Below are 56,548 nucleotides of genomic sequence, written 5' to 3'. Positions count from 1 at the left end.
CCCAGCACGTTGAGCAGGGTCGTCAGGACGATGAAAGCGATCAACCAGACCCAGCGCGGCACTCCGGGGAATTCGGCCGAAAGGTAGGCGCCGCCGATCAGCCAGATCACCATCGGCAGGAAGAAGTAATCGAGCAGCACCGCCCAGCCGACGAGGAAACCGGCGCGCGCGTCGATGGCTTTCCGGACGTAGGTGTAGGCCGAGCCGGCGACCGGATGCGCGGCCGCCATTTTCCCGTAGCTCGCGGCGGTGAACAGCATCGCGACGAGGGCGAGCAGGTAGGCGGAAGGCACGGTGCCCGCGGTGGTCGCGGCGACGATGCCGAACGTGCCGAGCACGATCAGCGGGGCCATGTAGGCGAGGCCGAACAGGACGACGCCGGGAAGGCCGAGCCGGCGCCGCAGCGCGGCCGGGGCGGTGGACGTGGCGGTCATCGGTCGTCTTCTCCTCGGGGGCTCCAGCGGCCCGGGTCGATCCGGCCCTGGTAGAGCGGCAGGTGCACAGGGGCGTCGGCGGGGCGGAACTGCGCCCACATCCGGTTGGTTCCGGCGGTGCCCTCGCGGCGGACGCGGGGCACGTCGTCGAGGTCGATCGTGTGCGCGAGGACGCCTTCGGCTTCGCCGGGCAACGCGGCGAGGACCTCGCCCTCGGGCCCGACGAGGACGCTGTCGCCGCGGCCGAACGGCCCGGCGGTGTTCACGCTCGCGACGAAGACCTGGTTGACGATGGCGTTCGCCCGGGCGAGCACGAGTTCCTGCGCGCGGTCCGGAGTGGTCGTCTGGACCGGGTTGAGCACTACCTCGGCGCCCAGCCAGGCGAGGTGCCGGGCGACTTCGGGAAACCAAGCGTCGTAACAGATCGAGAAGCCGATCCGGCCGGTGCCGGGCAGGTCGGCGACGACGAAGCGGTCGCCGGGGTCGTACGGCTCGTGGGGGCGCCAGGGGAAAATCTTGCGGTACCAGCCGGCCAGTTCGCCGCCGGGGGAGAAGAGCAGGGCGGTGTTGAACAGTTCGCCGCGGTCGCCGGCTTCGCACACCGTGCCGGGCGCGAGCCAGATCCCGAGATCCCCGGCCAGTTCGGCGAGTTCCCGGGTCCGGGGGCCGTGCAGCGGTTCGGCGGTTTCGCGGAGCTGCCGGGTGCGGTCGCCGCCTTCGCCGTCGACGCCGCAGAGATGCAGTTCGGGGAAGGCGGCCAGGCGGGTGCCCGGGAACCGGTTCAGCAGGGACTCGACCTCGCCGGCGAACCCGGGGGTTCCGGCGGGCCGGGGCGGCGCCTGGGCGAGGGCGATCGGCAGTGGTCGCGGCATGGACGGAAAATAGACCATCTTGAACACTTAAACAAGAGTGCTCATCATGAGCACTTTGTGCGGTACGGTCGTCGCATGACCACGGCAGACCTCAATTCCCCCGCGGTGACCGGGATCCGGCGGCTGTCCGCTTTGGACACCGTGCGCGCGCGGATCGCGCTCGCGGTGGAGCTGGGCCTGCTGGCGCCGGGGGAGCGGCTGCCGTCGAACGCGGAGATCGCGCGGGCGCTGGACGTCGCGGAGATCACCGTGCGGCGGGCACTGGAATCCCTGGCCGAGGACGGCGTGATCGAACGCCGTCGCGGCCGGGGCGGCGGCACGCTGGTGGCCGAGCACCCGCCGGCGGCCCGGGTGCGGGAGGTCGGCGCGTACCGGGCATCGGCCGCCGAGGTGCGGGAGCTGATCGACCACCGGCTGGTGCTGGAGTCCGGGCTGGCGCAGCTGGCGGCCACTCGGTCGCCGGACGTCCCGCGCCTGCGGGAGCTGGTGGCCCGGATGCGAGACGCGGCCGGCTGGGCCGAGTTTCACGAACTGGACACGGAGTTCCACCGCGCGGTGGCGGCGCCGGGGCCGGCCGCGGCGGTGCGGCAGTACGAGGTCGTGCTGAGGGAACTGCACCGGTTTTACCTGCCGTACCCGATGCCGAAACTGCGCGAGTCCAACCGGGAACACGCGAGACTGGTGGACGCGCTGGAAGCCGGCCGCCCGGAAACGGCGGCCCGCGTCGTGCGCGCCCACGTCGGCCGCCTGCACGAGACGATGTTCGTCGGCCTGGAATGACCCGGCCGCCGCTGGATCGTCGCCGACCTCGCCAAGACCGCCACCATGTCCCGCTCCGCCTTCGCCGACCGGTTCAGCGCCTTGACCGGGCAACCGCCCGCCGCCTACCTCACCGCCCGCCGGCTCGACCAGGCGGCGCCGCACTTCGGGCACAGCGGGCGGCATCGGGGTAACTCGGAAGGTGGACGCGTACTGCGTCGCAATGACGGCTACGTTGTGAAGAAATCGGCGAGGGCTTTGGCGATTTGGCCGGGGGCGTTTTCTGTGGGGATGTGGTCCGCTCGCGGGATGCGCACGAGCGTGGTTCGCGGGATCTCCAAGGCGAATTTCTCCGCGTACTCCACTTTCTCGAAGCTGTCGTCCTCGCCCCAGATCAGCAGTTTGGGCGTCGTGGACCGGCGCAGCGCGGGGACGAGATCGAGGGTGTAGCGGTTGTCGGCCGCGCCCGCCATCGCCAGCCAGGAGCGGCGGACCCGGGGGTTCGTCCACGGATCCAGATACTCGGCGATCAGCTGTTCGGTGGCGGCGTCTGCCAGTGCCGAGGCCACGGCCTGCCGGCGGGCGGCGAGGAGGCCGTCGGCGGTGACAGCCGCTGCGACCGCCGGGTCCCGGAACCGCGCCACGTGCGGTGCCGGCCAGGAGTCGTAGGCGACCGAGTTGACCAAGGCCAGCCGGCGCACCTCCAGCAGGTCACGGGCAAGGAGGTGCTGGGCAATGGCGCCGCCGATGTCGTGGCCCGCCACTGCGATCGGCCCGGAGATCTTCAGTGCGGAGGCGAATCGCGTGATCCAGTCCGCGAGGGCCGGGACCGTGGCCGTCTCCGGGGTGAGCTCGCCTCCTGAGCGTCCCAGCCCGGGAAGGTCGACCGCGACGGGCCGCAGCCCCGCCTGGGCCAGGCGGCCCAGCACCGGAAGCCACACCCGGCTCCAATACGTCCCGTGCAGCAGCAGGACCACCGGGCCGTCCCGCCCCGCGGTCAAGTAGCTGGCCGCTTCACCGTCGACCTGGACCTCGGTCCGCGACACGCCTGTTCCACTGGCTTCGTTCATCCGACCACTGTGACCGGGGGCTGGCTTCGATGCCGAGAGTCCAAAATGACATCCTTGGGTATATTCCTGCCATGGCCCGTCATCGGGTGGCAGCCCTGCTCAACGCGCCCCAGTCGCCCTTCGAACTCGCGTGTGCCGCCGAGGTCTTCGGCACCGCCTGGGAGGACGTGCCTGCCCGCTACGACTTCCGGATCTGCGCCGAGCGTCCCGGCCCGCTGCGGACCACCGCCGGCTACACGATGCTCGTCGACTGCGGGCTGGAGGCCCTGCAGGAGGCGGACACCGTGATCATCCCCGGCTGGCAGCCGCCCGACGCATCGGTGCCGTCGGCCGTCATCGAGGCGCTGCGGGCCGCCCACCGGCGTGGGGCGAGGATCGCGGCCATCTGCACGGGGGCGTTCGTCCTCGCCCGGACCGGACTGCTCGACGGCCGTCGCGCTACCACCCACTGGCGTCAAACCGACCGGCTCGCCGCCGCCTTCCCCGAGGTGACGGTAGATCCGGACGTGCTTTACGTGGACCACGGCGACGTGGCGACCAGCGCCGGAACCGGGGCGGGCATCGACCTGTTGCTGCACCTCGTCCGTGCGGACCACGGCGCGGCACACGCCGCCCGGATCGCCCGGAACATGGTGCTGCCGCCGCATCGGGACGGCAGCCAGCTCCAGTACGCCGCGCAGCCCGCCCCGCCGAGAGCCGACGAGTCGTTGGCCCCGCTGCTGCAGTGGGCCACCACTCAGCTCGACACCGAACTGACCGTGGCCCGGCTCGCCGGGCGGGCCGGGCTGTCGAACCGGACGCTCGCCAGGCGGTTCACCGAGCAACTCGGCATCAGCCCCGGACAGTGGCTGCTCGGCCAGCGCCTCGACGCGGCACGGGTGCTGCTGGAACAGACCGCCCTTCCGGTGGAGACCATCGCCAACCGGGTCGGGCTCGCCTCGGCGGTCAACCTGCGCCGCCACTTCCGGGCACGCCTCGGAACCACGCCTGGCGCTTACCGGCGGATCTTCGGCGAAACCCGGTAGGCGAAGAAGGACCCAGGCCATGCTCGTCGCCCAGCTCGATTCGGCCGCCGCGAAGGAAGCCGCAGTCCGCGTCGAGGCGGCTCAGCTTCTCGAAGTCCGGCGGCTGGCCTATCCGGCTGCCGAGCGCGCCCGCGGTGTGGCGGGCCGCCGACGAGACGTTCCAGACGGCGCTTGGTCCGCGCGGGATCATGAGTCCTGGCAAGGCACCGGGCTTCTGACCGTCCACTGTAGACCGTGAAGCGCGGGACAGGCGAACCTCAGAGGGGCAGCTGGCTCAGCGCGTGCACCAGCTCCTTGCCGGTTTCGACAGCACCCTCGTGTGCTCCGGTGAGCAGGCCCATCGCGAGCTGGGCCAGCAGGCCTTTCAGCGCGGTGAGGCCCTTGCGGACGATGCCTCGGTCCGGCTCCGGCTTGACCACCTCGGCGAGGACCGCGTCGGCGGTTTCGCGGGCGTCGCGGGCGTCCGCTTCGGGCAGCCCGAGGCTGCCGAGTTGCCGCTTGACCTCGGCGACGACCTCGGCGACGGTTTCGAAACCGGGTGCCACTTGCTCGGTGTGCGCGAGGTTCTGCGTGACGTTCCGGTTGTTCCACGCCAGCTGCGAATTGTGCACGCCGCCGTGGATGACCGGGCCGTGGTGATGGTGTTCTTCGGTGGGCACGGGTTTCCTCCCGGTCAGGTGCGGTGGTCGGGTGTTGCTTGCTGGACGACGGTGTTGCCCCAGGTGAGCACGGACTGGACGACGTCCCCGTGGATGACCGGGCCGTGGTAATTGTGCACGATCTGCGGTGGCTCGGGCTTCGGCTCGACCTCGATCACCCGGAGCGGCGAGCGGAACTCTTTCAGCACGGCGCTGCCGTTGTGGTGCACGGCGCAGCCCTCGGACCCGTTGACGTCGACGTTGCGGACGAGAGCCGTCGCGCCGTGCAAATTCAGGCCGGCGGTCGTCGTGCCGGTGAAGACGCTGTCGTCGAGAACCAGGTTGGCCTTCTCCGCGACGAAGACGCCCATGGACGGCGACCCGGAAACAGTGAGTCGCCGTGCGGTCAGCGTCGCCTTGCCCAACACGGCCCCGCCACTGAGTTCGGTGTCGCTGGCCTCGCAGTCGTGCAGGTCCAGATGGGCGCTGCTGCTCGCGCTGAACGCGATCTGGCCGCCGGACACACTGCAGTTCGCGGCGCGCATCGACGAATTCTCGTGCCCGAGCATTCCGACGAGCTCGAAGTCGCGCACTCGTGCTTCGGTGACTTGAACGTCGGCGGTTCCGTTGGCTTCGACCGCGACAGGGCAGCGCGCGACGTGCAGCCGGGTCAGTTCGGAATTCCCCTGGCCCGCGAACCGCACGGCGGTGTTGTCCAACCCCTCGATGACGGTGTCGGCGGCGACCAGGCGCGCGTTCTCGACGTAGATCCCGATGTTGCCGCCGTCGAAGCGGCAGCCGCTCAGGACCGGCGTGCCCTGGGTGGCCACGAACATGCCGAACTTCCGCGCCTGCCGGACGGTGACGTTCTCGAACCGCCCTGCTCCGCGGGTGTTCACATCGATTCCGGCCACCCGGGGGCTTTCGAAGGTGCATCCGCGCACGAGCGGGTCGGCGCCGTCGGCGACCACCAGCCCGGTGTCGGTCGGGCCGACGTGCGTGCCGGTGATCGTGCCGCGCGCCCCCTGGGCGTAGCGGATGCCGGTGGTCTGCGCGGCTTCGATGCGGGAGTCGGCGACGTCGAGGCTCCCGTTCTGGTCCGCGGCGACCGCGGCGTCGCCGGTGCTGGTGAACCGGCAGCCGGTCACGGCGACGCGGGAACCGCGGGAGAGCAGGCCGTGGACCCGGCACCGGTCGAATCGGCTGTCGCGCACGGTGACATCGGCGCCGGCGGTGGCCCACAGCCCGGTGTTGGCGGAGTCGGTGAACACGCAGCGTTCGAGCAGAGCGTGCGAACCGGTGAAGAGCGCGCGGCCGTACTGCAGCTCAGTGTCCGTCACCGTGACCGAACTGCCGGGCGGCCCGTGCAACGCAGCGGTGTCCCCGTGTGCGACGAGGGTGCACGCGCTGATCGCCAGAGTGCCGGCGGCACAGCGGACCACGTCGTTGTCCTGCGCCCGGAGCACAAGGCCCTCCAGCCGGACGGTGCCCGACGCCACGACGCCCGCACCCGTCGGCGGGCAGATCTCCACCGTCCCGGGCTGTCGCGCGGCGATCCGCACGTCCCCCTGCACGAACAGGCTATCCGGATAACGCCCCGGATCCACCTCGACAACGCACGACCCCCGCCGCCCGGCGGCACTGCGCAGTGCCGACTCGATGCTCCGGTGAGCTCCGCGCTTGCCGGGCGAAACCCGGAGTCTGACCGCCATCCCGTCCCCTCCTGTGGCTCCCGAGCATAGCGGTGAGCGTCTCGTCGCAGAGTGTGTCGTTCGACGGAACGGTCCAGCGCCTGGTTACGGTGCTCTTGACAGCGCGCGAGGGGAGCTGCCGGGCGGTGCATCTTCGTTTCGGCTGTGCGATGTGGACGCACAGGACTTCGCGCTACCGGATGGTCGGGCTGACGCGCTCCGCGATGACTTCAACGGCGGGGCGGCGGGAACTGGGGTGTTCTGCGAGGCCGGAGACGTCCATGGCGTGGCCAGCGAGACGTCGACGGCAGATGGTCGGGCAAGGGGCGTGGAAGCAGGCATCGGCTACGGTCGCGGCTGTGCGGCCGATCATAGTGCTCTTGTGCGACCCGGATACCCGCAAGAAGATCGAGGCCCGCTTGCGCGAAGCGGGCCGCTATCAGGATGGTGAAATTTTCGACCGCCTCGTGGTGGGAGACTGCGCTTTCGGCGTCGATCTTTCCGATGACGTGATGGATGATTACTACGACGATGAGAAGTCGGAATTAATCGAACGATTCGGGTCGGTCGCGCCGGTTGCCGTCGAGTATTCGAATATTTCGTGCCTTCGCCCGCTCCTGCAGAGTGTGCTGAGTGGTCTTTCCGGACTTTTGGATACGGATTTCGACGAGCTCATAGAATTCGATGAGGTTCTTGCGAGATTTTCTCGAGATCCCGATTGGGACTGGGGCAAGCGCAAAGCTGAGTGACGGCGTTTCGTTCGGTTGCTTGATGTGGCCGGTCAGCGAACCCCGTTGAAGTTGACGCGCAAGGTGTAGACCGAGCTGGACGCGGTGATGAACAGTTCGTTGCGGCGCGCTCCGCCGAAGGTCAGGTTCGAGCAGATCTCCGGCACCAGCAGTTTGCCGATCCGGGTGCCATCGGGAGCGAAACAGTGCAGGCCGTCGTGGGCGGCTGCCCAGACTCGTCCTTCGGTGTCCACCCTGAGCCCGTCGAAGCCGCCGTTGTCGGAAGTGCCGAATACCTCGCCGCCGGTGAGCCTGCCGTCGTCGGTGACGTCGAAAACCCTGACGTGGCTGGGATTTTGCCGTGTATCCGCGATGTACAGCTTGCTCTCGTCCGCGGAGAAGGCCAATCCGTTGGGGCGCTCGAAGTCGTCCGCGACGATCCGGACTTCTCCGTCTGCCGGGTCGACTCGGTAGACGTGGCAGGCGCCGATCTCGCTTTCCGCTTGGTAGCCCTCGTAATCGCTGTCGATGCCGTAGCTCGGGTCAGTGAACCAGATGGATCCGTCGGACCGTTCGACAACGTCGTTGGGGCTGTTGAGCCGTCGGCCGCGATAGTGCTCCGCGAGCACGGTCACGCTGCCGTCCGGTTCGGTGCGTGTGACGCGGCGGTGGCCCTGCTCGCAGCTGACCAGCCGTCCCGCACGGTCTCTGGTGTGGCCGTTGGCGTAGCCCGAGGGCTGCCGGAACACGCCGACCTGGCCGGTGGTCTCGTCCCAGCGCAAGGTCCGGTCGTTCGGGATGTCGCTGAACACGAGGTAGCGGCCGGCCGGGAAATAGACCGGTCCCTCGGTCCAGCGGCATCCGGTGTGCAGGCGCTGCATCCACTCGTCGCCGTTGCAGCGCGCGAACCGCTCGTCCAGCACTGCGAACTTAGTCTTGACCAGGTCCACTGGTTACCCCCAGGTTCTGAATGTCATCTCGTTGAGAGCTTGTCGTGCCGAACCTGATATCGTCAAGGCGTGGATGACTTGGATCGCAGACTCCTCGCTGAGCTGCAGCGCGACGCCACCCAGGCCTACGCCGCGCTGGGGCAGGCCGTGGGACTGTCCGCGGGCGCCGCGCACGAGCGAGTGCGGAAGTTGCGCGAGCAGGGCGTCATCCGGCGGACCACCGTCGACGTCGATCCGGCGGCGGTCGGCCGGGGAGTGGCGGCGTTCGTGCTGGTGGAGGCCAACGCCTGGATGGGCGACTCGCCGACGAGCGAAGCGATCGCGGCGCTCCCCGAGGTCGTCGAGGCGCACGTCATCGCGGGCCCGGCGGCTCTGCTGGTGAAGATCCGCACGTCGACTACGGAGGAACTGCAGGCCTCGCTTCGCCGTCTCTACGCGATCGACGGAGTCACGAGCACCCAGGCGATCGTCGTCCTGGAGACCTTCTTCGAGCGTCCGCTCGACACTGCTTCCGGGAGCGCCGGACAGTAGAGACCGCGCCGCCCAACGATCACAGGTGCTTGCCGAAGAACTCGGCCAGCTTTTCCGCGGCCGGGCCGACCGCCGCCGGGCGGTCGTAAAGGTCCACATGGGACGCTCCGGGGACTCGGAACATCTCCTTCGGACCGGTGGCCCGCTGGAACGCCTCGATGCTCATCCACATGGTCTCGGCGCGGTCGCCGACGATCATCAGCAGCGGCCGCGGCCCGAGCAGCGAGAGCGGTGCGAACGCGTCGAAGAACGCGAGCCGGTCGATGCTGTCCCAGGTCAGCGTCTTGGCGGAGCGGGGGTGCGCGCCGCGCGGGGTGCGGTAGTACTCCCAGCCCTCGTAGGCGTGCTGGCCGGCGGCGCGGGCTTCCTGTTCGTTCGCGGGGAAGACCGGCAGGCCGCCGGGCGCGGTGCGGGAAGCGGTCAGCATCGAGTCGAACACCGCCGGGTCCTGGGTTCCGTCGGCGCCGAGGCGCAGCTGGCGGGAGACGTCGGCGGCACTGATCGTGGCGACGGCTCGCACTCGGCGGTCGGTGGAGGCGGCGGTCAGCGAGTAGCCGCCGGACGCGCAGATGCCGAGCAAGCCGATCCGGTCGGGGTCGATGTCCTCGTGGCCGGTCAGGTAGCCGACGGCGGCTTTGAAGTCCTCGACTCGCTGAGCAGGGTCTTCGAGTCCGCGCGGCAGGCCCTCGCTTTCGCCCTGGTAAGCGGCGTCGAAGGCGAGAGCGGCGTAGCCCTGCGCGGCCATCAGCTCGGCGTACGAGCCCGCGGTCTGTTCCTTGACACCGGTGCCCGGGTGCCCGACGACCAGCGCGGGGTGCGGGCCGGGGGTGTCCGGGAGATAGAGGTGGGCGGCGATGCGGAGGTTGTTGCTGAGGAAGGAGATGTCGTTTCGCATGTCTCCAGCTTCGGCGCGGTCCAGGGTCTGAACCAGGGACAGTGCTGCCTATGCATCCCAGTACCAGGCAAGCGGCCCGGCCCGCACGGCACACTGGTGGCATGGCAAGCGAACTGGGCGACTTCCTGCGCGCCCGCCGGGCGGCGCTCGATCCGCGGCAGGCGGGGTATCCGGACGACGGACGACGGCGGCGCGTCCCCGGGTTGCGGCGCGAGGAGCTGGCTCAGCTCGCACACCTCAGCATCGACTACGTCGTGCGGCTCGAACAGGGCCGCACGAACCGCGTTTCCCGGTCGGTGCTCGACGCGCTGGCCGATGCCCTGCAACTCGCGCCGGACGAACGCGCGTACCTCTTCACGGTCGCCGACGTCGCGCCGGTCTCCCCGCGGCAACCGGCCCGGCCCGAGGTCGCGCCCCGGCTGCGGCAGTTGCTGGACACGATGCGCGACGTTCCGGCCATGGTGCTGCACCGCCGGATGGACGTGCTGGCCTGGAACCGCGGAAGCGCCGCCTTGCTCATCGACTTCGAGAAATTGCCGGTGGTTGAGCGGAATCTCATCCGGCTGACCTTTGTGGACGAATCGTTCCGGTCGCTGTACGCCGATTGGCCGCGGGCTGCGCGCGAGTGCGTTTCGGTGCTGCGGATGGAAGCCGGACGCACGCCGCACGATCCGGCGTTGAGCGCGCTGGTCGGCGAGCTGAGCGTGCGGGACCCGGATTTCCGGCGGTGGTGGGCGGATCACCAGGTGCGCGGGCCGCGTGCGCTGTCGAAGGTCTATCGCCATCCGGTCGCCGGGCGGCTCGAACTCGACGTGCAGCAGTTCACAGTGGACACTCATCCGGAGCAGCTGCTGGTCGCCTATACCGCGGAACCGGGTTCGCCGAGCGAGGAGGCGCTGCGATTCCTGCTGCAGTGGTCTCCCGAGCAAGCTCGCTGAAACGCAGTTCTTCTGGTCCGCGGAATCGGGCGGGACGCATTCTCGGTTTCGCATGGATGAATCCGGCCGAATCGGGGCGATTCGGTCAGGGCATTGCGCACGGCGGGTCCGCTGTTAAGGTAAGGCATGCCTAACTTCCTGACCTGGCTTCGTCGACGTCCGGAACGGCTCCGGCCGGGCGCAGTCCTGCTGGCGGCGGTCCTGGCGGCCGGGGCGTGTTCGGCGCCGCAAGGCGCGGACGCCGGTGCTGCCAAACAGCCGCTCACCGACGTGCTGGGGCGGAAGGTGGAGGTTCCGGTGCCGGCGAAGCGGATTCTGCTCGACGGGGCGCGGATGCTGTACACGACCGCGTTGCTGGACAAGGAGGATCCGCTGCGGGGGATCGTCGGGTTGCCGAACGACCTGGAGCAGAACGATCCCGATTCCTGGCAGCAGTACCGGAAGGCGTTCCCCGGGCTCGACCGGATCCAGCGCACCGGGCAGGTGTACGACGGGTCGTTCTCGGTCGAGGCGGCGCTCCGGCTCCGGCCGGACGTGTTCGTGATCAGCGCGGCGAACTTCAAGGCGGCGCAGGATTCGGGCGTCGTGGACAAGCTCGACCGGGTCGGCGTTCCGACCGTCGTGGTCGACTACTTCGAGAATCCGCTCGGGAACACGGTCCCGTCGGTGCGGTTGATGGGCAAGCTGACCGGCCGGACCGCCCGGGCGGACGCGTTCGCGGCTTATTACCAGTCGGCCATAGATCGGGTCCGGTCGCGGCTGGACAATGCTCACCAGCCGCCGACGCCGACATTCCTGTGGCGTGCGCCGGGGTATTTCGACTGCTGTTCCAGCTTCGCGAAGTCCAATCTCGCCAAGATCGTCACCTTCGCGGGCGGCGCGAATCTGGCCGACGACGTGCTGAAAACGCGGCAGGGGACGGTTTCGCCGGAGACAGTCTTGAGCCGGAACCCGGACGTCGTCATCGCGACCGGTGCGGACTGGGCACCCGGCACCCCGGCGAAGGCGGGTTCGTTCGTGTCGCTCGGATACGCCGAGAAACCGGAGGACGCCAAGGCCCAGTTGCAGTCGATCGTCCAGAAACAGGCGGGATTTCCGCAGCTGAAAGCGGTTCGCGAGCATCGGACGTACGCGGCGTGGCACCACTTCTACGATTCGCCGTACAACTTCCTCGCCGTGGAGTGGTTCGCCAAGTGGCTTCACCCGGACCTGTTCCAGGACGTCGATCCCGACGCGACGATCCGTGAGCTGCACGCGAAATTCCTGCCGGTCCCGTACCAGGGCACGTTCTGGACGGAGCTGCCGTGACGGCTCAGGCTGAGCTGGCGAGCCCGGAAGTCCGCGTCGCGGAGGTCGTCGACGCACACCGCGGCCGGGCCCGGCGCAAACGGCTGACCGTGACGGCGTTGGTGCTGCTGACGATTGCCGTGGCTGTGGCGGACATCGCGGTCGGCGGCGAGGCGCTCGGGATCGGGGACACGGTGCGGGCGATCTTCACGCCGTGGGACGCGCCGGCGATGGACACGGAGATCGTCTGGCACCTCCGGATGCCGATGACGGCGACCGCGGTGCTCGTCGGCGCGGCGTTGTCGCTGGCCGGGGCGGAAATGCAGACCGTGCTGAACAATCCGCTGGCCGAGCCGTTCACGCTCGGGGTGTCGGCCGCGGCGAGTTTCGGGGCGGCGCTGAGCCTGGTGGCGGGCGTGTCGGCGATCCCGGTTCTCGGGCTGGTCGGCACGGCCGGGATGGCGTGGATTTTCGCGATGCTGACCAGCGCGGTGATCATCGCGTTCAGCGTGGTGCGCGGCCCGCACACGGAAACCATGGTGCTGCTGGGGATCGCGATGGTGTTCCTGTTCACCGCGCTGCTGTCGCTGATGCAGTACGTGGCGTCGGAAGCGCAGCTGCAGCAGGTCGTGTTCTGGACGCTGGGCAGCCTGAGCCGGGCGACCTGGCCGCAGGTCGGGATGCTCGCGGTCGTCGTGCTCGTCGCGGTTCCGCTGGTGCTGCGGGCTTCCTGGAAACTGACCGCGATGCGGCTCGGCGACGACCGGGCGCGGGCGCTGGGCGTGCGGGTCGAGCGGGTGCGGATCGTGGTGCTGGCGGGGATTTCCCTCGTCGCGGCGACGGCGGTGTCGATCGCGGGCAGCATCGGGTTCGTCGGGCTGGTCGGCCCGCACATCGCGCGGATGCTGGTGGGGGAGGACCAGCGCTATTTCGTCACCGCGTCCCTGTTCGGCGGGGCCTTTCTGCTGTGTGCGTCGTCGCTGGTGGCGAAACTGCTCGTGCCCGGCGTGCTCGTCCCGGTCGGGATCGTCACCTCGATCGTCGGGGTGCCGGTCTTTCTCGGGCTGATCCTGTCCCGCAGGAGGACGCTGTGGACCTGACCCTGCACGTCGAACGGCTCGCGTTCGGCTACGGGCGCACTCCGGTGCTGCGCGAGGTGACGCTGCCCGAGGTGCGGGCGCCGGAGGTGACCGCGATCGTCGGGCCCAACGGTTCGGGGAAGTCGACGTTGCTGCGGTGCGTCGCGGGGTTCCACCGGGTCCGGGGGAGAGTCCGGCTGTCCGGGCGCGACGCGGCCGCACGCCCGGACGGCGGCGGAATCCTTTACCTGCCCCAGGATCCGCCGCCGCCGAGTTCGCTGACGGTCTTCGAGGCGGTGCTGGTCGCCCGGAAGCTGGGCGGCGGCGGACGGGACCACGACGACCGGGTGGCGGCGACCCTGCTGAGGCTGGGCCTGGACGGGCTCGCCACCCGGCGGCTGTCCGATCTCTCCGGAGGGCAGCGGCAGATGGTCGGCCTGGCGCAGGCGATGACGCGCAGACCCGACGTGTTGCTGCTCGACGAGCCGACGAGCAATCTGGACCTGCGCAACCAGCTGCGGGTGCTGCGGATCGTCCGGGAGCTCGCCCGCGACCAGCCCGCGGCGGTGGTGGCGGTGGTGCACGACCTGTCGCTCGCGGCCCGGATCGCGGACCGGATCGTCGTGCTGCACGAGGGAACGGTGCATTCGTCGGGATCACCCGCCGAGGTGATCACCGCGGACCTGCTCGGCGAGGTCTACGAGGTGGAGGGAACCGTCCAGCACGCCGCCAACGGGGTGCTGACGGTCGCGATCGCCGACAGCCTCTGAACACTTTTCTTGTGCCGCAACGGTTTTGCCGGGCGAGGCAGCGGTGTGAGGTGCTTCACGGCGCGAGTACTGGGGCGGACCGTTTTCCCAGGCCGGGCTGGGCCCGCGGTGCCGGAGGATACTTCGACGGCCGGAGAAAGTTAGGTGAGCCTTGCCTAAGTGTGACGGGTCGGTTACCGTCGCTGCGACGCGGTCGACGCAGCCGCCCGCGGACCGCCGGGAATGCGCTTCCCGGCCGGAGACCCGATTTCCACGCGCACGGTTCCCCGTTTCGATGGTGAGGGATTTTTCAGATGACGCAGCCCGATTTCCACGTGTTCACCCGCAGCGATCTGGCCGACGTGGCGCTGGGCCCGGAGGACGTGATTTCCGCGGTACGGCAAGGATATCTCGCGCTGGCGGCCGGGGATTCCCGCTGTCCGACGAAGCTCATGATGCCGCTGCCGGACCAGGCGCGGGACGCGGTCGCCTACTCGATGCTCGGATTCGACGCGAATTCCCAGCAGGTCGGATTCAAGACCTCGTACCGGCAGGGAAACGACAACCGGGACAAGTACTACACGGTGATCAGCCTGTACGACGACACGACCGGACTGCCGTTCGCGCTGATGGACTGCGACCGCGTCGGAGCGTCCCGGACCCCGGCGACCACGGCGCTGATCGCGCAGGAATGCGCCAAACCGGACGCTCGGTCGGCATTGCTGATCGGCACCGGAGTGCAGGGCCAGCTCACCCTGCCGTATCTGCAGACCGCGCTGCCCGGCCTGGAACGGCTGATGCTCTTCGGTACCGCGCCGGAGGGGATCCAGGCCTGCGTGGACGCGTTCCACCGGTATTTCCCGGACCGGGAGGTCGAAATCGTCGACGACGTGCCGGAAGCCGTCGCCGAGGCGGACATCGCGGTCGCGGCGTCCGGGCGGGCCGCGCATCCGAAGGTCAAGACGAGCTGGCTGAAACCGGGTGGATTGCTCATTTCGGTGTCCAGCAAGGGAGTCGACTCCTCGTCGCTGCGGGACGCCGACTACGCGCTCGCGACGAGCGAGGGCCAGCTCGGCGTGACCGGTTCCCGTTTCGACGACGGAGAAGGGAAGGCGACCATCGACGCGGAATTCCCGGACGTGCTCGCCGGGCGCAAACCTGGACGGCGTCATCCGTCGGACCGCGTGTTCGCCTTCAGCAGCGGAATGGTGATCACCGACATCCCGGTCGCGCACGCGCTGGCGACCCGTGCGATCGAGGCCGGCCGAGGGACGCGGGTGCGGCTGTGGAGCTGACGACGTCGACGATCTCCCTGCCGGCCCGCCAGGCGGACTGGGCCCGGCAGGCGCAAGAGGATCCGGTGCTGCTGGGCGAAATCACCCGCGCGGTGGGCGGTCCGTTCCACGTGCTGCACCCGCCGCGGTTCGCGGACAACCTCGCCGCGTTCACCGACGCGCTCGTCGCCGCGGGAGTGTCCGGGCAGGTGTATTTCGGCAAGAAGGCGAACCGTTCGGCCTGCTGGGCACCGGAGTGCGCGAACGCCGGGGCGGGCGTCGACGTGGCCAGCGTGCCCGAGCTGGTGGCTGCGCTGGCGGGCGGCGTGCGCGGCGAGGACGTCATGGTCACCGGGGCGGCGAAGAGCGGCGATCTCGTCTGGCTGGCGGCCCGGCACCGGAGTTTGGTGGCGGTCGACGCGCTCGACGAACTGGACCGGGTGCTCGCGATCGGCCGCTCCGCCGAGCCGGTCCGGATCCTGCTGCGACTGGTGCCGGACACCGCGCCGGGAAGCCGGTTCGGGCTCACCCCGGACGAGGTGACCGCGGCGCTGCACCGGTGCGCGGACGCGGGTTCCGCGGTGCGGATGGAAGGTTTTTCCTTCCATCTCGGGGGATACGAGGTCGCGCCGCGCGCGCGGATGGCCGCGGCGGCGCTCGCGCAATGCCTGCGGGCGCGGGAGTTCGGGCTGCCCGCGGCGGCGGTCTCGATCGGCGGCGGGTTCGCGGCGAGCTATCTCGAACCGGCGGATTGGACGCGGTTCACCGAGGAGTACCGGCCGTCCTGGTTCCACAATGGACAGACGTTCACCCACTTCTATCCCTACCACCAGTCGCCGACCGGCGCGGAGATGCTGGCCGAGGTGCTGGCGAGCCCGGCGTCCGGCGGGGAGACGATCGCCGCCGAATTCGCCCGCACCGGGACGGAGCTGCTGCTGGAACCGGGGCGGGCGCTGCTGGACCAGGCCGGGTTCACCGTCTTCCCGGTGCAGGGCTTCAAGGAACGCGGCGGCTACGGGATCGTGACCGTGGCCGGGCTCAGCATGAGCGTCTCCGAACAGTGGAAGGGCAGCGAGTTCCTGCCCGACCCGGTGCTGTGGCCCGCCGACGGGCCCGGCGAACCGGTCGCAGCCTGCGTGGGCGGTTCGAGCTGTCTCGAATACGACATGCTCAGCTGGCGGAAGATCCCGTTCCCCCGGCCGCCCGCGCACGGCGACCTGCTCGTGTACCCGAACACCGCCGGATACCAGATGGACAAGAACGAAACCCGCTTCCACGGCCTTCCGCTGCCCGCGCGGGTCGTGCTGGACCTGCCCGGCGCGGGCTGGCGGATCGAGGGGGAGGGCCGGTGAACGAGTTCATCCCGCGCCGCGGCCGCGGCATCGTCTCGCACGTGTCGGAGCTGATCGGGCGCACGCCGTTGTTCGAACTGTGCACGACAGGTACGGGCGTTCGCCTGCTGCTCAAGCTCGAACAGTTCAATCCGACCGGTTCGGCGAAGGTGCGCATGGCCGAGCAGATGATCGCCGACGCGGAACGCGAGGGCAGGCTGCGGCCGGGCGGCCGGATCGTCGAACCGACCTCGGGCAACACCGGGCTGGGGCTGGCGCTCGCCGCGCTCGAACGGGGGTACCGGTTCACCGCGGTGGTCGATCACCATGCCAGCAAAGACAAACTGCGCGCCATGAAGGCGCTCGGCGCGGAACTCGTCTACGTGGCCGACGACGGCAGCGGCACGCTTCGTTCGGTCGAACGCCGCCGGGTCGCCGCCGAGCTGGTCGCGGCGGACCGCGAGGCTTACTGGCCCGACCAGCACAACCATCCCGGAAACGGCGGCGGCTACCGGGAACTGGCGAAGGAACTGCTCGCCGACGCCGGGCAGATCGACTGGCTGATCGGCGCGATCGGCACCGGCGGGTCCCTCTGCGGCACGGCCCGGGAGCTGCGCCGGCTGCGCTGCCCGGCGCGGACGATCGCCGTGGAACCGGACGGTTCGATCATCTTCGGCGCCCCGCCCGGCCCGTACCGGCAGACCGGAAGCGGCAGTCCCGCGGGGTTCCCGGTCGGGAAGAACGTGTGCCCGGAGCTGATCGACGAGGGCGTGCAGGCGTCCGATGTGGACGCGTTCGCGACCGCCCGCGCGCTGGCGCGGCACACCGGCCTGATGGTCGGCGGATCCGCGGGCGGCGCGATTCACGTTGCGCTGGAACGGATCGACGCACTGCCGCCGGGCAGCACCGCGGTGGTGCTGGTGTGCGACGCGGGCGAGAAGTACCTGGACAGCGTTTACGACGACGAATGGCTGCGCGGGCACGGGCTGCTCGCGCCGGACGTCGAAGAGCAAGTCCTGCAACGGCTGACGCGACATACTGAGGTCGGCCACGCACTGCAGTGGGTGTCGTGAACACGAGGAAGGACCGCGCAATGCCCCCGACCCGCTGGCTGGCCGGGTACCGCCCGCTGCTCGCCGTGTCCGTGCCGATCGCCGGGATCCAGCTCGCGCAGGTCGCGCTCACCACGACCGACCTGGCGATGCTCGGCGGGATGAGCGTGCGCGCGATCGCGGCGGGCGGACTGGCGATCACCCTGTACAACCAGGTCCGCACGATGTGCGTGGGCACCGTCACCGCGGTCGGCAACCTCGTCGCCGCAGCGGCGGGCCGCGGCGAAACCCGTGCTGGCCCCGACCAGTTGGACGAGCAGGCGCGCACCGAGGTCCGCGACACCGTGCGCGCGTCCTTCCTCGTGGCGACGGCGGTCGGCCTGCTGGCCGCGCTGGTCCTGATCGGACTGGGCTACACCTTGACCTGGTTCGGCCAGGACGCCGACGTGCTCGCACTGGCCCGCCCGACGATGCTCGCGCTCGCCCCCGGACTGATCCCGATGCTGTGGCTCAACGTGCTGCGCCAATTCGCCGTCGGCATGCGCCGTCCGGGGTCCCTGCTGTGGGTGACCATCGGCTCGGTGGGCGTCAACATCCTGCTGGACGGCGGATTCGGCTACGGCTGGTTCGGGTTCCCGGAACTCGGCGCCCCCGGCGTCGGGCTGGCCACCACGATCGTGCAGTTCCTGAACTGCTTCGCGTTCCTGCTGATCCTGCGCCGCGACGACCATCTCGCGCCCCTGCTGTCGGCGGGCTTCAGCCGCCGGGAACTGCCGATGGCGCGCGAAATCCTCCGCCTGGGGATCCCGATCAGCCTCACCTACGGTTCCGAAGCCGGCATCACCTCCGTCGCGACGGTGCTCATGGGCAGCTTCGGCCCGGCGACGCTGGCCGCGCAAAGCGTGGTGAACCAGCTCGTCTACATCGTGTACCAGCTGAACATCGGCCTGTCCCAAGGTTCGTCGATCCTGATCAGCCGGGCGGTGAGCCGCCACGACCGTCCTGAGGTCACCCGGATCGCGCGGCAGGCGCTGACTCTGTCGGTGGCCGCGATGACGGCGGCGGGCCTGGTGTATCTCGTCGCGCCGGGCTGGGTGCTCGGGCTGTTCCTGGAGAAGCACCCGCCGCCGGAAGTGCTGTCGCTGGCGTACACGCTGCTGTTCTTCGGGATCGCGCAGCAGTACCTGAAGGGAGCGCAGAACGTCTGCGTCGGCCTGCTGCGCGGCCTGGGCAACACGAAAAGCGGCTTCCGCGCGACCCTGCTCGGCTATTGGGTGATCGGCATTCCCGTCATGGTGCTGTGCGGCTTCGGCCTAGGCTGGCACGGACCCGGGATCTGGCTCGGACTGTGCTTCGGCTTCGGTGCGACCGCGGTGCTGCTGCTCCGGAAGTTCACTCAGGAGCTCGCTAGTACGCCGACACTGTCCGCGGTGTGATCTGCGACGACACCAGCTTCGCGCGACGCCGGAAATAGATTGGGATTTCGCGGCACAATCCGGTAAGAACCGGGAATGCTCACCGGAAAATCGGTCGCACTCCGCGCCCGGCACGAGGCTGACGTCTCGATCCTGCAGGCCGAACTCTACGACGACGTCGCGGTCCGCTCGCGGGCCGATTCCCGCCCGTGGCGGCCGATTCCGCCGGGTTCCGCGGAGTGTCCGTATGCGGTATCCGATCCCGTCGACGACGCTGCGTGCTTCTCAGTGGTACGGCTCGCGGACAACACGCTGGCGGGAGAAGCGTTGCTGTGGGGCATCGATCTCCACAACCGGACCGCGCACGTTGGTGTCGCTCTCCGCCCGGATTATCGAGGTCAGGGCCTCGGTGCCGACGTGGTACAGATCCTGTGCCACTACGGCTTCACCGTCCGCGGTCTGCAGCGGCTCCAAGCCGAAACGCTGGCAGACAACGTCGCCATGATCCGGTCCGCGTCCGCCGCGGGCTTCGTGCCGGAGGGCACCTTGCGGCGCGCCGCGTGGGTCGCCGACCAGGTCGTGCTCGGGCTGCTCGCTGAGGAGTGGTGTGCCGAACAGGGGCTCCTTCACCGCTCCCCGTAGTGGTTCGCGTGCTGTTCCCGGACCACGTTCTTCTGGATCTTCCCCGTCGAAGTGCGCGGCAGTTCGTCGGCGACAATCACCGCCTTCGGCACCTTGTACCCGTCCAGCCGGTCCTTGAGCGCGGTGCGCAGGGTTTCCGCGTCGATCCGGCAGCCGGGTTTCGGGACGACGACCGCGGTGATCGCCTCCGTCCAGCGTTCGTGCGGCAGCCCTACGACGACGACCTCCGCGACGTTCGGCTCGGCGTCGTAGACCGCGCGTTCCACCTCCAGAGACGCGACGTTCTCGCCGCCGGTCTTGATGACGTCCTTCGCCCGGTCGGTGAACCACAGCACGCCGTCGGGGCCGAACCGGCCGACGTCGCCGGAGTGGAACCAGCCGTGCCGGAACGCGGTTTCCGTCGCGTCCGGGTCGCGCAGGTATCCCTCCATTGTGGACGGTCCACGGTAGACGATCTCGCCGGTTTCCCCGCGAGGCAGCAGCTCGCCCTGCTCGTCCATGATCGCGACGTGGACGCCGGTGAGCGGGGTGCCTACGGCGCCGACGTGGGTGAGCTGGTGCTCGGGCCGGAACAGGGTGGTGACCGGCGACATCTCGGTCTGCCCGAACAGCAGCGCGAATTCGCAGCCGTAGCCGTCCAGGCAGGCCTTGATCTGGGCTTCGGGCATCGGGGCCATCGCGTAGGTGGCGCGGCGCAGCGAAGACAGGTCCCGCGCGCCGAACGACGCGTGTTCCAGCGCTGCCCGGTACATCATCGGCAGGCCGAACACCTGGGTGATCCCTTCGCCTTCGATCGTTTCGAGGAAGCGTTCGGGCTCGAAACCGCGATGGATGTGCACTGTCGCGCCCACGAGGACCGCGGGCGTGCAGAACGCGTTGAGCTGCGCGGTGTGGAACATCGGCATCATCGCCAGGAACCGGTCGGCCGCGCTCCAGCCGTTGTCCAGGGCGGCTGACATGGATTCCAGGTAGATGCCCAGATGCGTGCCGACGACGCCCTTGGGGAACGACGTGGTGCCGGACGTGTAGAGGTAGCTCAGCGGATCGCGGTCGGCCACCAGGGTTTCTCCCGGGGCGGCCGGTCCAGCGGCGACCTCCTCCAGCGTGGTCCAGGAGCGGTCCGTCGGCGCCGGGGACCACTGCGCATCGGTGCCGGGCGCGACAAAGACGTCGGACACCTGGGCGCATTCGGCGAGCGACTCGGCCATCGTCGCGACCAGTTGGGTTTCCACGACCAGGCCGCGGGCTCGGGAGTGGGTCAGCACGTAGCCGACTTCCTTCGGCCGCCAGCCCAGGTTGATCGGCACGCAGACGACGCCCAGCCGGGCGCAGGCGTAGTAGGCCGCGAGGAATTCCGCGCTGTTGCCGGACGCGAGGGCGAGGACGTCGCCGCGCTCGTAGCCCTTCGCCGACAAGCCGCCGGCGAGGCGGTCGACCCAGTCGTCCAGTTCGGCGTAGGTCCAGGCGCGCGGGCCGTCGACGAGCGCCGGGCGGTCCGGGCGGGCGGCGGCGCTCCGGCGGAGGGAATCCGCGACGTTGACGCGCTGGATCAGGTTGGCGGCGAGCTCCATTGCTCCTCCACGGATCGCGGGAATCCCGACCGGGGCGGTCCTCCGGGATCTTCAGGTGAGTTCCCATTCACTAATGCGGCACTGTAACGCGTGCCCGGGCCGGATGCCAGCGCGGCGATCACGGCGCGGGGCTCGTCTTGACAGGCGCGAGCGGGATGTCCATAGTGAATAGCAATTCACTAGCGAGGAGGGGTCATGACCGGCAGAACCGTCTCGATCGGCAACGGCCAGGGCTTCTGGGGCGATTCGGTGCGCGGGCCGCTGCAGCTGGTGCGCGGCGGCGGCATCGGCTATCTGACGATGGACTTCCTGGCCGAGGTCACGATGAGCATCATGCAGAAGCTGCGGGCGCGGAACCCCGAGGCCGGGTACGCGACGGACTTCGTCGCGCAGCTCGAGCGGATCCTTCCGGACTGCGCGGAGCACGGCATCAAGATCGTCGCGAACGCGGGCGGGGTGAACCCGGCGGCGTGCGCGGCCGCGGTCGAGGAGGTCGCGCGGCGGCTCGGCGTCCCGGTCCGGGTCGCCACGGTCGGCGGTGACGACATCCTCGCCAGGCTGCCCGCGCTCATCGAGGACGGGCACGCGCTGGCGAACCTCACGACCGGCACTCCGCTGGCCGGCGAGCTGGCGCGCGTGCAGAGCGCGAACGTCTACCTGGGCGCGTTCCCGATCGCCGAAGCGCTGGCCGACGGCGCGGACATCGTCGTCACCGGGCGCGTGACCGACCCGTCGCTCGTGCTCGCCCCGCTCATCCACGAGTTCGGCTGGACCGCGAGCGACTACGACCGGCTCGCGGCCGGCACCGTCGCCGGGCACCTGCTCGAATGCGGCACGCAGAGCACCGGCGGCAACTACGACCGCTGGGAATCCGTGCCCGACCTGGCCGGCATCGGCTACCCGATCGCGGAGGTCGGCGAATCCGGCGAATTCGTCCTGACCAAGAAACCGGGCACCGGGGGACTGGTCGACGTCGGCACCGTCACCGCGCAGCTGCTTTACGAACTCGGCGACCCCGCCCGGTATCTCACGCCGGACGTCGTCGCGGACTTCACCTCGATCCAGCTGACCCAGGACGGCCCGGACCGCGTCCGCGTGCATGGCGTGCGCGGCAGCGCGCCCACCGACACCTACAAGGTTTCCGTCAGCACGCTCGACGGCTGGCGCACCACCGCGCAGCTGACCGTCGGCGGCCCGGACGCGGCGGCGAAAGCGCGCTGCACCGCTGATCTTCTGCTGGCGCGGCTCGCCGAGGACGGCGTGCGGTTTCCCGCGGAAGACTGCCGGGTGGAGGTCGTCGGCACCAACGTGCTGTACGAGGGAATGCTGCCGGAGCCGGCCGCGCCGCCGTCGGAAGTCGTGCTGCGGGTGTCGGTCCGGTCGCAGGACAAGGCGGCGGTCGACCGGCTCGGCGCGGAACTGGCCTCGTTGCTGACGTCCGGCCCGCCCGGGCTGACCGGTTTCGCCGGCGGGCGGCCCAAGGCCAGCGCGATCGTCGGGTTCTGGCCCGCGTTGCTCGAGAAATCCGCGGTGCGCCCGGCAGTGCGAGTCAGCGAGGTGGCGGCATGACCAGGACGACGCAGTTGCGCGAGTTCGCTTCGGCGCGCTCCGGTGACAAAGGCGCGGACGCGAACATCGGCGTCTGGACCGAAACCGACGCGGCGTACGAGTTCCTCCGGGAGAACCTGACCGCTGAACGCGTCGCCGCGCATTTCCGCGCGCTGTGCCGCGGCGAGGTCGTACGCTACGAACTGCCGAACCTGCGGGCACTGAACTTCATCCTCCACGACGCGCTCGACGGCGGCGGAGCGGCTTCGCTGCGCACGGACGCGCAAGGCAAAACCCTTTCGCTCGGGCTGCTGCAAATGGAATTCGACGTTCCCGCGGACCTCGCGCGATGACCGTCCGAATCGGACTCGCCGACGCGAGCGACGAGCGGGTGATCGAAGCGGCGGCCCGGCTGGTGGAGCAGGGCGGCATCACGCCGGTGCTGATCGGCGCCGCGCCCGGCACCGTACCCCCGGGCGCCGAGGAGCTGACCCCGCCGCCTGGCGAGTCCACAGTGGACTACCTGGCCCGGGTGCTGGAACCGGCCGGGCTCGCCGCGGGCGTCAGCGGCAGCCTCACCACCAGCGCGGCAGTGCTGCGGGCGGGCATCCGACAGCTGCGGACCGCGGACCTCGTGTGCGGCTGCTTCGCGATCCGCCACCACGGCACGTGGGCCACCTACGCCGATTGCGTGGTCGTGCCCGACCCGGACGCGGCGCAGCTGGCGCGGATCGCCGCCGCGGCGGCCGATCACCACCAGGCATTGTTCGGGACCGAGCCGCGGGTGGCGCTGCTGTCGTTCTCCACCAGCGGCAGCGCGGTCCACCCGCGCGCGGACAAGGTCCGGGAGGCGACCCGGCTGCTGCGCGCGGCTCGGCCGGACCTGGTCGCCGACGGGGAAATCCAGTTCGACGTCGCGGTGGACGCGGGCGTGGCGGCGCGCAAGGCGCCCGGCTCGGTGCTGGCGGGCGGGGCCAATGTGCTGGTCTTCCCGTCGCTGGAGGCGGGAAACATCGCGTACAAGGTCGCCGAACGGGTCGGCGGCGCCCGGGCGCTCGGGTCGTTCGTCCTCGGCCTGCGCCGGCCCTGGGCGGACCTCTCGCGCGGCTGCAGCGCCGGCGACATCGCCGAAACCGCCGCGCTGCTCGCCGGAGCGGCGGCGCGGACCCGGTGCGGGAAAGGAATCCAGGCCGGATGAAGACACTCACGAGTACGTTCGACTTCTCCTCGGCGACCGCGGCCGCCAACCGCGAGGGCAACCTCGAACGGCTGGCCGAACTGCGCCGCCAGCTCGGCCGCGCGGTCGACGGCGGCGGCGAGAAATACGTGGCACGGCACCGGAAACGCGGCCGGCTCCTGGTGCGGGAACGGATCGAGCTGCTGCTCGACCGGGACGCGCCGTTCCTGGAGCTGGGCGGCGTCGCGGCCTGGGGCACCGAATACCCGGTCGGCGCGAGCGTCGTCACCGGCATCGGCGTGGTCAGCGGGGTCGAATGCATGATCGTCGGGCACGATCCGACCGTGCGCGGCGGCGCGTCGAACCCCTACACCTGGAAGAAAGTGCTGCGGGCCATGCAGATCGCCCGCGAGAACCGGCTCCCGGTGATCAACCTGGTCGAGTCCGGCGGCGGCGACCTGGAACGCCAGGCCGAGCTGTTCGTCCCGGCCGGGCGCCTGTTCCACGAGCTGACCGCGCTGTCGGCGGCCGGGATCCCGACCATCGCGCTGGTCTTCGGCAACTCGACCGCGGGCGGCGCGTACGTGCCGGGCATGTGCGATTACGCGGTGATGGTGCAGAACCAGGCGAAGGTGTTCCTCGGCGGCCCGCCGCTGGTGAAAATGGCCACCGGCGAGGACGCCGACGACGAAAGCCTCGGCGGCGCGGACATGCACGCCCGCACGTCCGGGCTGGCCGACTACCTCGCCCGGGACGAGCACGAATGCCTGTCGCTCGGCCGGGAGATCGTGGAGCACCTGAACTGGCGCAAGCTCGGCCCCGGCCCGACCGAACCGGCCGACGAACCGCTGTACCCGGCCGAGGACCTGCTGTCGATCGCGTCGGTCGACCTGAAGGTCCCGTTCGACCCGCGCGAGGTGGTCGCGCGGATCGTGGACGGCTCCCGGTTCGAGGAGTACAAACCGCTCTACGGCACGGCTCTGGTCACCGGCTGGGCCTCGATCCACGGCTTCCCGGTCGGCATCCTGGCGAACGCGCGCGGCGTGCTGTTCAACGAGGAGGCCAAGAAGGGCAGCGAGTTCATCCTGCTGTGCAACCAGACCGACACCCCGCTGGTCTTCCTGCAGAACACCACCGGGTTCATGGTCGGCACGCAGTACGAGCAGAACGGCATGATCAAGGACGGCTCGAAGATGATCAACGCCGTCACCAACAGCCGGGTGCCGCACCTGACGGTCAACCTGGCCGCCTCCTACGGCGCGGGCAACTACGGCATGTCCGGCCGCTCCTACGATCCGCGGCTGCTGTTCACCTGGCCGAACTCGAAGACCGCGATCATGGGCCCGGAGCAGCTGGCCGGGGTGATGTCGATCGTCGCCCGGCAAGCCGCCGCCGCGGCCGGGCGGCCGTTCGACGAGGAGGCCGACGCGCGCCGCCGCGCCGAACTGGCGGAACGGATCGAGGCCGAATCGCTCGCGCTGTACATGAGCGGCCAGTGCTACGACGACGGCGTGATCGACCCCCGCGACACGCGGGACACGCTCGGCATCGCCCTGTCGATGTGCCACAACAACGAGATCGAGGGGACCCGCGGGTTCGGGGTCTTCCGGATGTAGGCGAGGGACACATGATCACCAAGGTGCTGGTCGCCAACCGCGGCGAGATCGCCCGCCGGGTCTTCCGGACGTGCCGCGAACTCGGCATCGCCACGGTCGCGGTCTATGCCGATCCGGACGCCGACGCGCCGTTCGTGCACGAGGCCGACGAAGCGGTCCCGCTCGGCGGGGCTACGCCGGCCGAGTCGTACCTGCGCGCCGACCGGGTGCTGGCCGCAGCGGAACGGGTCGGCGCGGACGCGATCCACCCCGGCTACGGTTTCCTTTCGGAGAACGCGGGATTCGCGCGGGCGTGCGAGGCCGCGGGCGTCACGTTCGTCGGTCCGCCCGCCGAAGCGATCGCCGCGATGGGCAGCAAGCTGACCGCGCGGGAGATGATGGAGCGCGCCGGCGTGCCGGTGCTGCCCGGGCGCGACCTGACCGGCGTCGCCGACGACAAGGTGCTCGGCATCGCCGCCGACATCGGCTGGCCGGTGCTGGTCAAGGCGTCGTTCGGCGGCGGCGGGCGCGGCATGCGGGTGGTGCGCGAACCGGGCGAGCTGCTCGAGGCGATCGCGTCGGCCCGCCGCGAGGCCGGAGCGGCGTTCGGCGACGACACGGTGTTCCTCGAGCACTACGTGGACAATCCGCGGCACATCGAGATCCAGATCTTCGGCGACCGGCACGGCACCGTGGTGCACCTGAACGAACGGGAGTGCTCGATCCAGCGGCGGCACCAGAAGATCGTCGAGGAAGCCCCGTCGCCGGTGGTGGACGAGCAGCTGCGGGCCCGGATGGGCGCGGCCGCGGTGGACGCCGGGCGCGCGCTCGGCTACGTCGGGGCGGGCACGGTGGAGTTCATCGTCGCGCCGGACGGAGGGTTCTTCTTCCTCGAGGTCAACACGCGGCTGCAGGTGGAGCACCCGGTCACCGAGCTGGTCACCGGCCTCGACCTGGTGCGGCTCCAGCTGGAGGTCGCCGCCGGGGCGCCGCTGCCGCCGGAGGCGCACGAGCCGCGGATCCGCGGGCACGCGATCGAAGCCCGGCTCTACGCCGAGGACCCGGCGCGCGATTTCCTGCCCGCGGCCGGTCTGCTGGACCGCTTCGAGATCCCGGAAACCGAGGGGCTGCGGGTCGACGGCGGCGTCGAGTCGGGTTCGGTGGTGTCCACCAACTACGACCCGATGCTGGCGAAGGTCGTCGGCTACGGGCGGACGCGGGAAGAAGCGACCGCGCGGCTCGTCCGGGCGCTCCGGCGGGCCCGCGTGCACGGCGTCACCACCAACCGGGCGCTGCTGGTCGGCATCCTCGAACACCCGGAGTTCGCCGCAGCGCGGATCGACACGCATTTCCTCGACCGGCGCCGGCCCTCGACGCTGATCGAGGTCGACGACGCCGAGGTGGTGCGCGCCGCGGCGCTCGCGACCGCGCTGGCCGAGCAAGCGCACGAACGGGCGTCGGCGCGGGTCCTGCCGCACGTGACGTCGGGTTTCCGGTCCTCGCCCGCGCAACTGCAGACGCGGTCGTACCGGCACCTGGACCGCGAACTGGCCGTCGGCTACCGGCTCGGCCGCGACGTCCGGTTCGAAGTGGACGGCGAGCCGCACGAGGTCGTCATCCACGCCTGCACGCCGCAGCACGCGGATCTCGTCGTGGACGGCGTGCGCCGGGCGTTCTCGATCGACCGGGCCGGCGCGACCGTCTACGCGGGCTGGCCGGGCGGGACGGTCGAACTGGCGGTGCTGCCGCGGTTCCCGGACGCCGCCGACCATCTGCTGGAGGGGTCGCTGGTCGCGCCGATGCCGGGCACGGTGATCCGGGTGGCGGTCGCGCCCGGCGAGCAGGTGCGGGCCGGGCAGCAGCTGATCGTGCTGGAGGCGATGAAGATGGAGCACGCCGTCACCGCGCCCGCCGACGCCGTCGTGGGCAGCGTCCCGGTCGCTGAAGGGTCCACTGTGGACACCGGAACCGTGCTGATCGTGCTCGAGGAAACCGGTGCGGGAGGCGAGAATGGCTGACGAGGTCCGATACGCGGTGGAAGACGGCGCCGCGTGGATCACCATCAACCGGCCGGAGGCGCGCAACGCGCTCAACGCGGCGGTCCGGCGCGGCCTGAAAGCGCGCTTCGAGGAGGCGGACGCTGATCCGGCGGTTTCGGTGATCGTGCTGACCGGGGCCGGGGACCGGGCGTTCTGCGCGGGCGGCGATTTGAAGGAGATGGCGAGTACCAAGCTCACTGTGCCACCGCCGGACTTCGTGCCCCAACCCGGCCGCACGCTGAAGCTCGCCAAACCGGTCGTCGCCGCGGTGAACGGCGGCGCGTACGGCGGCGGCTTCCTGCTCGCACAGTCCGCGGACCTGGTCATCGCGGCGGAAGAGGCGAAGTTCGCGGTGTCGGAAGCGAAAGTCGGCCGCGGCTCGCCGTGGGCCGCGCCGCTGCCGTGGCTGGTCCCGCCGCGCGTCGCGATGGAGATCCTGGTGACCGGCGAGCCGATCAGCGCCCGGCGCGCTTACGAGATCGGGCTGGTGAACCGCGTGGTGCCGGGCGCGGAACTGCTTGACGCGACACGGGAACTGGTCGCCCGCATCGCCGCCAACGCACCGCTTTCGGTCCGGGCGGCGAAGGAAATGGTGTACGCGGTCGCCGAGCACGGCCGGTCGGATGCCTTCGAGGTGGCTGAGCGGATCTGGGAACCGGTCTATCTGAGCGAGGACGCGCAGGAGGGTCCGCGCGCGTTCGCCGAGAAGCGGGCGCCGCAGTGGCGGGCGCGATGATCGACGGATTGCTGACAGACTTGGCGGCGGAGCACGACGCGCTCGCCGCGTTGCTGGCCGGACGCCCGGACCGCGACTGGTCCGCGCCGACGCCCGCGCCTGGCTGGACGGTTCGCGACCAGATCGCGCACCTGGCGCATTTCGACGGAGTCACCGCTCTGTGCGTCGGCGAGCCGGAGAAATTCGTCGCACTGCGGGATTCGCTCGAAGATCTGCAGTCCTATGTGGACGGCATCGGAGCGGTGCACGCGGATCGTCCCGGTGCGCAGATGCTGGCCTGGTGGAACGACGAACACCGCCGTTTGCGCGCGGCGGCCGAGGCGGCGGATCCCGCGGTCCGGGTGCCGTGGTTCGGGCCGTCGATGAGCCTGGCGTCGAAGCTGACGGCGCGGATCATGGAGACCTGGGCGCACGGGCAGGATGTCGCCGACACTTTCGGCGTGCGCCGCGAGGCGACCGCACGGCTGCGACACGTGGCGCGGATCGGAGTGCTGGCCTTCCCGAACAGCTACCGGGCGCAGGGTCGGCCAGTGCCCGACGCCGAGGTGCACGTGGCCTTGACCGCCCCGGACGGCGGCTACTGGACCTGGGGCGACCCGGGTTCCCCGAACTCGGTGACCGGGTCGGCCGAGGACTTCTGCCTGGTGGTGACCCAGCGACGGCACGTGGCGGACACGGCGTTGCGCACGCGCGGTGATATCGCGGGGGAATGGATGCGGGTGGCTCAGGCGTTCGCTGGCCCGCCTGGGGTTGGGCGGCGGGCGGGGCAGTTTCGCCGCTGAGCTGGGCCGGGCTGGGTTGTGGCTGGGTGTTCGCCGGTTCGCCGGGGAGGGTTGGAGGCCGGGGCAGTTCCTTGGTTGAGGTGGGTTCGGGCGGGGTTGTGGTCGAGTGTTCGTCGGTTGGCCGGGGAGGGTCGGTGGCGGGGCAGGCTCGGGGCTGAGCTGGGGCTGGGTTGTGGCCGAGTGCTCGCCGGTTCGCCTGGGGTGGGTCGGTGACCGGGGCAGATCCCTGGCTGAGGTGGGTCCGGGCCGGGATGTGGCCGAGTAGCCGCTGCGGGTTTGCGGCCGAGCCCTCGCCGGGGAGTGTCAGTGGTCTGGGCAGCGCCGCGGCTGAGCCGGGCCCGGGCGGGGGTTTAAGCCAGGCGTTCGCTCGTGGGTTTGCGGTCAAGCTTCGCCGCGCCAGTGCCCGCGTGGCGCTTCGTGGCCAACCCTTCGCTGCGACGGCGGGCGCTTCGGGCTTCCCGGCCCGCGTGGGTCTTCCAGCGTTGCGCCCGTCCTTCCACCCGAGCCCGTCCCGCCCACGCCCGTCCTCCCGCCGCAATCCCGCCAACCCTGAGTGACCCGCCGTTCACCCCGCGGGGTCCGCTTCGGCGTGCCCGTCGCGCGGCCGATATCGTGGCGGGAGCGACAGGCTGGAGGTGGTGGGTGTGGCACGTTCGGCCACCCGGACGCGGGATCCCGACCGGAGAGCGAAGATTCTCGTCGCGGCGGGCGATCTGATCAGCCGCAACGGCTACCACGCGGTGTCGATGGCCGAGATCGGCCGCGACGCGGGGATTGTCGGTTCCGGGATCTACCGGCACTTCGACAGCAAGGCGGCGATCCTCGTCGCGCTCTTCGACGACATCATCGACCGGCTCATCGCCGATCAGGAGGTCGCGCTCGCCGAGCATGCCGGGCCGCGCGAGACGTTGCGGCGGCTTGTGCGCGGGCAGGCCGAGTTCGTCGTGCGCCAGCGCGCGCTGGCCCGGGTCTACCACAACGAGATCGGCAGCCTTCCCGCCGAGGACCAGGTCCGGCTGCGCCGCAAGCAGCGGCTGTACCTGGAGGAGTGGGTGCACCTCACCCGCGAGGCGCATCCGGACCTCGACGACGCGGTGGCGCGCACGCTCGTCCACGCCGCGGTCGGCGCCGTCCAGTCGAACCTGTTCCACAACGTCGGCCTCGAAGCCGACCGGCTGCTCGACTGCCTCGCCCGCGCCGCCGAGCTCGTGCTGGAGATCGCCGCGGACCAGTGACCCCGGCCGCGGAGCCCCTTGCTTAGTGAATGATGATTCTCTAAGGTGAGGGGCATCCGAGCACGCGGCGTGCTCACCGCGGAGTTCCAAAGGGGGAGCTTCATGGCCTTCGATGTCACCAGCCTCTACAACCGCCGCGCGGACGACCGCTGGAACCGCATCTGCGTGTCCGATCTGGTCGAACGCCTCACCTGGAGCGTCCCGGACGCGACCGCGATCGCGGGCTGGCCCGGCGCGTTCGGCGATCCCCGCTTCGCCCGGCTGACCTTCGCCGAGCTCGACGCGCTCACCAGCCAAGTCGCGAACGCCCTGCTCGCCCGGGGTCTGCACCGGGGCGACCGGGTGGCGATGGTGTGCGAGAACTCCGTCGAGGGCTACGCCTTCAAGCTCGGCGTCGCGAAGGCGGGCATGGTCGCGGCACCGATCAACCCGGCCATGGCGCCAGACGTGGTGCGTTACCTGATCGACCGGGTCCAGCCGCGAATGTGCGTCGTGGACGCCGACATCTGGGCCGCCGCGCCGGAGCAGTGGCGCGGTGCCGGGGTTTCTCCGGACGTGGCGGTGGAAATCGGCGGACCCGCGCCGGAAGGCAGCGAGTCGTTCTCGCACTTCGTCTCCGGCGTCTCCGAAACCGCGCCGGACACCACGATCCACGGCGACGACATCTACGAAATCCTTTTCACCTCCGGCACGACGGCGATGCCGAAGGGCGTGATGTGCTCGCACGCGGCGTCCACGCTCGCCGCGCACGGCTTCGCGCTCACCCTCACCCGCGGGGTCCCGTTCGAGGGCGCGGTGAAGGTCGCCAGCTTCCTGCCGATGATGTATCACGTCGGCCATCAGATATTTCTCCTCGCGGCGTTCGCGGCAGGCGGCTCGGCCGTCATCGGCCGGCGGCCGGACCCGGTCGCGACCGCCGACTGCATCGAGCGCGAGCGGAGCACCGCGCTGTGGGGCGGTTCCCCGGCGATGCTCGGCGCGCTGCGGCAGGAACTCGACGCGCACCCGCGTGACGTGTCGTCCCTGCGGATCGCCGTCTACGGCTGGGCCGCGCTCCCGCCCGCGGTGCTCGCCGGTCTTCGCGAGCACTGTCCACAGTTGACGGTCACGGAAATCTTCGGGCAGACGGAATCCATTGCCTGCCACCGGTTCTGGCCCGACCAGCATCCGGACCTGTACGAACGGACCGCGCCGCAGGACAACTACGTCGGAGCGCCCAGTCCGCTGCTGGCGTCGCAGATCGTGGATCCGGAAGGCGTTTCCCTGGAGGGACAGGAAGGCGTGCCCGGCGAAGCCGTCTACCGTTCGCCGGTCACCACCGCGGGCTACTACCTCGACGAAGCGGCCACGCGCGAAGCGTTCCGCGACGGCTGGTTCCACTCCGGCGACAGTTGCTCCTACGGCGAAAGCGGCCAGCGCGTGATGGTCGACCGGTACAAGGACATCGTGAAATCCGGCGGCGAGAACGTCTCCACCATCCGCGTGGAGTCGGCACTGCACCTGCATCCCGGCGTCGCGAAGGCAGCGGTGATCGGTGTTCCGGACGAACGCTGGGGCGAGCGGGTGGCGGCGTTCGTCGTGCTGGCCGAGGACGCGGCGGTCACCGAGGAAGAGCTGATCGCTTTCGCGCGGGAACGCCTGGCTGGCTTCGAAACCCCGAAAACAGTGCGGTTCGTGGACGCGCTGCCGGAAACAGTCGGCGGAAAAGTCATGAAGTACAAGTTGCGCCGACAGTATGCGTCGGCTCCGGAAGCCTCGGGACGGCACTGATGGATTTCGACGAATCGCCCGAGCACGCTGACCTGCGAGCCGCGGTCGGCAAGATCTGCGCGGGGTTCGGCGACGGGTATTTCCGCCGCGTGCTGGACGAAGACGGGCGCACCGACGAGCTGTGGCACGCCCTCGGCGACGCGGGCTTCGTCGGTGTGAACCTGCCCGAGGAACACGGCGGGGGAGGCGCGGGCATCACCGAACTCGCGATCGTGGTCGAGGAGACCGCCGCGGCCGGGATGCCGTTGCTGCTTTTGCTCGTGTCCGCCGCGATTTCCGGGGAGGTGCTGAAGGAATTCGGCACACCCGCGCAACAGCGCCGGTGGCTTCCCGCGATGGCTTCCGGCGCCGAGAAAATGGTCTTCGCGATCACCGAACCGGACGCCGGGTCGAACAGCCACCAGCTGCGCACCACCGCGCGCCGCGACGGCGACGGGTGGGTGCTGTCTGGCACGAAGTACTACATCTCCGGAGTGGACGAGGCCGCGAACCTGCTCGTCGTGGCCCGCACCGGCGCCGGCGACTCCGGACAGGGCGAAATGACGCTGTTCGTCGTGCCCACGGACGCCGACGGCCTGCACCGCAGCCGGATCCCGGTCGAAATGCGCGCGCCGGAGAAGCAGTACACGCTCAGCTTCGACGACGTCCGGGTGGACGACGACCGCCGGATCGGCGAGGTCGGCGACGGACTGCGCATCGTTTTCCGCGGCCTCAACCCGGAACGCATCGGCGGCGCCGCGATCGAAACCGGCATCGCGCGGTACGCGCTGGCGAAAGCCGCGCGCTACGCGAACGAGCGCTCGGTCTGGGGCACGCCGATCGGCGCGCACCAGGGAGTAGCCCATCCGCTCGCGGAGGCGGCGGTAGACGTCGAACTGGCACGCTTGATGACCGCGAAAGCCGCGTGGCTGCACGACGCGGGCCGCCCGGCGGGCGAGGCGGCGAACATGGCGAAATACAGCGCCGCCGATGCCGCACTGAAAGCCCTCGACGCGGCCATCCAAACCCACGGCGGCAACGGCATGGCGACCGAATACGGTCTCGCGCACCTGTGGGGAATGGCGCGCCTGCTCAAGATCGCACCGGTGAGCCGAGAGATGATCCTGAACTACGTCGCGAGCCACACACTCGGCTTGCCGCGGTCGTATTGACCCGCTGTAACGGCGAAGAGTTCGAACCTTCACCTGTCGAGCAAGGCCGGTCGCGGCCAATGCTCGCGTGAGTCGCCGAGGACTGATCCCCCACCCGGGCATCATGCCGCGTCCGCCGGCCGCGGATGTGCGGACGGCACGGTCAAATGAGGACACGTGGATCGGGCCGACGCGAGCACGACGGTGGAGGTAAGCACACAGTGCGGTTCTTGGAGGATGCGCCAGCAGTTGTCATCGGTGCGGGACTGGCCGGCTTGACCGCGGCGTGGAAGCTGCGTCGCGAAGGGCGTGAGGTCGTTGTACTCGAAGCTTCCGACCGGATCGGCGGTCGCGCCATCCAGTCGGCGGTGGAGTGGGGCGGAGGGCAGTATGCCGACTTGGGCGGGGAACTCATCGACGACAGCTATCACGCGGTGCGTGCGCTGTGCGCCGAGGTCGGCGTGGAACTCCTTGCGCCGCAAAGGTACGGAGCTCCGCAGGACGGCGACGAGTCGCTCATGGAGGCTTATCTCCGGGTGAACCGGTTCGTCGTCGGCGACCGGGTCCTGAGCCAGGACGCGCGCGACGAGATCGGCGCGGAGCTTCGGGCCGCCGCGATCGCGCATCCGTCCGCGTCCGGCGAAATCGTCGAGCAGTGGATCCGGCGGGCCCGGCTTTCCGGCCGCGCGGCCGCGGTCACGCGAGCGCTGGCTCGGCTGTTCGCACAGCTCGATCCGTGGGACTGCGACGTGCACTTCCTCTTTTCCGCTCAGCGCGGGACTTTCCAGCGGTGCCGCGGCGGGACGCTGTCGTTGCTGCGGGCGCTTGCGGAGGGACTGGACGTCCGGCTCGGCGACCCCGTCGTCCGGGTGCGGCGCACTCGCAATGCGACCGTGACTACCGCTTCCGGCAAAGAATTCGCCGCGAGTTCCGTCCTCTGCGCGGTGGGGCCGTATGCCGTCTCGACGATCGGTTTCGACCCTCCGCTGTCGGACGACCGGGTCATGACCGCCACGTCGTTGCTGCCGGCGATGGCAGGCAAGGTGATCGCCCAGTATGCGCAAGGCGATGCGGTGCGCGAGGCGTTCGAGGCGTTGGTCTGCACCGACGGGGCGATCAACACGGCCTGGGTGAGCGTGCCGGGCGAACCGGGGACGCCGGCGATCGTCACCGCCTTCATCGCCGGTGCGGAACGCGGCCTCCTGGCCGATCCGCCCGCGGCGTATTCCAGGCTCGACGAACTGGTGGAACTTGTGGTCGGACAGCCGGTCACGCGCCTGCGAGGCGACATCAAGAACTGGTGGGCCGATCCGCTCCACTTAGGAGTGACGGTGGCACCGCCGGAAAGCGCTCGCGCCGAGGTGGCCGGGATTCTCGGCGGAGAAGAGCCCCCGGTCCACTTCGCGGGCGACTACACGGACGCGCCGATGTGCGGAACGCTCGAAGGCGCGGCCAGGTCCGGGCTGCGAGCCGCCGGGGAAATCCTGCGCACCGCGGAAATCTTCCATACCAGCTACGTGACGGAAAGGCTCTCGCACTCATGACCACGGTAGTCGTCGGAGCAGGTTTGGCTGGGCTCTTCGCGGGCCGGCGGCTCACCGCTGCCGGGGAGGACGTCGTGGTGCTCGAGGCCACCCCGCACCTGGGCGGGCGGACCCGGGGCGACCGGGAGGCGCTCCGCTTCGGCGCGGTAGCCGACCTCGGAGCGTCCTTTTTGGACCGAGGGCAGGATTTCCTGCTGCGCTTCTGCCTCGAGCACGGCATCAAGCTCTCGGCCGAGCTCGCGCTGTATCCGAAGGGGCCCGGCGAGCGCTACAGCGGCGCCTCCATCTTGCTCGGCAATCTGGTGGAAGACGGTCAGCGGGTGAGCGAGGAGGAGCGCGAACGGCTGGCCAAGGAGGTCGGCGAGGCGGTCGCGGCAACGCCGCCCGGCACGGCCGAGACGGTAGCGGCGTGGGGGCGCCGCGCCGGGTTGTCCCCGGCCGCCTTCGCCCGCTACACCATGCAGACGGGGTTCAACCCGGTCCAGCGCCCGGCCGTGACGTCGTCCTGGCACGTCCATCCCGGCGACATCGGCCGGCTTTGCTGGCTCCTCGACGGCAGCACGGACGTGATCGCGCGGCAGGCGGCCGAGGGCCTCGACATCCGCTACGAACAGCCGGTGCGGCTGATCTCGCGGATCGGCAGCTCCTACCGGGTCGCGACCGAGCACGACGAGTTCGTCGCGGACGAGGTCGTCATCACCGCGTCGGTGCACGCGATCAGGAGGATCGGCTTCGACCCGGTCCTGCCGGACTGGAAGACCTCGGCGCTCCTGCGGTCGCCGATGACCCAAGGCGGGAAGATCGTCGGCCAGTACCGCGACGGCCGGCGCATCTGGGACGCGGCGGGACCGTCGGTGCTGACCGACAGCGGTGCCGCGATGTTCTGGCTCCGGCGCACCGCGGAAGACACGGTCACGGTGCTGGGCACGATGCCCGACACCGGCGACGGGCTGCTGGACGACCAGGACCGGGCGCTGGCGGTGCTGGACGACCAGATCCGGGCGATGACCGGATTCGAGCCCGTCCGGATCGGCGGCATCGTCCAGAACTGGACCCGGGAAGAGTTCTTCGGCGGCGTGGTCAGCTCGCAGAGCGGGGGAGCCGCGCGACGACAGGTCATCGCGGCTCCCGTCGGAGGGCTGCACTTCGCGGGCGAGGCGACCGGCTCCCGATGGGCGACCGCGATGGAAGGCGCGGCGCGCTCCGGCGAGCGCGCCGCCGACGAGATTCTGCTGAAACACCGTGCCCGGCAAGGGCAATTGGCCTGATCTCGGAGCTGAGAGACCGAGGGACCCGGAACTCGAGACGGCTGGTGCGTCTCGTGCCGGGTCCCTTCCCTTGCCGCGATCCGCAATGACCACGAGGAGGTTGTTCCATGAACCCCGGCGACCATGACCCGTGCCCGTTCGGCCGTCTCCACCACATCGGCATCGTCGTGGAGCCGAGCCGCTATGCCGACACGATCGCCAATCTGTGCGCCCTGCTCGGCGGGGCGGTGACCGAGAGCGGGGAGGACGAACCGCTCGACATGAGGTGGGCATTCATCGCGTCAGCGGGCAATCCGCCGATCGAAGTCGCGGCCCCGCGCGGGAACCGGGCGACCAGCCTGGTGCGCTATCTGGAGCGGCGGGGCGGCGGCCTGCATCATGTGTCGTTCGAGACTTTCGATCTCGGTGCTGCGGCGCAGCACATCGACGCGGTGGGGCTTCCGCCGGTCGGTCGCGATGACGACCACGGCGGTTATGCGGAGGTCTTCGTGCATCCGAAGTCGTTGGGCGGCGCGCTTTTCCATGTGCTGGAGGACCGCCGCGGCTGACCGCGGTTCAGCCGCGCGCCATGCGCAGGGCCAGGCGGGCGTAGCATTCGCCGATCTCGGCCACGGACAGATGTCCCTCGGTGCGGTACCAGGTGAAGACGTACTCGCACATCGTCGAGATCGCCATCGCCGTCACGGTGACTTCGTGCGTGGTGAAGACGCGCTCGCTGCATCCCTGGTCGAGGATGTCCCGCAGGAGGTCGAGGTACGGCCGGCTGGACGCCCGCAGTTCCTTGCGCATCTCCGGGGTCAACGAGGACGCCAGGGTCGCATAGCCGAAATTGCAGTCCAATTCCGCGAGCTGGATGAGCACGTACGTCCGTGCGTAGTTCGCGAGGCGCTCTTCGGCGGTGCCTTCGCGAACTGCCTGCGCGAGAGCGTCGTACGCTTCTCGGTAAAGCGTCTGCAGTGCCTGGGCCAGCAGATCTATTTTCGACGGGAAATGCCAGTAGATATTGGCCGGGGTCATCCGGGCCGCGGACGCGATCCGGGAAACCGAGGTGCCCGCGTACCCGTATTTCTGGAAGTAGCGGATGGCGGAGGCGAGAATCCGTTCTCGTGCCCCGGCCAGGTCTTCGGAGGCGACGGCCGTCGATCGCCTCCGTCCGGTTTTGGCGGTGTCCATGGTCACCGGCTGGTCTCGCTCAGGCGGCTCATGCCACTAATCCGAGTTCCCGGGCCCGGGACGCGGCCTGGACCCGATTGCGCACGCCCAGCTTGCGATACACCGTGCTGGTGTGCTGTTTCACGGTGTGCCGGGAAAGATTGAGCGCCGCGGCGACCTCGGGATTGCTGAGCCCGGCGACCAGATGGTGCAGAACGTCCAGTTCGCGGCTGGAAAGCAGCCCGTTCGGTTTGGCGATCTGTTCCCGCGGAAACATCCGCGCACCCTCGGCGACTCGCTGGACGACGTCCACGATCACTTTCGCGGGCATGCCCAGCGAGACGAATCCGACGGCTCCGTTGGCGCAGGCGCGGGTGCGCGCGACCCGGCCCTGTCCGGACATGATCACGATCTTCGTCATCGGCAGCGCGGCGTGCAGTTCCCGGCAGAGCGCCAGCCCGGATTCCCCGTTGACGGCGGCGCTCACGAGCACGAGCTGCGGCTGGCGCCGCCGGGCGACGTCCCTCGCGGTCCGGACCGAGTCCGCCTCGAGGCAGCTCGCCACCCACGGCTGTGCGGCGAGCAGCGCTCGCAGCCCGACCTGGACCAGTTCGTTGTCGTCCACGATGAGGACCGTCTGGGGTCCGCAGCGATCAGGCTCCGGCTTGATCACGTCGGCAACGTCAGGGGAGCGGTCCGCGGTAATCGTCATGCCCGACCTCCTATTAAACGTTCATTTAGCGACCTTAAATGGACGATCAGTAAGTGTCAAGAGCACGGATTTCAGCTGCTCAGGCGAGGGACGGCGGGCCTGACCCCGGCGGGCGGCATGGGTCGCGCGCCCGGTTCTCGGCGTCTCGGGCGGGCTTCGTGGAGGGGGAGGTCGCGGTGATGGCGGTCCGGAACCTGCCCGTCGAGGGGAGTTCAGCTCCGGCGGCGATACGCGCCGGTGGACGCGGGTCCGGCCCCGTCCTCCTGGCGCGAAAAGGCTCCGCGGCGATTCCAACCGGGAATCGCCGCGGAGCCGGACAAGGAGCGCTGATCAGCCCGAGGTCATCGCGGTCCAAGCCGCGAACGCCTTGTCCGCGTTCTGGGCCCACCAGGTGCTGTTGGACAGCGCCTCTCCGTCCATTTTGGACACATTCTCCTGCGGGAGCCACTGGTGGAAGCTCGCCGGGACGTTGGGCTTCGAGGCCGGGGTCGTCGGGCCGTAGGGGATGTTCTCGGTGAAGGCGGCCTGCGCCGGCGGCGTCGCGATGTAGTTCAGCAGCGCGGCTTGCGCCTTCGGAGACCTCGAGCCCTTGACCGCGTACAGGGCCGCCCACGCGGCGAAACTGTGGTTCCAGGTGACGCCGACCGGCGCCCCGTTCTGGGCCGCGATGGCCGCTCGGCCCAGGTAGCACAGGCACATCGCGAAATCGCCCGCTTCGAGCTCCTGGGTTTCCTGGGCGAGAGTGGCGTCGAGGGTCAGGTTCCTGCCGAGCGTCTTGACGGTGGCCGCCGCCCGTCGCAGGTCGAGCGGGTACAGCTGGTCCGGCGCCACCCCGCTGGCGAGGAGCAGCGACTCGAGGCCGCCGGACGCGTAGTTGTACATGAGGCGCTGGCCCGGATACTTCTGGGTGTCCATGAAGTCGGTGATCTTCGCGGGCGGGTTCCCGCCGAATTTCTTGGTGTTGTACACGAGTGCGACGTTCTCGACGGAGACCGGCACGCCGCACTGGTCGGAAACATAGCGCGGGTCGACGTCCTTGACGCTGACGCCGAAGTCGGAGCGCTTCTCGTACAGCGTGCCGCACCCCTGGGCGCCGCTGCCGGTGTCCAGCCAGACGACGTCCCACGTCGGATTGCCCGCCTGGACCATGGCCTTGATCTTGGCGGGGTCGGACGGCGAATCCGTCGCGGTCTGCGCGCCGGTGTTCTTCGCGAAGGGGTCGAGCCACGCTTTCTGGGCCGCCGTCAAGGTGTCCCCGCCGTAATTGACGAAGACGATCTTCTCGCCGGAAAGGTCGCCGCCGGACTGGCCTCCGGCGCCCGCCGATGAACCGCACGCGGCGGCGAGAACGAGACTTACCGTGCTCAGCGCCGCGAGGATAACCTTGCCCTTGATGCTCATGTGTGACCTCAGTTCGGGTTCAGGGTGGGGAGATGATGCGCTTGATCGCCGGAGCCGCCGGGTTGCCGTCGCGCAGTTAGTCCACGCGGGGGAGTGCCAGGACCTCGGCGTCGCGGCGGCTCCCCCGGCTGGCGGGTAATGCCCGGCCCGGGGCGCCGGAAGAAGGCCGGGCGAAGGGAGAATCGGCCGTCCGGACCGGGAATCTGGGTGCCGCCTCGATCGCGCGGTTCGATGAGGAGGAGTTGTGGGAGACCCGAAAAGCGCAGGCGCCGCGCGCCCGGACGAACGGGTGGCGGCCGCGTCCGCTGAGATCCGCCGCACCACCACGCATTGGGGAACCTACGACTTCACCGTGCGGGACGGGCGCGCGCGGGCCACCGCCGCGCCGCCGGACAACCCGTTCGGCCAGACGCTCGCGAACGGGCTGCACGAGACGCTGGACCATCCGCTCCGGATCGTCCGCCCGCACGTCCGCGAGGGGTGGCTCGAACACGGTCCGCGGGTCGGCGGGAACCGGCGCGGCGGCGAGCCGATGGTCGAGGTCGAATGGGACCACGCGTACGACCTCGTCGCGAGGGAACTCGCCAGGGTGCGGTCCGAGCACGGCGACGAGGCCGTGTTCGGCGGCTCGTACGGCTGGGGCAGCGCCGGCCGGTTCCATCACGCGCAGAGCCAGATCCACCGGTTCCTGAACCTGGACGGCGGCTACGTCTCCTCCCGCAACAGCTACAGCGTCGGGGCGCAGGAGGTCGTGCTGCCGCACGTCCTCGGCGGCCCGGGCATGGGGATGTTCGACTGGAGCCCGCAGTGGTCCGAGATCGCCGGGCACGGCGAACTGGTGGTGAGCTTCGGCGGCGCGCCGCTGAAGAACACCCGGGTGAACCAGGGCGGGATGCGCCGCAACCGGGCGGCGGAGGCGCAACGAGCCTGTGCCGACGCCGGTGTGCGGTTCGTCCTGGTGAGCCCGTTGCGCGACGACCTCGCGCCGGAACTGCGGGCCGAATGGATTCCGATCCGCCCGGGGACCGACACCGCGCTGATGCTCGCGATGGCCGGCCACCTGGCGGCGGAGGGGCTCGAAGACCGCGAGTTCCTGGAGCGCTGCTGTGTGGGATACGAGCGGTTCCGCTCGTACCTGCTCGGCGAGCGCGACGGCGTTCCGAAGACCCCCGAATGGGCGGCGGAGATCTCGGGGGTCCCGGCGGCGACGGTCCGCGAACTCGCCGAGGCCGTCGCGCACCGGCGCACGGTCGTCTCGCTGACCTGGTCGCTCCAGCGTGCGCAGTACGGGGAGCAGCCGTACTGGGCGGGCGCGACCCTCGCCGCGATGTCCGGCTCGATGGGGCGGCCCGGGGGAGGCTTCGCCGCCGGGCTGAGCATGACCCACGGCATCGGCCTGCACCGCGGTTCGATGGGCGTCGCGAGCCTGCCCCAGGGCCGGAACCCGGTGCGCGCGTTCATCCCGGTCGCTCGCGTCTCCGACATGCTTTTGCGTCCCGGCGACACCGTCGACTACGACGGCGAGGTGCTCACGTATCCCGACATCCGGCTCGTGTACTGGGCAGGCGGGAATCCGTTCCACCACCAGCAGGACCTCAACAAGCTGCTGCGGGCGTGGAACCGGCCCGAGACGATCGTGGTCCACGATTCCTGGTGGACGCCCGTCGCCCGGTACGCGGACATCGTCCTCCCCGTCGCGACGCCGCTCGAACGCGACGACCTCGCCGCCGGGAGCCGGGACACGACCCTGCTCGCGATGCGCCGGGTCCAGGATCCGCCCGAGGGGGTTCCCACCGACTTCGGGGCCTTCGCCGAGATCGCCGCCCGTCGCGGTTTCGCTGAGCAGTTCACCGAGGGTCTCGACGCCGACGGATGGGTCCGCCGGCTCTTCGCCGAAACCGCGGCGCGCCTCGCGGCTCGGGGGGTCGAGCTTCCGGAGTACGACGAGTTCGTGAAGCTGCCGGACGGCGTCGAACTTCCGCTGCGCGGAGGGGACGACATTTTCGCCAAGCTGCGCGAAAACCCCGAGGCGAATCCTCTCGCGACCCCGTCCGGCCGGATCGAGATCTTCTCCGGCACCGTCGCCGGGTTCGGCTACGACGACTGTCCCGGGCACGCCGTTTGGCTGACGCCGGCGGAATGGCTGGGCAGCGCCGAGGCGGCGGCGGACGAGAACCTCTTCCATCTGCTGAGCCATCAGCCGCGGGGACGGCTGCACAGCCAGCTCGACTTCTCGGCGGCGAGCCTGGCCACGAAGATCGACGGGCGCGAGGCGATCGTGCTGCACGTCGACGACGCGAATCGGCTGGGAGTGGCCGATGGCGACGTGGTCCGGGTCAGCAATGCACGCGGCGCCTGCTTGGCCGCGGTCCGGACGACCGAAGGGATCCTCCGCCGGGTCGCCGTGATGGCGACCGGGGGCTGGTACGACCCCGTTAGTCCGGGGGAGCCGGGATCGCTTGACCTGCAAGGAAATCCGAACGTCTTGACGCCGGACATCGGGACTTCGCGGCTTGCCCAGGCCAGTTCGGCGCAGACTTGCCTTGTCCGTGTCGAAGCTTCTCCGGAAGCGCCGCAGAGCCGAGCTTATGAGGTGCCGGTGACGCGGCGTGCCGCACCGTGATCTCGGTCGAGGAGTAGCACCCGTGCCTCCCCGCGACGGACTGGCCTGGAGTTCGCCGCGCTGAAACGTCGCGGCTTGCCCAGGCCAGCTCGGTGCAGACTTGTCTCGGCGCATCTCGCCGCACCGTGATCTCGGGCGAGTAATAGCACCCGTGCCTCCCCGCGACGGACTGATCCACAGTCCGTCGCGGGGAGAAGACGCTAAGCCGTGCCGATGGCGACCCCAGCCCGGGCCGGAGCGTCGTCGGTGGCGAGCACAGCGGAGTGTTCCGGGTCCCAGGTCGCCAGAACCGCGTCGCCCACCGAGACAGGGGACTGGTTGCCGGACTGTTCCTGCGCGATCATCGAGAATCCCGCGTCGAGGCGGAGTTCGAGGCGGCGGAGGCCGCCCAGGTAGATCAGCTGGACGACCCGGCCGGGGAGCGCGTTGCCGGAAAAGCTCGCCCGGGTCGCGGCGGAGTGGACGAGCACGCGCTCGGGACGCACGGTGACGACCCCGCACGTGCCCGCCTGCAGTGCCGGGCCCGCCGTCGGCAGTTTCAGTTCGTATCCGGCGCCGCGCAGGAGGCGGCCCACCGCGGTGTCCTCGACGACGCCGGGCAGCACGTTGGAATCGCCGAGGAACTCCGCGACGAACAGGCTCTTCGGGTGTTCGTAGAGCTCCGTCGCCGTGCCGACCTGCTCGACGCGCCCGTTGTTGAAGACGGCGATCCGGTCCGACATCACCAGCGCTTCGTCCTGGTCGTGGGTCACGTAGACGAAGGTGATGCCGAGCTCGCGATGGATCCGCTTGAACTCGAGCTGCAGGCTGGCGCGGAGCCGCCGGTCGAGGGCGCCGAGCGGCTCGTCCATGAGGAGGACGCGGGGTTCGAAGACCAGCGCCCTCGCCAGCGCGACGCGTTGCTGCTGGCCGCCGGACAATTCGCGCGGGTACCTCGCCCCGAAGTCCGCGAGGCCGACCAGGTCGAGGCTGCGGGCCACGCGCTCGGCGATCTCGGCCTTGCCGGTCCGCCGGCGCTTCAGCGGGAACGCGACGTTGTTCGCGACCGTCAGGTGCGGGAAGAGGGCGTAGTTCTGGAAGACCATCCCGATGTTGCGCTTGTGCGGAGGGACCCGCTCGATCGGTTCGCCGTCCAGCAGGACGTGGCCGGTGTCGGGCTGGAGGAAACCGGCGATCATGTTGAGGGTGGTGGTCTTCCCGGAGCCGCTCGGCCCGAGGAGCGTGACGAACTCGCCGGCGGGCAGGTCCAGCGAGACGTCCGACAGCGCCCTCGCCTCGCCGTAGTGCTTGCTCAGGTTCCGGAGCCGGATGGCCGCGCCGTGGACGAGTTCAGACATTGTTGCCCTCTTTTCTGGCCGCGATGATGCCCGCGATGATCAGCAGCGTCGTGCTCACCGCGATGATCAGCGTCGACGCGGCGGCGATCGTGGGGGTCAGGGAGCTGGTCACGCTCTGGTAGAGCTGGACGGGGAGAGTCCTGGCGAACGGGCTGGCCAGGAAGAGCGAAACGATCGCTTCGTCCCAGGAAACGAGGAAGGCGAACAGGGCGCCGGTCAGGATCCCGGGAGCGAGTAGCGGCAGGGTGACGCGGAAGAAGGTCACGACCGGCCCCGCGCCGAGCGAAGCGGCGGCCCGTTCGAGCTGGCGGTCGAAACCCTGGAGCGAAGCGCGGACCGGGATGACGACCATCGGGATCGCCAGCGCGGTGTGCGCGATGACGTAGCCGCCGAACGAACCGGCCAGATGCCACTTCAGGAAGACGTAGTACACGCCGATGGCGATGACCACTCCCGGCACGATCATCGGAGCCATCAGGAAGGCCGACACGGGGCCGCGCCATCTGCCCCGGCCGCGGACGAGCGCGAACGCGCCGAGGGTCCCGAGCGTCGTGGCCAGCACGACGACGACGAGCGCGACCTGGAACGAGAGGACGAACGACTCGGTCCAGTCCGGGTCCGAGAAGAGCTGACGGAACCACTGCGTCGAGAAGCCGGGCGGCGGGAACTGGAACGTGCGCGCGCTGGTGAAGGCCATCGGGATGACGACCAGGACCGGCGCGACCAAGAGAAACGCGACGAGCACGCAGAAGACCTTGAGACTGATGCGGCGCGGTTCCTTCATCGGCGGGCCTCGCTATCTGTTGCCAGTGCGCGGGTCAGGGGCCTCCCGAGCAGCGAACCGGCGGTGAGCACCAGGAGGGTGAAAACCAGCAGCGCCAACGCCATCGCACCGCCGCGCCCGAAGGCGAGCTGTGCGGTCACCTGGCTGACGATCTGCTGTGACAGCAAGCTGTTCTGCGGAGAGCCCAGCAGCGCGGGGGTGAAGTAGAAGCCGAGCGACAGCACGAAGACGATGGTGCAGCTGGCGGTGATTCCCGGCACCGACAGCGGCAGGTACACGGTGCGGAACGCGGTCCGCGGGGTGGCGCCGTGGATCTGGGCGGCGCGCAGGAGCGTCCGGTCGATCTGGGTCAGCTGCGAGTACAGGGGGAGCACCAGGAACGGGAGCATGATCTGGGTCATGCCGATCGCCACCGCGGTCGTGGTGCCGAGCAGCTTGACGTCGCCGAAACCGAGCGCCCCGAGCGCTTTGGCGACCGGGCCGGTGCTGCCGAGGAGAATGATCCAGGAATAGGTGCGCACGATCAGGCTGGTCCAGAACGGCATCAGCACCGCGGCGAGCAGCACCATGCGCCAGCGGGTGGTCACGAGCGTCATCAGGTAGGCGTAGGGGTAGCCGATCGCCAGGCACAGGACGGTCACGATCGCGGAGGTGACGAACGTTCTCCGCAGGATCGTCATCTGCTCTTCGTTGGCGAAGAACCAGTGGTAGTTGGCGAGCCCGGAATCGCCGTGCCCGATGAAATCCGTGAAGCTGCGCACGAACATCGTGCCGATCGGATAGGCGAAGAAGACGGCGAGGAAGGCCATCGACACTCCTGCGGCGACGATCCACCTCGCTCGATGCAGCATGCCGATCAACCAGTTCATGGGGTGATTCCTCCTTCGCTAGCTTTCGCGTGCCGCGTCAGCCGGCGGTCATCGCGGTCCACGCCGCGAATGCCTTGTCGGAATTCGCGGTCCACCACTTCAGATCGGAGACCACTTCGCCCTGCGGGCCCATCTGGGCGAGATTGTCCTGCGGGAGCCACTTCTTGAACTCCGCGGGAACCTGGGGCTTCGACGCTGGTGTCGTGGGGCCGTAAGGCAGTTGTTCGGTGAAGGCGCTCTGTGCCTCAGGCGTCGCGAGGTAGTTCAGGAGCGCGCTTTGGGCCTTGGGCGCCTTCGAGCCCTTGATCGCGTAGACGGCGTCCCATGCCTCCCAAGCCTTGTCCCACACGACGCCGATGGGTGCGCCGTTCTGAGCGGAAAGGGCGGCGCGGCCGACGTAGCACAGGCACATCGAGAAATTGCCCGATTCGAGGTCCTGGGTCTGCTGTGCGAGCGTGGCCTCGAGGGTCAGGTTCTTGCCGAGCGCGCGCACGCTCGCGGCGGCGCGGTCGGTGTCCAGCGGGTAGAGCTTGTCCGGCGCGACGCCGCTCGCCAGCAGGATCGGGTCCAATCCGCCGAGCGCGTAATTGAAAATGAGCCGCTGGCCCGGGAATTTCGCGGTGTCCATGAAGTCCGTGATCTTCGTCGGCGGGCTGCCGCCGAACTTGGCGGTGTTGTAGACGAGCGCGACGGCCTGGACCAGGATCGGCACCCCGCACTCGTCGGTGACGTACTTGGGGTCGACGTCCTTGATGTCCACGCCGGTTTCGGAACGCTTCGCGAACATCGTGCCGCAGCCGTTGGCCCCCGAGGCCGTGTCGAGGTCGATGACGTCCCAGGTGGGGTTGCCCGCGTCGACCATCGCCTTCACCTTGGCCGGGTCCGAGGGGGAATCGGTGGCGATCTGGACCCCGGTCTTCTTCCGGAACGGGTCGAGCCACGCTTTCTGGGCGGCCTTCATCGAATCGCCGCCGTAGTTCACGTAAACGAGCTTCTGCCCGGACAGGTCGTCGCCCGTCCCGGGGCCTGAGCCGGATGATGAGCCGCACGCGGACATCGCGGCGAGGCACAGCGCGCTAACCATGGCGAGCGCCACCTTGGGCTTGGCCGTCACGATCTCACCTCTCGTCAGTTCGAAGCGATGTGTGAGGATGCCTCGGACTGCGGAGATCTCGGTGCGGTACGCCACACTTGTTGGCCCACCTGGGGGACGGTGCGGCCGTCAGTTCGGAGAGCCTGAAGTCCCGTCGCAGCAGCGGACGGCTGCGGCCTGCTTCGGGCGCTTTAGCGGCCCGGCGTGGTGCGGACCATGCGGAGCACGTATTCGAAGTGCCGGTCCGCCGCTTCGCCGATCGTGAGACGCCCGTGCGGGCGGAACCAGGTGAAGACGTATTCGCACATCGTCGCGATCGCGTGCGACATGACCGGCACGTCGACGGGGTCGAACTCGCCGCTCTCGACGCCCTCGTGAAGGATTTCGCGGAGCAGCTCGAGATAGGGGCGGCTGAGCCGGCCCAGTTCGCGTTGGCCCTCGGCGGTCAGCGAGGAGGAGAGCGTCGAGTAGCTGTGGTTCCGCCGTTCCCCGGCGTCCTCGAGCTGGATCCGGATGTAGGAGCGGATGTAGTCGCCCAGCCGCTCAGTCGCGGTGCCTTCGGCGCGCACCGAATCCCGGAGGTCGGCATAGGACCGGCGGTACATGTCCTTCAGCATTTCGGCGAGCAGTTCCTGCTTCGACGGGAAATGCCAGTAGATCGCGGCCGGAGTGATGTGCGCTGCCCGCGCGATCCGGGTCATCGAGGTGCTTCCGTAGCCGGACTCCTGGAACAGGGAGACCGCGGCGGCGAGAATGCGTTCCCGCACGCCGACGCCGTCGGCTGCGGGTTCCGCGTCCGGGTTGCCGGCGTCAGAAGCAGCGCTCATGGCCCGATAGTACGGCCGGTGCCGGGAGCTTCGCGAATCCCCCGCGCCGCGCGCATGCGAACGCCTCCGCCGCGCTGGGGGAGCGCGGCGGAGGCGTTCGGTGTGCGGTCGGGGCTCAGCAGTAGGCGGTGGCGTCGATCTCCACCAGGGCACCTTGGAAGGCGAGAGCGCTGATGCCTACGACGAGCATCGCGGGGACGCGCAGTCCGGTGGCGGCTACGGCGGCGCCGAACCCGCCGAATACCTCGTCGTTGATCTCAGGCCGATAATCGACGATGTAGATGCGGAGCTTCGCGATATCGCTGACGCGCGCGCCCGCTCCCTCGGCGGCGCGAACGACGTTGCGCAGCGCCAGTTCCGTCTGTCCGGCATAGTCGCCCGGATGCTGCAGCTGGTCGTTCACGTCGACGGAGATCTGCCCGCCGATTTCGACCACCTTGGCACCGGTGGCGACGGCGACGTGCGCGAAACCGCGCGGCCGGTAGAGACCTTCGGGCTTCACGTAATCGGTGACCGGCATCAGGCTGCCTCCATCCGGATGTCGAGCGGGGCGAGCGAGGCTCGGTCGCCTGCGAACGGACCGAGCCGGTCGAAGAACACCAGCGGGTCGACGCATCCTTCGGGGCCGAACACCCCGGTCGCCGAGATTTCGCCGCGCGCCAGCATGCCAACCGCGATCGCGGTGGGCACGCAGGTCGCTTCGCCCATTTCGCCTTCGGGCATGTGATTGGTCGACACGGCGACCCTCGCCGGGCGGCCTGCCTTGGTTCCCTCGGCGTACGCGAAGACCCCGGGGAACTCGGGGACCGGCCCCGCTTCCGGTCCGCGGCGGCCGGGTTCCAGGATGAAGGCCTTGCTGGCGTCGGGAACGGTCAGCTCGCCGGAGCGGACGCGGTCCCGGACCGCGCGGGCGGCGGCGATGAGGCCGGGGCGGGCGAACATGAGGTTCAGCGATTCCTTGACGTCGGGGAAGTAGCGGGGGAGCGTGATCGGTTCCGGATGGCCGCAGGTCCACACCGGGGCGGCTCCGATGCCGGGATAGTCCACGACCAGTTCCTCGAGGGCTTCCGAGTCCTGGAAGGCGCCGTCGCGCCAGACCAGGATCGGCTCGGCGAGGTTGTGGATCCAGTGTTCGATCGCGGCGGCGGGCTTGACCTCGTCGGGGTTCGACGGGGCTTTCGGGATGCCGGAACCCCCGCGCCACACCGTGTACAGCTTGCCGACCTCGTCGAGCTGCCGGTAGGCGACCGCGGCGAGCAGATTGGACATTCCCGGAGAGGCGCCCATGCCGATGATGGCCGTGACGCCCTTCGCGCGCGCGACCTCGTCGAGCTCGAGCATCTCCATCGTGGGTTCCCAGTCGTCGGCGATGTCCGTGTAGTGCTTGCCGGCGTCGAGGGCGGCCTCCAGCACCGGACGGCCGTAAAGGTAGAACGGGCCCACCGTGTTCAGCACGATGTCCGCGTCCGCGATCGCGGCGCGAAGCGCGTTCTGGTCGGTGATGTCGAGTTCGATGCCGCGGGCTTTCGCGCCCAGTTCCTCCGCGACCGCGGCGGCGCGGGCGCCGTCCCGGTCGGCGACGGTCAGCGAGGTGATCGCCGGATCGGCGACGGTCGTCCGGCAGGCGACCCGCCCCATGTCGCCGGCTCCTCCGATGATGATGAGTCGCACGCTGTTCTCCTTTCGCGTTGGTCACCGGACGGCCCGGTCCCGGGGTTTTCGGCCGTGCTGGACGGAAAAGGTCGGCTGTGTCCGAGGGGCGCGGCGGCGAGGGACCCGCAGCGGGTCGGCTGCGGAGGTTCGGACCGGCCGTGCGATGACTGCCTTGCGGCAAGAATCGTTGTCCGCAGCGGGTTTTCGCGCACCTGATCACCGAATACGCCCACCCGGGGGAAAGCCGCCGCGCGCAGATCCCCCCTGACTGGGCGTATTTCGCGGCGACGTGCTGGCGCGCAGCGGGCCCGGCTGGGGACGATCGCCGGGTGACCATGGATTTCGACCCACGAAATACGCCGGTTCGCGAACTGGCGCTCGCCGCGTCCGAGACCCCGGACCTCCCGCTGGTCTCCATCGAGGGCGCCCAAGCGACCTACGGCGAAGCCTGGGAAGCGGTCCGCGAGACCGCGGCCGGGCTCGCGCACGCCGGCGTGCTGCCGGGGGACCGGGTGATCATCCTGACGCCGAACCGGCTGGAGGCTGTCTGGGCGTGGTTCGGCGTGCAAGCGAGGGGAGCCGTCGACGCGCCGATCTCCGCGGAAGCCCCTGGCGCGTTTCTCCAGTACCTGGCCGAGGATCTGTCGCCGAAGGCCGTCATCGGGACCTGGTCGCTGCTCGCCCGGCTCGCCCAGGTCGTTTCCACGCCACCGGAACTGGCGGTCCTCATCGGAGAACCCGAGGGCGACGAGCTGCCCTTCGGCCCGGGCGTCAGGCACCTCAGCTTCGCCGAACTGCGTGCCCTCGGCGCGAACTCAGCTCAGGAACTGGTGCTGCCGGACGCGGACACCGTAGGCACGATCATGTACTCCTCGGGCACGACCGGCCCGTCGAAGGGCGTGATGCTCTCACAGGGCTACTACGCGGCGTTGCCGCCGGCCTACTTCGAGCTGTTCGGGCTCCGGCCGGGCGCGACCTCCTATTGCGTCCAGCCGCTGTGCCACGTCGACGGCCGGTCCGCGGTGGTCACGGCGTTGTTCCTGCGCGGGGAACTCTTTCTGGGCACGCGGTTCAGCGCGAGCCGGTTCTGGGCGGAAGTCGAGAACTACGACGTCGACTTCTTTTTCTACGTCGGCACGATGATCCACCTGATCCACAAACAGCCTCCCCGGCCGCTCTCGCCGTCGGCCCGGCCGCGGATCGGCATCGGATCCGCCACGCCGGCCAGCGTGCAGCGGGACTTCGAGAAACGGTTCCGCTGCACGCTCATCGAGGGCTACGGCATGACGGAATTCGGGCTCCTGCTGGCGCAGCGGGCGGGCGACGCCGAGCCGGGCAATCTCGGAACGCCGCCGCCGTGGGTCGAGGTCCGGGTCGTCGACGCCGCCGACCGCCCGGTTCCCGCGGGCACGCCCGGGCAGCTGCTCGCGCGGCCGAAGAAGGCGCATCTGATGACGGCCGGGTACTGGAACCGGCCGGACGCGACGGTCGAGGCCTGGCGCGGGTTGTGGTTCCACACCGGGGATGTGGTGGTGCAGCGGCCCGACGGCCGTTTCGAGTACGTCGGGCGGCTCAAGGATTCGATCCGGCGCCGCGGCGAGAACGTGTCGGCCTGGGAGGTCGAGCAGGCCGCGGTGCGGCACGAGCGGGTTTTGGAGGCGGCGGCGATCGGCGTCCCGTCCGACGTGGGCGACGAGGATGTCGCGCTGCTTGTCGTCCCGGCCGGTCATGGTGATCCCGACCCGGCGGAGCTGCGTTCGTTCCTGGCGCGCGATTTGCCGCGTTATGCGTTGCCGCGGTATGTGGAAGTCGTGGCGAGCCTTCCGAAGACTCCTTCGGAGCGGATCGCGAAGGGGATCGTGCGCGAGCGGGGTCTCTCGAGCGCGGCGTGGGACGCGGAGGCTGCGGGAGCCGCCTGATTCTTGCTCCACACGGGACCGCCAAGCACTGATCCGCCTGGCGGTCCCGTGGCCGTTCAGCCGGTTTCTTCGACGACCGCCAGCAAGTCGTCCGCGCCGCGCAGGCCCGGCTCGGTCAGCGGGGCCAGCAGGTCGAAGAAGGTGCGGGGATCGATCGCGGTCTCGGGCGCGTGAACGCCGGTGTCGAGCAGTTCCCCGCGCCGGAGCAGTTCGACTCCGACGGCGAGCGGGATTCCCGTGTTGCCGCCCATCTTCGCCGGGTGGAATGCCTTGGGGTACACCGCGACACGGCACGGGAGGCCGTTCTTCTCGCCGATCGCCAAGGACCATTCGACCGGCAGCGGGCTCCGCTCCGCGGGTGCGTCGCCGCGCGGCGGGTCGGCGAGCATCGCGGCGCCGGTGCGCAGGTCGAATTCCCCGGCCGCGAAACGAGTGCTGACCTCCCGGAGGTATTCGAGAAGCCAGGCCGGCCCGGACTGCAGGTTGAGCGACGAGCGCAGCCCGGGGTAGCGGCGCGGAAGGGTCACCGGTTCGGGGTGGCCCATTGTGTATCCCTTCACCTTGCCCAGACCGGGGAAAGCCAGTTCGACTTCCTCGACCGGCTCCACCCAGCTGGCGGCCCCGTCGACCCACGCCCGGACCGGCTGGGAACACTGGTGCAGCCAGTGCTCCACCGCCGCCGAGGCGGCGGGCGCGGGGAAACCGGGCTCGTCGACGATCGTCGCCCCGCTCAGCTTCCATCCGGTGTGGAGTTCGTGCACCGTGTCGAGCCTGCTGGCGCCGTACGCGGCGCACAGATTGGTGACTCCGGGACTGCCGCCCAGCCCGATCACCACGTGCAGTTCTCGTCGGCGGGCCTGCCCGTCGAGGTCGAACGCGTCGAGGGTGGGCTGCCAGTCGTCGTTGATGTCCAGGTAATGGCATCCCGATTCGACGGCGGCTTCGAGAATGGGCCGAGCGAACGTGGCGAACGGCCCCATCGTGTTCACGACGACGTCGTGGTCGGCGAACGCGGCGCGGAGCTGCGCGCTTTCGGTGGCGTCGAGCCGGACGGCGCGGCACGGTCCGCCGACCGACTCGGCGACCCGACGAGCCCGTTCCAGGTCGAGGTCGGCGACGGTCAGTACGGAAGCGCTGCCGAGGCGGGCGATCGTGCGCACCGCCCAGCGGCCCATGGACCCGGCCCCGCCGACGGCGATCACGCGGAGCGGGCGATTGCGGTTGCTGGCTGACATCTGTTCTCCGGTCTGCGAGTTTCGGGTGGCCCGGGGTTACTGCGCGGTCAGCCCTCCGTCGACCACCAGGGTTTGCCCCGTCATGAAGCTGGAGGCGTCGGACGCGAGGAACACGGCAGGCCCGATGTATTCCCCGGGCTGCGCCCAGCGGCCCATCGGGGTCATCCGGCGGATGTACTTGGCCACCGGCTCGTTGGCCTCCAGGTCCGGCAGCATCGAGGTCTCCACGTAGCCGGGGCAGACGGCGTTGACGCGCACCCCCTGGCGGGCCCATTCGAGCGCGACGGCTTTGGTGAGGCCGATGAGGGCGTGCTTGGCGGAGATGTAGGCGGTGTCGTTCCGGATGGCGACGAGTCCCAGGATCGACGCGATGTTGATGACGCGTCCCTCGCTCGCCTTGAGGTGCGGCGACGCGGAGCGGAGCAGGAGCCAGCACGATTGCAGGTTGAGTTCGAGGACGCGCTGGAAGGTGGCGAGATCGGTGTCCTCGATCGAGGAGTCGTGATCGTCGGCCGCGTTGTTCACCAGGACGTCCAGCCCGCCCAGTTCCTCGACGGCGGCGGCGATGCACGCGTCGATCGATTCCGGGGAACGGAGGTCGACCGCATAGGGCTGGAAGCTGCCCGGACCGTCCGCGACGAGGCCGGCGGTCTCCTTGAGGCCTTCGACGGACCGCGCCGCCCCGACGACGCGGGCTCCGCGCTGCGCGAGTCCGACGGAGATGGCCTGCCCGATGCCGCGGCTGGCACCGGTGACGAGAACGCGTTTGCCGGTGAGATCGAAGAGGTCGGCGGAGGTGGAAGTAGTCATGCGGCCACGATGGCCGGGCAACCGGCGAATCGGGCGGTTGCGATGCGAAGAGCGCCCACCTGGGTGGGCCGCCTGCGTCTCGGCGGCTTCTGGTGGCGCACGGGCTGTTTCGGCACCAGTGGTGTCCAATATGGAGCGTCTGGCGGCCCGCGGTGCACGTGCCGGGGAAGACCAACAGTGCCCAGGCGGGGGATGAATCCGGGAGGAGTCACCCCGCATGCTGGTGGCATGAGCTCTCGCATCAGAGTCGGCATCTACGGCACCGGGCGCACCGCGGCGGAACTGCTGGCGGCCCTTCCGCAAACCCCGTTTCTCCTGACGAGCGCGATCGTGCACTCGCCCGGCAAGGCGGGCAAGGACATCGGCGAACTCGTGGGCCAAGCTCCGGTCGGCGTGCTGGCCACCGCGGACCTCGAAGCGGCGCTGACTAGTGGCGAGTTCGACGTCCTCCTCTACGCCGGTCTCACGGGCGAACGCCATGAGCAGACCCTGGCCGCCTGCGCGGCCGCAGGGGTGGACCAGGTGCACGCCTGCTTCGTCGATCCGCGCGCGGCGCTGGCCCCGGAGGTCCGCGAGCGCGTCGAGGCCGCGGCGCGGGAATCAGGATCGCGGATGGTCGGCACCGGCATGATCCCCGGTCTGTGGCTGGACGTGCTCCCGGCTCTGCTTTCCAGCGGTGTGCCCGGGCCGGTGTCGGTGCGGGGCCAGCGGGTCTCGAACATCTCCTCGTGGGGACGCGACGTCCTGGCGCAGGAATTCGGCGTGGGCACCAGGACTTCGGGACTGTCGTGGCGGGCGGACGCGTTGCTGCGCGAATCGGCTCGCCTCGTCGCGGACGTCCTGGGCCTGGGAGACCACGCCCTGGTCTCGGAGGGCGGTCTGGCGGCGGCGGAGACCGAGTCGACGATCGGCGACATCGTGGTGCATCCAGGCGAAGTGGAGGGTTTCGCGCAGAGCGTCGTCCTCCACGACGGAGAGAGCGAACGGCTTCGACTGGAGTGGTCGGGTTTCGGCGGCTCGGCGGCCAAGCCGGGACAGGCCAGCACCGACGTCGTCCTGACGCTCACCGGCGGCGACGGCAGCGAACTGGTGGTGCGGGTGAACACCCCTGTCGACCCGTACCCCGGTACGGCTGCCCGGATGCTGCAGGCGGTTCGCGGACTCCGATTGCTGCCAGCGGGCCTGCATCCGCCGACCGCGTTGCCAGTGGGCTGACCGGAGGCGTTGGGCGTGCCGGAAATCTTTCCCCCACGCGGGCATAAGGCGAGTGCGGACAGCCGTTTCTCCGCGGCGGAGGAGCATCATCGGGACATGAGCATCGAGAACAGCCTTCTGCTGACGCTCCGCGCGGCCGCCGCGGAAGATCCCGGTCGGGAGTGCCTCCGGATCGTCGGGGAGAGCTTCACGCGGCAGGAGGCGCTCAGGTGTGTGGAGCAGACGGCTCGCGGTCTGCGTGCGCTCGGTGTCGAACCCGGCGACCGGATCGGCGTGATGTGCGGCAATCGGGCCGAGTACGTGTGGACGTGGCTCGGCGCCAACGCCGCCCGTGCCGTCGACGTTCCGTTCAACGCGGAAGCCCGCGGCAGGCTCCTGGAGTACTTCGTGGCCGACGCGTCGCCGCGAGTGCTGGTCGGAACTGAGGACTACCTTCAGATTCTCGCGCAGACGAGCACCTGGGATCCCGAGTTCGTGGTCTGCGTCGGCGAGTGCACTTCGCAGCCGTTCGGCGACCGCTGCCGTCAGCTTTCGTTCGAGGACTTGTTGGCCTTGGGTGCCGCTTCAGCCGAAGAACTGCCCGACCCGGCTCCGGGCGATATCGCGACGATCATGTACACCTCGGGGACGACTGGTCCGTCGAAGGGCGTGATGCTGCCGCAACGGTCCTATGTGGTGCAAGCGCACAACATGGTCCAGGTCATGGAAGTCGACGCGGCGGACGTCATCCTTTGTGTACAACCGTTGTTCCACATCGACGCCCGCGCTTTCCTCACCGCCGCGCTGGTGGCGGGAGGCACCGGAGTGCTCGGCCGCAAGTTCAGCGTCAGCCGGTTCTGGGACGACGTAAGGCAAAGCGGGGCGACGGTCTTCGCCACCATCGGCACCATGCTGTGGATGCTGTACAAGCAGCCGCCGCGACCCGATGACGCCGATCTGCCCGCACGCACGGCGATGTGCTCCTCGACGCCGAGCGAGATCCTGCGCGGCTTCGAGAAACGCTTCGGGGTCCAGATCGTAGAGGCGTACGGCATGACGGAATGCACGCTGCTGACCGCCGCTCCGCCCGGAAGCACCGTGCCGGGACGCGTCGGCAGGGCAGTTCCGGGCATGGAGATCCGCCTGGTCGACGACCACGACTTCCCGGTCGCACCGGGAAAGGCGGGCGAACTCGTCTACCGGACCGGCGAACCGTTCGCAATGATGCAGGGATATTGGGCCAAACCGGCGGAGACCGCCGAAGCCTGGCGCAATCTCTGGTTCCACACCGGCGATCTGCTCCGCCAGCACTCCGACGGGATGTTCGAATACGTCGGCCGCAAAAAGGATTCGATCCGCCACCGCGGCGAAAACGTGTCCTCCTGGGAGGTCGAGCAGGCGGCCAGTGCGCACCCGCAGGTTCTCGAGGTCGCGGCGATCGGTGTCCCGTCGGAGGTCGGGGAGGAGGACGTCGCCGTTCTCGTGGTCCCGTCGCCCGGTGCGGTGATCGATCCCGCCGAACTGGTGGAGTTCCTGCGCCGAGACCTGCCGCGGTTCGCGGTTCCGCGTTACGTCGAGGTCGTCGAGAGCTTGCCGAAGACGCCGTCGGAACGGATCGAGAAGGGCAAGGTCCGGGAGCGCGGGATCACGGCGGCTTGCTGGGACGCAGCCCGAGGATGAAGTTCGAGAAGCGTCCACTATGGACGGTGGCCGGTCCGGCAGATGTGGGGCGGCGGAAGGAGACGGAGTGCTGATCGGGGTGCTCAAGGAGGCCCTGCCGGGGGAGACGCGCGTCGCGGCGACTCCGGAAACGGTGGGCAAGCTGCGCGGGCTGGGTTATGAGGTGGCGGTGGAGCCGGGCGCGGGTCTGTTGTCGGGGTTCTTCGACCAGGCGTATGCGGACGCGGGCGCGACCGTGGGGTCGGTCGCCGAGTCGGACATCGTGTTCGGAGTCAACGCGCCGTCGTCCGGGCAGTTGGACGCGGTGAAGCAGGGCGCGACGGTGGTCAGCCTGCTCGCCCCGGCTCTGAAACCGGAGCTGGTGGAGGATCTCGCGAAGCGGCCGATCACGGCGTTGGCGATGGATGCGGTGCCGCGGATCTCCCGGGCGCAGTCGTTGGACGTGCTGTCGTCGATGGCGAATATCGCGGGGTATCGGGCGGTGGTGGAGGCGGCGCACACGTTCGGGCGGTTCTTCACCGGCCAGGTGACTGCGGCGGGGAAGGTCAACCCGGCGAAGGTCCTGGTCGTCGGGGCGGGTGTGGCGGGGTTGGCGGCGATCGGCGCGGCGGGGTCGCTGGGTGCGATCGTGCGGGCGACGGACCCGCGTCCGGAGGTCGCGGATCAGGTGAAGAGCCTGGGCGGGGAGTATTTGTCCATCGAGGACCCGAACGCCGAAGTCTCCGCCACCGGTTACGCCAAAGAGATGGGCGAGGACTACAAAGCGCGCGAGGCTGAACTCTATGCCACGCAGTGTCGCGAGGTGGACATCATCGTGACGACGGCGTTGATCCCGGGGCGTCCGGCGCCGCGGATCGTCACCGGTGAGATGGTGGCGTCGATGAAGCCGGGTTCGGTGATCGTGGACATGGCGGCGGCGAACGGGGGCAACGTCGAGGGCTCCGTCGCCGGGGAGAGCGTCGTGACCGACAACGGTGTCACGATCCTGGGCTACACGGATCTCGCGGGGCGGCTTCCGGCGCAGGCGTCGCAGCTGTACGGCACCAACCTGGTGAACCTGATGAAGCTGATGACCCCGGAGAAAGACGGCCGGCTGGTCGTGGACTTCGAGGATGTGGTGGTCCGGTCGATCACGGTGGTGAAAAACGGCGAGTTGACGTGGCCGCCGCCTCCGGTGCAGGTCTCTGCCGCGCCGCAGAAACCCGCGGCGCCGGTGAAGAAGGAGGAGCCGGAGAAGCAGCCGATGTCCTCGGGTCGCAGGCTCGGTGTGGTGTTGGGTGTGGCGGCGGTGGTGTTGGTGCTGGCGGCGTTGGCTCCGGCGGCGTTGTTGCCGCATCTGACGGTGTTCGCGTTGGCGATCGTGATCGGCTATTACGTGATCGGGCATGTGCATCACGCGTTGCATACGCCGTTGATGTCGGTGACGAACGCGATTTCCGGGATCATCGTGGTGGGTGCGCTGGTGAATCTGGTCAGCGGGAACACGGTGGTCGTGGTGCTGGCT

The 56,548-nt window shown here is 69.8% G+C and carries 52 protein-coding genes (1 of these 52 cut by a window edge); 32 read left to right on the top strand and 20 right to left on the bottom strand.

Annotation, left to right across the window (positions count from 1 at the left end; translation table 11 throughout):
• A protein-coding gene (locus WA670_RS42410) for an APC family permease (protein WP_336161817.1) crosses the window boundary here: on the bottom strand, positions 1-434 show its beginning. 892 nt of this gene lie to the left of the window's left edge; only the first 434 of its 1,326 coding nucleotides appear in the window; it begins with the start codon at positions 432-434; its stop codon lies beyond the left edge, outside the window.
• A complete protein-coding gene (locus WA670_RS42405; protein WP_078870757.1) occupies positions 431-1,306 on the bottom strand; it encodes a carbon-nitrogen hydrolase family protein in 876 nt (291 codons plus the stop codon). Before WA670_RS42405 ends, WA670_RS42410 begins: the two co-directional genes overlap by 4 nt.
• Before the next feature lie 75 nt (positions 1,307-1,381).
• Between WA670_RS42405 and WA670_RS42400 the strand changes: the two genes are divergently transcribed.
• Positions 1,382-2,086, top strand: a complete 705-nt coding sequence (locus tag WA670_RS42400; RefSeq protein ID WP_134666895.1) for a FadR/GntR family transcriptional regulator — start codon at positions 1,382-1,384, stop codon at positions 2,084-2,086.
• A 209-nt stretch (positions 2,087-2,295) separates the two neighbouring features.
• On the opposite strand, the gene WA670_RS42395 is transcribed toward WA670_RS42400, so the two are convergent.
• On the bottom strand, positions 2,296-3,135 hold the full coding sequence (locus WA670_RS42395; RefSeq protein WP_336161812.1) for an alpha/beta fold hydrolase: 840 nt from the start codon (positions 3,133-3,135) through the stop codon (positions 2,296-2,298).
• Positions 3,136-3,206: 71 nt separating this feature from the next.
• On the opposite strand from WA670_RS42395, the gene WA670_RS42390 reads away from it, so the two are divergent.
• Together WA670_RS42390 and WA670_RS42385 are read left to right on the top strand one after the other, a co-directional pair.
• Positions 3,207-4,160 (top strand): helix-turn-helix domain-containing protein, encoded by a 954-nt coding sequence (locus WA670_RS42390; RefSeq protein ID WP_336161811.1) that lies wholly within the window; start codon positions 3,207-3,209, stop codon positions 4,158-4,160.
• Between the two features lie 19 nt (positions 4,161-4,179).
• Complete coding sequence (locus WA670_RS42385) at positions 4,180-4,398, top strand: hypothetical protein (RefSeq protein WP_336161809.1); 219 nt, start codon at positions 4,180-4,182, stop codon at positions 4,396-4,398.
• Positions 4,399-4,417: 19 nt separating this feature from the next.
• Here the strand turns inward: WA670_RS42385 and WA670_RS42380 are convergent, their stop codons facing one another.
• A complete protein-coding gene (locus tag WA670_RS42380) occupies positions 4,418-4,819 on the bottom strand; it encodes a hypothetical protein (protein ID WP_336161808.1) in 402 nt (133 codons plus the stop codon).
• A gap of 14 nt (positions 4,820-4,833) precedes the next feature.
• Entirely contained in the window at positions 4,834-6,510 is a 1,677-nt protein-coding gene (locus WA670_RS42375) for a right-handed parallel beta-helix repeat-containing protein (protein WP_336161806.1), read from the bottom strand.
• Between the two features lie 338 nt (positions 6,511-6,848).
• On the opposite strand from WA670_RS42375, the gene WA670_RS42370 reads away from it, so the two are divergent.
• Positions 6,849-7,238 carry a hypothetical protein gene (locus WA670_RS42370; RefSeq protein ID WP_336161804.1) on the top strand — a complete coding sequence of 130 codons (390 nt, stop codon included), beginning with the start codon at positions 6,849-6,851 and terminating at the stop codon, positions 7,236-7,238.
• Positions 7,239-7,270: 32 nt separating this feature from the next.
• Here WA670_RS42370 and WA670_RS42365 read toward each other — a convergent pair whose 3' ends face one another.
• Positions 7,271-8,167, bottom strand: a complete 897-nt coding sequence (locus WA670_RS42365) for an SMP-30/gluconolactonase/LRE family protein (protein ID WP_336161803.1) — start codon at positions 8,165-8,167, stop codon at positions 7,271-7,273.
• Positions 8,168-8,236: 69 nt separating this feature from the next.
• Between WA670_RS42365 and WA670_RS42360 the strand changes: the two genes are divergently transcribed.
• Positions 8,237-8,698 carry an Lrp/AsnC family transcriptional regulator gene (locus tag WA670_RS42360; RefSeq protein ID WP_275295053.1) on the top strand — a complete coding sequence of 154 codons (462 nt, stop codon included), beginning with the start codon at positions 8,237-8,239 and terminating at the stop codon, positions 8,696-8,698.
• A 19-nt stretch (positions 8,699-8,717) separates the two neighbouring features.
• Here WA670_RS42360 and WA670_RS42355 read toward each other — a convergent pair whose 3' ends face one another.
• Complete coding sequence (locus tag WA670_RS42355) at positions 8,718-9,593, bottom strand: alpha/beta hydrolase (RefSeq protein ID WP_336161799.1); 876 nt, start codon at positions 9,591-9,593, stop codon at positions 8,718-8,720.
• A gap of 101 nt (positions 9,594-9,694) precedes the next feature.
• Between WA670_RS42355 and WA670_RS42350 the strand changes: the two genes are divergently transcribed.
• The 9 genes from WA670_RS42350 to WA670_RS42310 all read left to right on the top strand — a co-directional run bounded on the left by WA670_RS42350 (position 9,695) and on the right by WA670_RS42310 (position 19,360).
• A complete protein-coding gene (locus WA670_RS42350; protein WP_336161797.1) occupies positions 9,695-10,531 on the top strand; it encodes a helix-turn-helix transcriptional regulator in 837 nt (278 codons plus the stop codon).
• Between the two features lie 126 nt (positions 10,532-10,657).
• Positions 10,658-11,839 carry an ABC transporter substrate-binding protein gene (locus WA670_RS42345; RefSeq protein WP_336161795.1) on the top strand — a complete coding sequence of 394 codons (1,182 nt, stop codon included), beginning with the start codon at positions 10,658-10,660 and terminating at the stop codon, positions 11,837-11,839.
• Positions 11,836-12,918, top strand: coding sequence for a FecCD family ABC transporter permease (locus WA670_RS42340; protein WP_336161793.1), 1,083 nt, complete (start codon positions 11,836-11,838; stop codon positions 12,916-12,918). Before WA670_RS42345 ends, WA670_RS42340 begins: the two co-directional genes overlap by 4 nt.
• Entirely contained in the window at positions 12,909-13,667 is a 759-nt protein-coding gene (locus WA670_RS42335; protein ID WP_336161791.1) for an ABC transporter ATP-binding protein, read from the top strand. The genes WA670_RS42340 and WA670_RS42335 overlap by 10 nt, the downstream gene beginning before the upstream one ends.
• A gap of 293 nt (positions 13,668-13,960) precedes the next feature.
• Positions 13,961-14,941: an ornithine cyclodeaminase gene (locus WA670_RS42330; protein ID WP_336161789.1), complete on the top strand. Its 981-nt coding sequence runs from the start codon at positions 13,961-13,963 to the stop codon at positions 14,939-14,941.
• On the top strand, positions 14,932-16,272 hold the full coding sequence (locus WA670_RS42325; RefSeq protein WP_336161788.1) for an alanine racemase: 1,341 nt from the start codon (positions 14,932-14,934) through the stop codon (positions 16,270-16,272). The genes WA670_RS42330 and WA670_RS42325 overlap by 10 nt, the downstream gene beginning before the upstream one ends.
• A complete protein-coding gene (locus tag WA670_RS42320; RefSeq protein WP_336161786.1) occupies positions 16,269-17,324 on the top strand; it encodes a PLP-dependent cysteine synthase family protein in 1,056 nt (351 codons plus the stop codon). Before WA670_RS42325 ends, WA670_RS42320 begins: the two co-directional genes overlap by 4 nt.
• 20 nt (positions 17,325-17,344) lie before the next feature.
• On the top strand, positions 17,345-18,739 hold the full coding sequence (locus WA670_RS42315; protein ID WP_336161784.1) for an MATE family efflux transporter: 1,395 nt from the start codon (positions 17,345-17,347) through the stop codon (positions 18,737-18,739).
• Between the two features lie 75 nt (positions 18,740-18,814).
• Positions 18,815-19,360 (top strand): GNAT family N-acetyltransferase, encoded by a 546-nt coding sequence (locus WA670_RS42310; RefSeq protein WP_336161783.1) that lies wholly within the window; start codon positions 18,815-18,817, stop codon positions 19,358-19,360.
• Here WA670_RS42310 and WA670_RS42305 read toward each other — a convergent pair.
• Complete coding sequence (locus WA670_RS42305) at positions 19,345-20,931, bottom strand: AMP-binding protein (protein ID WP_134730742.1); 1,587 nt, start codon at positions 20,929-20,931, stop codon at positions 19,345-19,347. The genes WA670_RS42310 and WA670_RS42305 overlap by 16 nt on opposite strands.
• Before the next feature lie 195 nt (positions 20,932-21,126).
• On the opposite strand from WA670_RS42305, the gene WA670_RS42300 reads away from it, so the two are divergent.
• The 13 genes from WA670_RS42300 (at position 21,127) to WA670_RS42240 (ending at position 36,303) form a co-directional block, all read left to right on the top strand.
• Positions 21,127-22,500 carry an acyclic terpene utilization AtuA family protein gene (locus WA670_RS42300; protein WP_134730740.1) on the top strand — a complete coding sequence of 458 codons (1,374 nt, stop codon included), beginning with the start codon at positions 21,127-21,129 and terminating at the stop codon, positions 22,498-22,500.
• Positions 22,497-22,832 (top strand): AtuA-related protein, encoded by a 336-nt coding sequence (locus WA670_RS42295; RefSeq protein ID WP_134666877.1) that lies wholly within the window; start codon positions 22,497-22,499, stop codon positions 22,830-22,832. The genes WA670_RS42300 and WA670_RS42295 overlap by 4 nt, the downstream gene beginning before the upstream one ends.
• On the top strand, positions 22,829-23,677 hold the full coding sequence (locus WA670_RS42290) for a phosphate acyltransferase (protein WP_134730738.1): 849 nt from the start codon (positions 22,829-22,831) through the stop codon (positions 23,675-23,677). The genes WA670_RS42295 and WA670_RS42290 overlap by 4 nt, the downstream gene beginning before the upstream one ends.
• Positions 23,674-25,272, top strand: a complete 1,599-nt coding sequence (locus tag WA670_RS42285) for an acyl-CoA carboxylase subunit beta (RefSeq protein ID WP_134730736.1) — start codon at positions 23,674-23,676, stop codon at positions 25,270-25,272. The genes WA670_RS42290 and WA670_RS42285 overlap by 4 nt, the downstream gene beginning before the upstream one ends.
• Before the next feature lie 11 nt (positions 25,273-25,283).
• Positions 25,284-27,269 carry an acetyl/propionyl/methylcrotonyl-CoA carboxylase subunit alpha gene (locus tag WA670_RS42280; protein ID WP_134730734.1) on the top strand — a complete coding sequence of 662 codons (1,986 nt, stop codon included), beginning with the start codon at positions 25,284-25,286 and terminating at the stop codon, positions 27,267-27,269.
• Positions 27,262-28,026 (top strand): enoyl-CoA hydratase/isomerase family protein, encoded by a 765-nt coding sequence (locus WA670_RS42275; RefSeq protein ID WP_037819311.1) that lies wholly within the window; start codon positions 27,262-27,264, stop codon positions 28,024-28,026. Before WA670_RS42280 ends, WA670_RS42275 begins: the two co-directional genes overlap by 8 nt.
• An 8-nt stretch (positions 28,027-28,034) precedes the next feature.
• Complete coding sequence (locus WA670_RS42270) at positions 28,035-28,808, top strand: TIGR03084 family metal-binding protein (protein WP_240691367.1); 774 nt, start codon at positions 28,035-28,037, stop codon at positions 28,806-28,808.
• Positions 28,809-29,452: 644 nt separating this feature from the next.
• Positions 29,453-30,043, top strand: a complete 591-nt coding sequence (locus WA670_RS42265; protein ID WP_199818128.1) for a TetR/AcrR family transcriptional regulator — start codon at positions 29,453-29,455, stop codon at positions 30,041-30,043.
• Between the two features lie 102 nt (positions 30,044-30,145).
• Positions 30,146-31,813: an AMP-binding protein gene (locus WA670_RS42260; protein WP_238605328.1), complete on the top strand. Its 1,668-nt coding sequence runs from the start codon at positions 30,146-30,148 to the stop codon at positions 31,811-31,813.
• Positions 31,813-32,964 (top strand): acyl-CoA dehydrogenase family protein, encoded by a 1,152-nt coding sequence (locus tag WA670_RS42255; RefSeq protein WP_238605329.1) that lies wholly within the window; start codon positions 31,813-31,815, stop codon positions 32,962-32,964. Before WA670_RS42260 ends, WA670_RS42255 begins: the two co-directional genes overlap by 1 nt.
• Before the next feature lie 200 nt (positions 32,965-33,164).
• Complete coding sequence (locus tag WA670_RS42250; RefSeq protein WP_336161775.1) at positions 33,165-34,487, top strand: flavin monoamine oxidase family protein; 1,323 nt, start codon at positions 33,165-33,167, stop codon at positions 34,485-34,487.
• On the top strand, positions 34,484-35,755 hold the full coding sequence (locus WA670_RS42245) for a flavin monoamine oxidase family protein (RefSeq protein WP_336161773.1): 1,272 nt from the start codon (positions 34,484-34,486) through the stop codon (positions 35,753-35,755). The genes WA670_RS42250 and WA670_RS42245 overlap by 4 nt, the downstream gene beginning before the upstream one ends.
• Positions 35,756-35,862: 107 nt before the next feature.
• Positions 35,863-36,303, top strand: coding sequence for a VOC family protein (locus WA670_RS42240; protein ID WP_336161772.1), 441 nt, complete (start codon positions 35,863-35,865; stop codon positions 36,301-36,303).
• Between the two features lie 7 nt (positions 36,304-36,310).
• Here WA670_RS42240 and WA670_RS42235 read toward each other — a convergent pair whose 3' ends face one another.
• The 3 genes from WA670_RS42235 to WA670_RS42225 form a co-directional block, all read right to left on the bottom strand.
• The gene (locus WA670_RS42235; RefSeq protein ID WP_336161828.1) at positions 36,311-36,928 is read right to left on the bottom strand and encodes a TetR/AcrR family transcriptional regulator; all 618 of its coding nucleotides are present in this window, start codon (positions 36,926-36,928) and stop codon (positions 36,311-36,313) included.
• A gap of 28 nt (positions 36,929-36,956) precedes the next feature.
• The gene (locus WA670_RS42230) at positions 36,957-37,619 is read right to left on the bottom strand and encodes a response regulator transcription factor (protein ID WP_336161769.1); all 663 of its coding nucleotides are present in this window, start codon (positions 37,617-37,619) and stop codon (positions 36,957-36,959) included.
• Positions 37,620-37,949: 330 nt separating this feature from the next.
• On the bottom strand, positions 37,950-39,020 hold the full coding sequence (locus WA670_RS42225; RefSeq protein ID WP_336161767.1) for an extracellular solute-binding protein: 1,071 nt from the start codon (positions 39,018-39,020) through the stop codon (positions 37,950-37,952).
• A 244-nt stretch (positions 39,021-39,264) separates the two neighbouring features.
• Between WA670_RS42225 and WA670_RS42220 the strand changes: the two genes are divergently transcribed.
• Entirely contained in the window at positions 39,265-41,643 is a 2,379-nt protein-coding gene (locus WA670_RS42220; RefSeq protein ID WP_336161765.1) for a molybdopterin-dependent oxidoreductase, read from the top strand.
• A gap of 200 nt (positions 41,644-41,843) precedes the next feature.
• Here WA670_RS42220 and WA670_RS42215 read toward each other — a convergent pair whose 3' ends face one another.
• The 7 genes from WA670_RS42215 to WA670_RS42185 form a co-directional block, all read right to left on the bottom strand.
• Entirely contained in the window at positions 41,844-42,980 is a 1,137-nt protein-coding gene (locus tag WA670_RS42215; protein WP_238605337.1) for an ABC transporter ATP-binding protein, read from the bottom strand.
• Complete coding sequence (locus tag WA670_RS42210; protein ID WP_238605338.1) at positions 42,973-43,764, bottom strand: ABC transporter permease; 792 nt, start codon at positions 43,762-43,764, stop codon at positions 42,973-42,975. The genes WA670_RS42215 and WA670_RS42210 overlap by 8 nt, the downstream gene beginning before the upstream one ends.
• On the bottom strand, positions 43,761-44,633 hold the full coding sequence (locus tag WA670_RS42205) for an ABC transporter permease (RefSeq protein ID WP_051729714.1): 873 nt from the start codon (positions 44,631-44,633) through the stop codon (positions 43,761-43,763). The genes WA670_RS42210 and WA670_RS42205 overlap by 4 nt, the downstream gene beginning before the upstream one ends.
• 37 nt (positions 44,634-44,670) lie before the next feature.
• Positions 44,671-45,747, bottom strand: coding sequence for an extracellular solute-binding protein (locus WA670_RS42200; RefSeq protein ID WP_158714572.1), 1,077 nt, complete (start codon positions 45,745-45,747; stop codon positions 44,671-44,673).
• Between the two features lie 170 nt (positions 45,748-45,917).
• On the bottom strand, positions 45,918-46,553 hold the full coding sequence (locus WA670_RS42195) for a TetR/AcrR family transcriptional regulator (RefSeq protein WP_037819328.1): 636 nt from the start codon (positions 46,551-46,553) through the stop codon (positions 45,918-45,920).
• Between the two features lie 115 nt (positions 46,554-46,668).
• The gene (locus WA670_RS42190; protein WP_336161760.1) at positions 46,669-47,073 is read right to left on the bottom strand and encodes a RidA family protein; all 405 of its coding nucleotides are present in this window, start codon (positions 47,071-47,073) and stop codon (positions 46,669-46,671) included.
• Entirely contained in the window at positions 47,073-48,224 is a 1,152-nt protein-coding gene (locus WA670_RS42185) for a saccharopine dehydrogenase NADP-binding domain-containing protein (RefSeq protein ID WP_051729718.1), read from the bottom strand. The genes WA670_RS42190 and WA670_RS42185 overlap by 1 nt, the downstream gene beginning before the upstream one ends.
• Before the next feature lie 317 nt (positions 48,225-48,541).
• Here WA670_RS42185 and WA670_RS42180 point away from each other — a divergent pair, with 317 nt between their 5' ends.
• Positions 48,542-50,125, top strand: a complete 1,584-nt coding sequence (locus tag WA670_RS42180) for an AMP-binding protein (RefSeq protein ID WP_336161825.1) — start codon at positions 48,542-48,544, stop codon at positions 50,123-50,125.
• A gap of 56 nt (positions 50,126-50,181) precedes the next feature.
• Here the strand turns inward: WA670_RS42180 and WA670_RS42175 are convergent, their stop codons facing one another.
• Both WA670_RS42175 and WA670_RS42170 read right to left on the bottom strand, forming a co-directional pair.
• The gene (locus WA670_RS42175; RefSeq protein WP_336161757.1) at positions 50,182-51,360 is read right to left on the bottom strand and encodes a saccharopine dehydrogenase family protein; all 1,179 of its coding nucleotides are present in this window, start codon (positions 51,358-51,360) and stop codon (positions 50,182-50,184) included.
• 36 nt (positions 51,361-51,396) lie between these two features.
• Positions 51,397-52,170 carry an SDR family NAD(P)-dependent oxidoreductase gene (locus WA670_RS42170; protein ID WP_037819336.1) on the bottom strand — a complete coding sequence of 258 codons (774 nt, stop codon included), beginning with the start codon at positions 52,168-52,170 and terminating at the stop codon, positions 51,397-51,399.
• A gap of 228 nt (positions 52,171-52,398) precedes the next feature.
• On the opposite strand from WA670_RS42170, the gene WA670_RS42165 reads away from it, so the two are divergent.
• From WA670_RS42165 to WA670_RS42155, 3 genes are all read left to right on the top strand, one after another.
• Complete coding sequence (locus tag WA670_RS42165; protein ID WP_336161755.1) at positions 52,399-53,385, top strand: hypothetical protein; 987 nt, start codon at positions 52,399-52,401, stop codon at positions 53,383-53,385.
• Between the two features lie 96 nt (positions 53,386-53,481).
• Complete coding sequence (locus WA670_RS42160) at positions 53,482-55,044, top strand: AMP-binding protein (RefSeq protein ID WP_336161753.1); 1,563 nt, start codon at positions 53,482-53,484, stop codon at positions 55,042-55,044.
• A 67-nt stretch (positions 55,045-55,111) separates the two neighbouring features.
• A partial coding sequence (locus WA670_RS42155; protein ID WP_442893174.1) for a Re/Si-specific NAD(P)(+) transhydrogenase subunit alpha occupies positions 55,112-56,548 on the top strand: 1,437 nt, incomplete at its 3' end.

The organism is Amycolatopsis sp. VC5-11 (assembly GCF_037034185.1).
Lineage (GTDB): Bacteria > Actinomycetota > Actinomycetes > Mycobacteriales > Pseudonocardiaceae > Amycolatopsis > Amycolatopsis nivea.
Note: the sequence above shows the minus strand (reverse complement) of the source record. Positions and strands in the feature narration are given on the sequence as shown.

Excerpts from the sequence above, each read along its gene's own strand:
- WA670_RS42375 (WP_336161806.1), bottom strand. The coding sequence starts at position 6,510 with ATGGCGGTCAGACTCCGGGTTTCGCCCGGCAAGCGCGGAGCTCACCGG.
- WA670_RS42300 (WP_134730740.1), top strand. The coding sequence starts at position 21,127 with ATGACCGGCAGAACCGTCTCGATCGGCAACGGCCAGGGCTTCTGGGGC.
- WA670_RS42255 (WP_238605329.1), top strand. The coding sequence starts at position 31,813 with ATGGATTTCGACGAATCGCCCGAGCACGCTGACCTGCGAGCCGCGGTC.
- WA670_RS42175 (WP_336161757.1), bottom strand. The coding sequence starts at position 51,360 with ATGTCAGCCAGCAACCGCAATCGCCCGCTCCGCGTGATCGCCGTCGGC.
- WA670_RS42190 (WP_336161760.1), bottom strand. The coding sequence starts at position 47,073 with ATGCCGGTCACCGATTACGTGAAGCCCGAAGGTCTCTACCGGCCGCGC.
- WA670_RS42275 (WP_037819311.1), top strand. The coding sequence starts at position 27,262 with ATGGCTGACGAGGTCCGATACGCGGTGGAAGACGGCGCCGCGTGGATC.
- WA670_RS42205 (WP_051729714.1), bottom strand. The coding sequence starts at position 44,633 with ATGAACTGGTTGATCGGCATGCTGCATCGAGCGAGGTGGATCGTCGCC.
- WA670_RS42390 (WP_336161811.1), top strand. The coding sequence starts at position 3,207 with ATGGCCCGTCATCGGGTGGCAGCCCTGCTCAACGCGCCCCAGTCGCCC.
- WA670_RS42405 (WP_078870757.1), bottom strand. The coding sequence starts at position 1,306 with ATGCCGCGACCACTGCCGATCGCCCTCGCCCAGGCGCCGCCCCGGCCC.
- WA670_RS42280 (WP_134730734.1), top strand. The coding sequence starts at position 25,284 with ATGATCACCAAGGTGCTGGTCGCCAACCGCGGCGAGATCGCCCGCCGG.
- WA670_RS42245 (WP_336161773.1), top strand. The coding sequence starts at position 34,484 with ATGACCACGGTAGTCGTCGGAGCAGGTTTGGCTGGGCTCTTCGCGGGC.
- WA670_RS42285 (WP_134730736.1), top strand. The coding sequence starts at position 23,674 with ATGAAGACACTCACGAGTACGTTCGACTTCTCCTCGGCGACCGCGGCC.
- WA670_RS42180 (WP_336161825.1), top strand. The coding sequence starts at position 48,542 with ATGGATTTCGACCCACGAAATACGCCGGTTCGCGAACTGGCGCTCGCC.
- WA670_RS42210 (WP_238605338.1), bottom strand. The coding sequence starts at position 43,764 with ATGAAGGAACCGCGCCGCATCAGTCTCAAGGTCTTCTGCGTGCTCGTC.
- WA670_RS42165 (WP_336161755.1), top strand. The coding sequence starts at position 52,399 with ATGAGCTCTCGCATCAGAGTCGGCATCTACGGCACCGGGCGCACCGCG.
- WA670_RS42260 (WP_238605328.1), top strand. The coding sequence starts at position 30,146 with ATGGCCTTCGATGTCACCAGCCTCTACAACCGCCGCGCGGACGACCGC.
- WA670_RS42195 (WP_037819328.1), bottom strand. The coding sequence starts at position 46,553 with ATGAGCGCTGCTTCTGACGCCGGCAACCCGGACGCGGAACCCGCAGCC.
- WA670_RS42225 (WP_336161767.1), bottom strand. The coding sequence starts at position 39,020 with ATGAGCATCAAGGGCAAGGTTATCCTCGCGGCGCTGAGCACGGTAAGT.
- WA670_RS42345 (WP_336161795.1), top strand. The coding sequence starts at position 10,658 with ATGCCTAACTTCCTGACCTGGCTTCGTCGACGTCCGGAACGGCTCCGG.
- WA670_RS42330 (WP_336161789.1), top strand. The coding sequence starts at position 13,961 with ATGACGCAGCCCGATTTCCACGTGTTCACCCGCAGCGATCTGGCCGAC.
- WA670_RS42160 (WP_336161753.1), top strand. The coding sequence starts at position 53,482 with ATGAGCATCGAGAACAGCCTTCTGCTGACGCTCCGCGCGGCCGCCGCG.
- WA670_RS42315 (WP_336161784.1), top strand. The coding sequence starts at position 17,345 with ATGCCCCCGACCCGCTGGCTGGCCGGGTACCGCCCGCTGCTCGCCGTG.
- WA670_RS42295 (WP_134666877.1), top strand. The coding sequence starts at position 22,497 with ATGACCAGGACGACGCAGTTGCGCGAGTTCGCTTCGGCGCGCTCCGGT.
- WA670_RS42355 (WP_336161799.1), bottom strand. The coding sequence starts at position 9,593 with ATGCGAAACGACATCTCCTTCCTCAGCAACAACCTCCGCATCGCCGCC.
- WA670_RS42395 (WP_336161812.1), bottom strand. The coding sequence starts at position 3,135 with ATGAACGAAGCCAGTGGAACAGGCGTGTCGCGGACCGAGGTCCAGGTC.
- WA670_RS42305 (WP_134730742.1), bottom strand. The coding sequence starts at position 20,931 with ATGGAGCTCGCCGCCAACCTGATCCAGCGCGTCAACGTCGCGGATTCC.
- WA670_RS42385 (WP_336161809.1), top strand. The coding sequence starts at position 4,180 with ATGCTCGTCGCCCAGCTCGATTCGGCCGCCGCGAAGGAAGCCGCAGTC.
- WA670_RS42215 (WP_238605337.1), bottom strand. The coding sequence starts at position 42,980 with ATGTCTGAACTCGTCCACGGCGCGGCCATCCGGCTCCGGAACCTGAGC.
- WA670_RS42240 (WP_336161772.1), top strand. The coding sequence starts at position 35,863 with ATGAACCCCGGCGACCATGACCCGTGCCCGTTCGGCCGTCTCCACCAC.
- WA670_RS42230 (WP_336161769.1), bottom strand. The coding sequence starts at position 37,619 with ATGACGATTACCGCGGACCGCTCCCCTGACGTTGCCGACGTGATCAAG.
- WA670_RS42235 (WP_336161828.1), bottom strand. The coding sequence starts at position 36,928 with ATGGACACCGCCAAAACCGGACGGAGGCGATCGACGGCCGTCGCCTCC.
- WA670_RS42290 (WP_134730738.1), top strand. The coding sequence starts at position 22,829 with ATGACCGTCCGAATCGGACTCGCCGACGCGAGCGACGAGCGGGTGATC.
- WA670_RS42170 (WP_037819336.1), bottom strand. The coding sequence starts at position 52,170 with ATGACTACTTCCACCTCCGCCGACCTCTTCGATCTCACCGGCAAACGC.
- WA670_RS42400 (WP_134666895.1), top strand. The coding sequence starts at position 1,382 with ATGACCACGGCAGACCTCAATTCCCCCGCGGTGACCGGGATCCGGCGG.
- WA670_RS42350 (WP_336161797.1), top strand. The coding sequence starts at position 9,695 with ATGGCAAGCGAACTGGGCGACTTCCTGCGCGCCCGCCGGGCGGCGCTC.
- WA670_RS42310 (WP_336161783.1), top strand. The coding sequence starts at position 18,815 with ATGCTCACCGGAAAATCGGTCGCACTCCGCGCCCGGCACGAGGCTGAC.